51 protein-coding genes (2 of these 51 running past the window's edge) are annotated in these 56,374 nt (G+C 71.6%); 29 read left to right on the forward strand and 22 right to left on the reverse strand.

Translation table 11 applies throughout. The features are described 5' to 3' along the window. On the forward strand, positions 1-214 hold the 3' portion of the coding sequence (locus ACZ46W_RS16675) for a potassium channel family protein (RefSeq protein WP_468338775.1). Its footprint begins 845 nt before the window's first position; the window shows 214 of its 1,059 coding nt (coding positions 846-1,059); the start codon falls outside the window, past its left edge; it ends in the stop codon at positions 212-214. A gap of 10 nt (positions 215-224) precedes the next feature. After that, positions 225-1,202 carry an NAD(P)H-quinone oxidoreductase gene (locus ACZ46W_RS16680; protein WP_468337723.1) on the forward strand — a complete coding sequence of 326 codons (978 nt, stop codon included), beginning with the start codon at positions 225-227 and terminating at the stop codon, positions 1,200-1,202. A 220-nt stretch (positions 1,203-1,422) separates the two neighbouring features. Here ACZ46W_RS16680 and ACZ46W_RS16685 read toward each other — a convergent pair whose 3' ends face one another. The 7 genes from ACZ46W_RS16685 to ACZ46W_RS16715 form a co-directional block, all read right to left on the reverse strand. Continuing rightward, the gene (locus tag ACZ46W_RS16685) at positions 1,423-1,971 is read right to left on the reverse strand and encodes a bacterial proteasome activator family protein (protein WP_366128058.1); all 549 of its coding nucleotides are present in this window, start codon (positions 1,969-1,971) and stop codon (positions 1,423-1,425) included. Positions 1,972-2,107: 136 nt separating this feature from the next. After that, positions 2,108-4,972, reverse strand: coding sequence for an FtsX-like permease family protein (locus ACZ46W_RS16690; protein WP_468337727.1), 2,865 nt, complete (start codon positions 4,970-4,972; stop codon positions 2,108-2,110). Next, positions 4,969-5,724 (reverse strand): ABC transporter ATP-binding protein, encoded by a 756-nt coding sequence (locus tag ACZ46W_RS16695; RefSeq protein WP_468337730.1) that lies wholly within the window; start codon positions 5,722-5,724, stop codon positions 4,969-4,971. Before ACZ46W_RS16695 ends, ACZ46W_RS16690 begins: the two co-directional genes overlap by 4 nt. Positions 5,725-5,846: 122 nt before the next feature. Next, complete coding sequence (locus ACZ46W_RS16700; protein ID WP_468337733.1) at positions 5,847-6,497, reverse strand: PadR family transcriptional regulator; 651 nt, start codon at positions 6,495-6,497, stop codon at positions 5,847-5,849. Between the two features lie 85 nt (positions 6,498-6,582). Continuing rightward, complete coding sequence (locus ACZ46W_RS16705; protein WP_468337736.1) at positions 6,583-7,155, reverse strand: hypothetical protein; 573 nt, start codon at positions 7,153-7,155, stop codon at positions 6,583-6,585. Between the two features lie 221 nt (positions 7,156-7,376). Further along, on the reverse strand, positions 7,377-7,811 hold the full coding sequence (locus ACZ46W_RS16710; protein WP_468337739.1) for a hypothetical protein: 435 nt from the start codon (positions 7,809-7,811) through the stop codon (positions 7,377-7,379). Between the two features lie 168 nt (positions 7,812-7,979). Then, positions 7,980-9,587, reverse strand: coding sequence for a protein kinase domain-containing protein (locus tag ACZ46W_RS16715; RefSeq protein ID WP_468337742.1), 1,608 nt, complete (start codon positions 9,585-9,587; stop codon positions 7,980-7,982). Positions 9,588-9,948: 361 nt separating this feature from the next. On the opposite strand from ACZ46W_RS16715, the gene ACZ46W_RS16720 reads away from it, so the two are divergent. Then, positions 9,949-11,631, forward strand: coding sequence for a protein kinase domain-containing protein (locus ACZ46W_RS16720; RefSeq protein WP_468337744.1), 1,683 nt, complete (start codon positions 9,949-9,951; stop codon positions 11,629-11,631). Between the two features lie 31 nt (positions 11,632-11,662). Here the strand turns inward: ACZ46W_RS16720 and ACZ46W_RS16725 are convergent, their stop codons facing one another. The 3 genes from ACZ46W_RS16725 to ACZ46W_RS16735 all read right to left on the reverse strand — a co-directional run bounded on the left by ACZ46W_RS16725 (position 11,663) and on the right by ACZ46W_RS16735 (position 13,943). Then, the gene (locus ACZ46W_RS16725) at positions 11,663-12,685 is read right to left on the reverse strand and encodes a phosphotransferase (RefSeq protein ID WP_468337747.1); all 1,023 of its coding nucleotides are present in this window, start codon (positions 12,683-12,685) and stop codon (positions 11,663-11,665) included. Positions 12,686-12,700: 15 nt separating this feature from the next. Further along, the gene (locus ACZ46W_RS16730) at positions 12,701-13,111 is read right to left on the reverse strand and encodes a pyridoxamine 5'-phosphate oxidase family protein (protein ID WP_468337750.1); all 411 of its coding nucleotides are present in this window, start codon (positions 13,109-13,111) and stop codon (positions 12,701-12,703) included. A 172-nt stretch (positions 13,112-13,283) separates the two neighbouring features. Continuing rightward, positions 13,284-13,943, reverse strand: coding sequence for a response regulator (locus ACZ46W_RS16735; protein ID WP_468337753.1), 660 nt, complete (start codon positions 13,941-13,943; stop codon positions 13,284-13,286). A gap of 325 nt (positions 13,944-14,268) precedes the next feature. Here ACZ46W_RS16735 and pdhA point away from each other — a divergent pair, with 325 nt between their 5' ends. From pdhA to ACZ46W_RS16750, 3 genes are read left to right on the forward strand one after another with little or no spacing between them, the layout of a single operon-like run. Then, positions 14,269-15,432 (forward strand): pyruvate dehydrogenase (acetyl-transferring) E1 component subunit alpha, encoded by a 1,164-nt coding sequence (pdhA, locus tag ACZ46W_RS16740; protein ID WP_468337756.1) that lies wholly within the window; start codon positions 14,269-14,271, stop codon positions 15,430-15,432. Positions 15,433-15,434: 2 nt separating this feature from the next. Further along, the gene (locus tag ACZ46W_RS16745; protein WP_366128072.1) at positions 15,435-16,415 is read left to right on the forward strand and encodes an alpha-ketoacid dehydrogenase subunit beta; all 981 of its coding nucleotides are present in this window, start codon (positions 15,435-15,437) and stop codon (positions 16,413-16,415) included. 29 nt (positions 16,416-16,444) lie between these two features. Further along, entirely contained in the window at positions 16,445-17,899 is a 1,455-nt protein-coding gene (locus ACZ46W_RS16750) for a dihydrolipoamide acetyltransferase family protein (RefSeq protein WP_468338777.1), read from the forward strand. A 72-nt stretch (positions 17,900-17,971) separates the two neighbouring features. On the opposite strand, the gene ACZ46W_RS16755 is transcribed toward ACZ46W_RS16750, so the two are convergent. Continuing rightward, a complete protein-coding gene (locus tag ACZ46W_RS16755) occupies positions 17,972-18,901 on the reverse strand; it encodes a D-alanyl-D-alanine carboxypeptidase family protein (protein WP_468337759.1) in 930 nt (309 codons plus the stop codon). A gap of 249 nt (positions 18,902-19,150) precedes the next feature. Here ACZ46W_RS16755 and ACZ46W_RS16760 point away from each other — a divergent pair, with 249 nt between their 5' ends. Next, on the forward strand, positions 19,151-19,792 hold the full coding sequence (locus ACZ46W_RS16760; RefSeq protein WP_468337762.1) for a GntR family transcriptional regulator: 642 nt from the start codon (positions 19,151-19,153) through the stop codon (positions 19,790-19,792). Then, a complete protein-coding gene (locus ACZ46W_RS16765; protein WP_468337765.1) occupies positions 19,789-21,087 on the forward strand; it encodes an MFS transporter in 1,299 nt (432 codons plus the stop codon). The genes ACZ46W_RS16760 and ACZ46W_RS16765 overlap by 4 nt, the downstream gene beginning before the upstream one ends. A 24-nt stretch (positions 21,088-21,111) precedes the next feature. Here ACZ46W_RS16765 and ACZ46W_RS16770 read toward each other — a convergent pair whose 3' ends face one another. Next, positions 21,112-21,936 carry a maleylpyruvate isomerase family mycothiol-dependent enzyme gene (locus tag ACZ46W_RS16770; protein WP_468337768.1) on the reverse strand — a complete coding sequence of 275 codons (825 nt, stop codon included), beginning with the start codon at positions 21,934-21,936 and terminating at the stop codon, positions 21,112-21,114. Between the two features lie 135 nt (positions 21,937-22,071). Here ACZ46W_RS16770 and ACZ46W_RS16775 point away from each other — a divergent pair, with 135 nt between their 5' ends. Continuing rightward, positions 22,072-22,872 (forward strand): carbon-nitrogen family hydrolase, encoded by an 801-nt coding sequence (locus tag ACZ46W_RS16775; RefSeq protein ID WP_468337771.1) that lies wholly within the window; start codon positions 22,072-22,074, stop codon positions 22,870-22,872. A 167-nt stretch (positions 22,873-23,039) separates the two neighbouring features. Here the strand turns inward: ACZ46W_RS16775 and ACZ46W_RS16780 are convergent, their stop codons facing one another. Further along, the gene (locus tag ACZ46W_RS16780) at positions 23,040-23,522 is read right to left on the reverse strand and encodes an LURP-one-related/scramblase family protein (protein ID WP_468337774.1); all 483 of its coding nucleotides are present in this window, start codon (positions 23,520-23,522) and stop codon (positions 23,040-23,042) included. 249 nt (positions 23,523-23,771) lie between these two features. On the opposite strand from ACZ46W_RS16780, the gene ACZ46W_RS16785 reads away from it, so the two are divergent. Further along, on the forward strand, positions 23,772-24,836 hold the full coding sequence (locus ACZ46W_RS16785; protein ID WP_468337777.1) for a cobalamin-independent methionine synthase II family protein: 1,065 nt from the start codon (positions 23,772-23,774) through the stop codon (positions 24,834-24,836). 31 nt (positions 24,837-24,867) lie between these two features. Further along, positions 24,868-26,718: an NHL domain-containing thioredoxin family protein gene (locus ACZ46W_RS16790; RefSeq protein WP_468337780.1), complete on the forward strand. Its 1,851-nt coding sequence runs from the start codon at positions 24,868-24,870 to the stop codon at positions 26,716-26,718. 3 nt (positions 26,719-26,721) lie between these two features. Here the strand turns inward: ACZ46W_RS16790 and ACZ46W_RS16795 are convergent, their stop codons facing one another. From ACZ46W_RS16795 to ACZ46W_RS16805, 3 genes are all read right to left on the reverse strand, one after another. Next, positions 26,722-27,093: a hypothetical protein gene (locus ACZ46W_RS16795; RefSeq protein WP_468337783.1), complete on the reverse strand. Its 372-nt coding sequence runs from the start codon at positions 27,091-27,093 to the stop codon at positions 26,722-26,724. Positions 27,094-27,158: 65 nt separating this feature from the next. Then, positions 27,159-27,383, reverse strand: a complete 225-nt coding sequence (locus ACZ46W_RS16800; RefSeq protein WP_073756639.1) for a DUF6458 family protein — start codon at positions 27,381-27,383, stop codon at positions 27,159-27,161. Positions 27,384-27,452: 69 nt separating this feature from the next. Next, positions 27,453-28,745 carry a M18 family aminopeptidase gene (locus ACZ46W_RS16805; RefSeq protein WP_468337787.1) on the reverse strand — a complete coding sequence of 431 codons (1,293 nt, stop codon included), beginning with the start codon at positions 28,743-28,745 and terminating at the stop codon, positions 27,453-27,455. Positions 28,746-28,879: 134 nt separating this feature from the next. Here ACZ46W_RS16805 and ACZ46W_RS16810 point away from each other — a divergent pair, with 134 nt between their 5' ends. Then, positions 28,880-29,326: a DUF6083 domain-containing protein gene (locus ACZ46W_RS16810; protein WP_468337790.1), complete on the forward strand. Its 447-nt coding sequence runs from the start codon at positions 28,880-28,882 to the stop codon at positions 29,324-29,326. An 83-nt stretch (positions 29,327-29,409) separates the two neighbouring features. On the opposite strand, the gene ACZ46W_RS16815 is transcribed toward ACZ46W_RS16810, so the two are convergent. Further along, complete coding sequence (locus ACZ46W_RS16815) at positions 29,410-31,236, reverse strand: acyl-CoA dehydrogenase (RefSeq protein WP_468337793.1); 1,827 nt, start codon at positions 31,234-31,236, stop codon at positions 29,410-29,412. Between the two features lie 187 nt (positions 31,237-31,423). Between ACZ46W_RS16815 and ACZ46W_RS16820 the strand changes: the two genes are divergently transcribed. The 10 genes from ACZ46W_RS16820 to ACZ46W_RS16865 all read left to right on the forward strand — a co-directional run bounded on the left by ACZ46W_RS16820 (position 31,424) and on the right by ACZ46W_RS16865 (position 42,523). Next, positions 31,424-31,867, forward strand: a complete 444-nt coding sequence (locus ACZ46W_RS16820; RefSeq protein WP_468337796.1) for an SseB family protein — start codon at positions 31,424-31,426, stop codon at positions 31,865-31,867. Between the two features lie 76 nt (positions 31,868-31,943). Then, positions 31,944-32,531 carry an LURP-one-related family protein gene (locus ACZ46W_RS16825; RefSeq protein WP_468337799.1) on the forward strand — a complete coding sequence of 196 codons (588 nt, stop codon included), beginning with the start codon at positions 31,944-31,946 and terminating at the stop codon, positions 32,529-32,531. Positions 32,532-32,714: 183 nt separating this feature from the next. After that, positions 32,715-32,897 carry a hypothetical protein gene (locus ACZ46W_RS16830; protein ID WP_126884103.1) on the forward strand — a complete coding sequence of 61 codons (183 nt, stop codon included), beginning with the start codon at positions 32,715-32,717 and terminating at the stop codon, positions 32,895-32,897. Between the two features lie 96 nt (positions 32,898-32,993). Next, entirely contained in the window at positions 32,994-34,286 is a 1,293-nt protein-coding gene (locus ACZ46W_RS16835; protein WP_468337803.1) for a lanthionine synthetase LanC family protein, read from the forward strand. Between the two features lie 263 nt (positions 34,287-34,549). Beyond that, positions 34,550-37,642, forward strand: coding sequence for a lantibiotic dehydratase (locus ACZ46W_RS16840; protein ID WP_468337806.1), 3,093 nt, complete (start codon positions 34,550-34,552; stop codon positions 37,640-37,642). Continuing rightward, positions 37,635-39,473: an ABC transporter ATP-binding protein gene (locus ACZ46W_RS16845; RefSeq protein WP_468337809.1), complete on the forward strand. Its 1,839-nt coding sequence runs from the start codon at positions 37,635-37,637 to the stop codon at positions 39,471-39,473. The genes ACZ46W_RS16840 and ACZ46W_RS16845 overlap by 8 nt, the downstream gene beginning before the upstream one ends. Positions 39,474-39,505: 32 nt before the next feature. Beyond that, the gene (locus ACZ46W_RS16850) at positions 39,506-40,510 is read left to right on the forward strand and encodes an LLM class flavin-dependent oxidoreductase (protein ID WP_468337813.1); all 1,005 of its coding nucleotides are present in this window, start codon (positions 39,506-39,508) and stop codon (positions 40,508-40,510) included. Positions 40,511-40,521: 11 nt separating this feature from the next. Then, entirely contained in the window at positions 40,522-40,920 is a 399-nt protein-coding gene (locus ACZ46W_RS16855; RefSeq protein ID WP_468337816.1) for a hypothetical protein, read from the forward strand. A gap of 93 nt (positions 40,921-41,013) precedes the next feature. Beyond that, positions 41,014-41,742 carry a response regulator gene (locus ACZ46W_RS16860; protein WP_468337819.1) on the forward strand — a complete coding sequence of 243 codons (729 nt, stop codon included), beginning with the start codon at positions 41,014-41,016 and terminating at the stop codon, positions 41,740-41,742. Positions 41,743-41,782: 40 nt separating this feature from the next. Beyond that, positions 41,783-42,523, forward strand: coding sequence for a class I SAM-dependent methyltransferase (locus ACZ46W_RS16865; RefSeq protein ID WP_468337822.1), 741 nt, complete (start codon positions 41,783-41,785; stop codon positions 42,521-42,523). Here ACZ46W_RS16865 and ACZ46W_RS16870 read toward each other — a convergent pair. Beyond that, positions 42,469-43,677, reverse strand: a complete 1,209-nt coding sequence (locus ACZ46W_RS16870; RefSeq protein WP_468337824.1) for a sensor histidine kinase — start codon at positions 43,675-43,677, stop codon at positions 42,469-42,471. The genes ACZ46W_RS16865 and ACZ46W_RS16870 overlap by 55 nt on opposite strands. Positions 43,678-43,867: 190 nt before the next feature. Here ACZ46W_RS16870 and ACZ46W_RS16875 point away from each other — a divergent pair, with 190 nt between their 5' ends. The 3 genes from ACZ46W_RS16875 (at position 43,868) to ACZ46W_RS16885 (ending at position 46,918) form a co-directional block, all read left to right on the forward strand. Further along, complete coding sequence (locus ACZ46W_RS16875) at positions 43,868-44,860, forward strand: pirin family protein (RefSeq protein ID WP_468337827.1); 993 nt, start codon at positions 43,868-43,870, stop codon at positions 44,858-44,860. A gap of 94 nt (positions 44,861-44,954) precedes the next feature. Further along, a complete protein-coding gene (locus ACZ46W_RS16880; RefSeq protein ID WP_468337831.1) occupies positions 44,955-45,992 on the forward strand; it encodes an AI-2E family transporter in 1,038 nt (345 codons plus the stop codon). A 119-nt stretch (positions 45,993-46,111) separates the two neighbouring features. Next, positions 46,112-46,918 carry a class I SAM-dependent methyltransferase gene (locus ACZ46W_RS16885; RefSeq protein WP_468337834.1) on the forward strand — a complete coding sequence of 269 codons (807 nt, stop codon included), beginning with the start codon at positions 46,112-46,114 and terminating at the stop codon, positions 46,916-46,918. Between the two features lie 33 nt (positions 46,919-46,951). Here the strand turns inward: ACZ46W_RS16885 and ACZ46W_RS16890 are convergent, their stop codons facing one another. Then, positions 46,952-49,045 (reverse strand): SpoIIE family protein phosphatase, encoded by a 2,094-nt coding sequence (locus ACZ46W_RS16890; RefSeq protein ID WP_468337837.1) that lies wholly within the window; start codon positions 49,043-49,045, stop codon positions 46,952-46,954. A 131-nt stretch (positions 49,046-49,176) separates the two neighbouring features. Here ACZ46W_RS16890 and aspS point away from each other — a divergent pair, with 131 nt between their 5' ends. Then, on the forward strand, positions 49,177-50,943 hold the full coding sequence (gene aspS, locus ACZ46W_RS16895; protein ID WP_468337840.1) for an aspartate--tRNA ligase: 1,767 nt from the start codon (positions 49,177-49,179) through the stop codon (positions 50,941-50,943). 252 nt (positions 50,944-51,195) lie between these two features. Here aspS and ACZ46W_RS16900 read toward each other — a convergent pair whose 3' ends face one another. Then, entirely contained in the window at positions 51,196-51,624 is a 429-nt protein-coding gene (locus tag ACZ46W_RS16900; protein ID WP_468337843.1) for a VOC family protein, read from the reverse strand. 97 nt (positions 51,625-51,721) lie between these two features. Further along, a complete protein-coding gene (locus tag ACZ46W_RS16905) occupies positions 51,722-52,840 on the reverse strand; it encodes an alkene reductase (RefSeq protein WP_468337846.1) in 1,119 nt (372 codons plus the stop codon). A 66-nt stretch (positions 52,841-52,906) separates the two neighbouring features. Here ACZ46W_RS16905 and ACZ46W_RS16910 point away from each other — a divergent pair, with 66 nt between their 5' ends. After that, complete coding sequence (locus ACZ46W_RS16910; protein WP_468337849.1) at positions 52,907-53,296, forward strand: MerR family transcriptional regulator; 390 nt, start codon at positions 52,907-52,909, stop codon at positions 53,294-53,296. Positions 53,297-53,808: 512 nt separating this feature from the next. Here ACZ46W_RS16910 and metG read toward each other — a convergent pair. After that, positions 53,809-55,416, reverse strand: a complete 1,608-nt coding sequence (metG, locus tag ACZ46W_RS16915; RefSeq protein ID WP_468337852.1) for a methionine--tRNA ligase — start codon at positions 55,414-55,416, stop codon at positions 53,809-53,811. 135 nt (positions 55,417-55,551) lie between these two features. Here metG and ACZ46W_RS16920 point away from each other — a divergent pair, with 135 nt between their 5' ends. Together ACZ46W_RS16920 and ACZ46W_RS16925 are read left to right on the forward strand one after the other, a co-directional pair. Continuing rightward, positions 55,552-56,208: a response regulator transcription factor gene (locus ACZ46W_RS16920; protein ID WP_468337855.1), complete on the forward strand. Its 657-nt coding sequence runs from the start codon at positions 55,552-55,554 to the stop codon at positions 56,206-56,208. Next, on the forward strand, positions 56,205-56,374 hold the 5' end (the start) of the coding sequence (locus ACZ46W_RS16925; RefSeq protein WP_468337858.1) for a sensor histidine kinase. The gene runs 928 nt beyond the window's last position; 170 of the gene's 1,098 nt are visible here — the first part of the coding sequence; the start codon lies at positions 56,205-56,207; its stop codon lies off the right edge, out of view. The genes ACZ46W_RS16920 and ACZ46W_RS16925 overlap by 4 nt, the downstream gene beginning before the upstream one ends.

The raw sequence follows: 56,374 nt of genomic DNA on the forward strand, positions 1-56,374 counted from the left end.
GGGCAGCGGGCTCGACCTGGTCGAACGGCCGGTCATAAAGGCCGAGGTGGGCAAGAACGTGCGCGAGACGGACGACCTGGTGATCAGCGTGCTGCGCGGCCACCGGCTGCTCGGCTACGACGATCCGGCGGCCAGCCCGCTGCAGTTGACGGACCGTCTGATCACGATCGTACGGGCGACGAACGTGCCGCCGCTGAGCACACCGCCGGAGTAGCCTCGCGGCCATGCATGCGATCACGATTCCCGAACCCGGTGGCCCCGAGGCGCTCGTCTGGGCCGAGGTGCCCGATCCCGTGCCCGGCGAGGGCGAGGTCCTCGTCGAGGTAGCGGCGAGTGCCGTCAACCGTGCCGATCTCCTGCAACGGAAGGGCTTCTACAACCCGCCGCCCGGCGCGTCCCCGTACCCGGGCCTCGAATGCTCCGGCCGTATCGCGGCCCTCGGGCCGGGCGTGGGCGGCTGGGCCGTCGGCGACGAGGTGTGCGCGCTGCTGGCGGGCGGTGGCTACGCCGAGAAGGTCGCCGTACCGGTGGGGCAACTGCTGCCCGTGCCCGACGGCGTGGACCTGGTGACGTCGGCGGCGCTGCCCGAGGTGACCGCCACGGTGTGGTCGAACGTGTTCATGGTGGCGCACCTGCGGCCGGGCGAGACGTTGCTGGTGCACGGCGGCGCCAGCGGCATCGGCACGATGGCCATCCAGCTCGCCAAGGCCGTGGGCGCCCGGGTCGCGGTGACGGCCGGAAGCCCGGAGAAACTGGCGCGCTGCGCCGAACTGGGCGCGGACATCCTGATCGACTACCGCGAGCAGGACTTCGTCGAGGAGCTGCACAAGGCGACGGACGGGGCCGGAGCGGACGTCATCCTCGACATCATGGGCGCCAAGTACCTGGAGCGGAACGTGAAGGCGCTCGCCGTGAACGGGCGCCTCGCGGTGATCGGTCTCCAGGGCGGGCGCAAGGCCGAGCTGGACCTGGGCGCCCTGCTGAACAAGCGCGCGGCGGTGACGGCGACGTCGCTGCGGAAGCGGCCGCTGGACGAGAAGGCGGCGATCATCGCGGCCGTACGCGAGCACGTGTGGCCGCTGATCGGCGCGGGCTCGGTCCGCCCGGTGGTGGACCGCACCTACCCCATGCGGGAGGCTTCGGAGGCCCACCGGACGCTGGAGGCCGGCTCCCACGTCGGCAAGGTCCTGCTGGTCCCGTAGACCGCGTGGACGTGTGACCGCGTGACTGCGTCACCGGGTGGGCGCGTGACCGCGTGACCGCGTGACCGCGTCACCGCGTGATCGGGTGGCCGTGCGGTGGCGGGGCCATGCGGCGCCGGCGCCCGCCCTGGCCTCGCCGTCACCATCGCCCGGGGCCCGGCACACCCACCGTGTGCCGGGCCCCGGGCGCGGTCACCGCGCTGAAGGCTGCCGCTACGGACTACAGGTACGGGCCCGAACGGGTGGCGCCGTGGCCGCGTCCGCGCTCGTCGTCGTCATCGGTCGGCGCACCGGGGGGCAGCGCCCGGCGCATCTGCTCCAACTGGGCGCGGGCGGCCATCTGCTGGGCGAACAGTGCCGTCTGGATACCGTGGAACAGGCCCTCCAGCCAGCCCACCAACTGGGCCTGCGCGATGCGCAGTTCCGCCTCGGAGGGGATGGCCTCGTCGGTGAACGGGAGGGAGAGCCGTTCGAGTTCCTCCACCAGCTCGGGAGCCAGGCCGTCCTCCAGCTCCTTCACCGAGCTGGCGTGGATCTCCTTCAGTCGTACCCGGCTGGCCTCGTCGAGAGGCGCCGCGCGGACTTCTTCCAGAAGCTGCTTGATCATGCTGCCGATGCGCATGACCTTCGCAGGCTGTTCGACCATTTCCGTCACCGGGACCTCGCGCGACTCGTCGTCACCGTCACCGCCGCCGAGCGCCATGCCGTCCTGTCCTACGACCAGGATCTGGGGGTTCTCATGCGACCGTTCATTCCTCGGCATCTCCATGCCAGCCATTCTCTCGCACAGATGCGTCACCACGGGGTCTGCCCCCGTACGTGGGTGATCCACCCTCGTACGGGGGCACAACCGTCCCGGCAGTTCCTCTTACGCCGGTCTCTTACCCCGCCTCTTACGTCGCCTCTTACGTCGCCGCGCGGCGGGCCATGGCCCCGCGCGAGCGCGTCACCAGGGCGGCGAGGAGCGCGGCCCCCAGCGGGACGGCGACCAGCAGGGCGCCCAGCGTCTCCCACGGGATGATGATCGGCACGTGGGGCATGTCCAGCGAGGCGCCCTGGTCCAGTGCCTCCTGGTACCAGTGCATCTCCTGGCGCCGCTCGGTCAGCCGCAGCCCGATCGCCGGCAGGACACCCGCCGCCGAACCGAGCAGTACACCCATCACGGCGACCACCCCGCACTGGAAGCCGCTCAGCGTACGCCGAACGCGCGGCGGCGCGCCCACCGCGGCCAGTGTCTTCAGATCGGCCTCCGCGTCGGCCTGGGCGAGACCGGTGGCGATACCGGCCGCGCCGATGGTGATCAGCCCGGCGAAGACGGTCAGGGCCAGCAGCACGATGCTGTTCTCATTGACGAAGCCCTCCTCCAGGTGGAGTTCGGCGGAGGCGCCCGTCGCCGCGAGGTCGGCGTCGAGCTTCTGGCGCTGCTCCGTGCTCGGCATGCTGTCCGTCGAGAAGAACGCGCCGAGCGGCGCCGTGGTCATGCCGGCGGCCTTGGCGGCGGCCGGCGGCACGATGCCCGACAGGCCGTACGCCTCGGTGCCCCGGGCCGGCTGGTAGGCGTCGAACGCCGTGACCTTGCCCGGCGCCGGCTTGCCCTTGGCCATGGCTTCCTCGGCCTTGACGGAGTCGCTGATCAGCTTGATCCCCACCTTGCCGCCGGCGTCGACCAGGACCCGGGAGAAGACCACGACCTTGCCGTCGGCCAGTGCCTTCTCCGCCGCCGCGTCCTTGATCCCCAGTACCTTCAGCAACGTGCCGTCACCGACGACCAATCCGCTCTCGGTGTAGCGCATGTCCGGCGATTCCTTGCAGCGCCAGTCCTCGGAGAGCTTGCGGCGCTCCTCCTTGGTGAACTTCTCCGCCGGATCGGAACCGTCGGGCGTGGTGGCCCACAGCGGGCACATGTTCGCCTTGGGGATGACGAGCTCGTGGCTGCCGCAGCCCTCGCCCCGCCCGTACATCTCGCAGGTGGCCTTGCCGACCACGATGCGGTCCACATCCGCCCGTACGTCGATGGGCAGGTTCTTCTGCACGGCGTCGCGCACGGCGGGGACGTCCCGGCCGCCGCCTTCCCTCACCAGGACGGAGACCGCCCCGTGCGGGAGCTGCGCCTCGTACGCCGCCCTCCGTTGGGCCTCGCTGCTCACCTCGTAGGTGGCCACGGCGACCGTGCCCGCGACCGCGGCCAGCACGGCGGCGACGGCGGGAGCCGTACGCCCACGGTTGCGCACCGCGTCCCGCAGCGCCAGGCGCGGCGAGAGCGGCAGCCAGCGGCCGGTGCGGCCGAAGAGGCCCACCAGGGCGGGGGTCATCGCGACGACACCCAGCTCGGCGATGGCGCTGCCGCCCGCCACGATGACGAACTGGTCCGAGAACACCGACCCGTACAGCGCGATCGCGGCGCCCAGCAGAACGGCGATCAGGCCCACGATCGGCAGCACCCGGCTGCTGCGGCGCACCCCTCGGCGGCCGGTGAGCGAGGCGAGGACGGTCTGACGGGACGCGGTGACGGCCGGCACGACCGCGGCCAGCAGGCCGGTCAGCACGGCCAGCAGCCCGATACCGAGCAGCTCCAGGGGCCGGATGTCGAAGGCGCCGAAGCGCTGGCCCATGTAGTCCTCCAGCACTGGCTGGAGCACGAGGGTGAGAACCAGTCCGAGCACCGTGCCGACCACGGCCGCGGCCACGCCGATCACCAGGCCACCGGCCAGGACGATTGCCCGGATGTGCCGGCGGTCACCACCGTTGGCACCGACCAGCCCCAACTGGCGCCGCGAGCGGCGGGCACCGACGGCGAAGGCGGGACCCGCGAGCAGACAGATCTCCAGCATGGCCAGCCCGACGACGGTTCCGGCGGCGGCGAGTGCGGCGGCCTTGGCGGCCGCGCTGTCGCCGTAGTTGCCCCAGCCGTCCTGCTGGAACAGCGGTACGTCGGAATCGGCCGGCGGGTCGAGCGCGACCGCACGCGACTTCACCGCGACGCCCTTGGCGTTGGCCTCCTTGACCATGTTCCACGTGAAACCGTCCGCACCCGCCGAACGAGGCAGGGTCAGCAGATGGGTCGTGCTCGTGTTCGTGCCGGGCATCCCGGCCGCTTCCATCGCCTTGTCCAGCGGCGGCAGGAAGGCGCCGGGCAGCGCGTTGACCTGGTCGGTCTTGAGGTGGTCGGGCAGCTCGTAGGAGCCGACGATCCGGTACTCGCGGTCAAGGCCGCGCGCGGTCAGGGTGGAGCCGATCCCGAGCCCGCTGGACTCCAGGAAGTGCGTGGTCGCGGCGACCTCGTCGGCCTTCTGGGGGAACCGGCCGTCCCGGAGGGTCATGATGCCCTTGGCCATCGGGTCGGTCGCCTTGAGCTCCCGGATCTCCGTCTGGAGCAGACCGTGGGCGGTGCGCAGCTTCCCGGCCCCGACCGAGTCCGTGAGAACCGTCGAGCCCGCCGGGAAGACCTTTGTGACGTCCGTCTTGCCCTCGGGCCACGGCTTGTCGCTGAAGTCGCCCACCGGAGTGGTGGCGTCGTCCACCGGGTGCTGGTAGATCGGCACACCGCCGTAACCGGAGTCGACGATCCGCGCGTCGGCGGCACCGATCGAGCGGGCCAGCCGCTCCTCGGTGGACAACTCCGAGCTGCGCAGCGTCAGATCGGCCGCGCTCACGCCCAGGATCGGCAGGGCGATCATCGCGAGGACGAGGAAACTGCGGCCCTTGTAGCGCCAGGCGTCGCGGCGGGCGATGCGCACCGCGGCACGCCATGAGTGGAACCAGTTGATCACCGCTCGGCCGCCTGGCCCGTGAGCAGGGAGTCCGCGTCGCTGCGCATGGTCTGGTCGACCACGGCGCCGTCACGGAGGAACACCACACGGTCGGCCCACGCGGCGAACCGGGGCTCGTGGGTGACCAGGACGCCCGCCGCGCCCTTGTCGCAGCGGGCGCGCAGCAGCGCGAGCACGGACTCGCCGGTCTCGGAGTCGAGGGCGCCGGTGGGCTCGTCGGCGAGGACCAGCCGCCGGTCGCCGACCAGGGCCCGGGCTATCGCCACGCGCTGCTGCTGACCGCCGGACATCTCGTCGGGGAACCGGTCGGCGAGGTGCCGGAGGTCCATCTCCTCCAGCGCGGCGACGGCCTCGGCACGCGCCTTGCGGGCGGACACGCCGTCGAGTTCACGGGGCAGGGCGATGTTCTCGGCGGCGGTGAGCGCCGGGATGAGGTTGTAGTCCTGGAAGACGTACCCGATGCTGCGGCGGCGCAGGGCGGCGAGGGTCTTGCGGTCGGCGGCGGTGATGTCGGTGTTCTCCACGATCACCCGGCCCGAGCTGGGGGTGTCGAGGCCGCCCGCGATCGTGAGCAGCGTGGACTTGCCGGAGCCGGACGGGCCCATGACGGCGACCAGTTCACCGGGGAAGACGTCGAGGTCGATGCCGCGCAGCGCGTGCACCTCGGTGGCTCCGGAGCCATGGACACGGGTCAGGTTCTGGAGTTGCAGGACGGGCTGCTGGGGCTGGCGTGATGGCGGTGACGATGACATGGGTGGGGTCCCCCTTGACGTACGCGTGCGGCGACAGGCGTACGGAGCGGATGTGTACGGGATGGTGGGTGTCGATGTGGCTCAGCGCTGCGGAGCGCGGTGATGGACGCCGCTCGGGCCGGTCACGTTCCCTGCCGGGGCGTCGCCCGGCTCGGCAGAGGCACGCGCGGGGGTACGGCCTGGGCGGTGGTGGCCGCCTGGGTGGTGGTGGCCGCCCGGGTGGTCGCGGCGGCCGAGAGCCGGATCAGGCGGGCCTCGCAGTGGTCAAGCCACCGCGCCTCGGCCTCCGTCTGGAAGATGAGCTGTTCCAGGACGAGCAGCCAGGCCACGTCGTCCCGTTCCTGCGATGCCCCGCTCTCCAGGGCGGTGATGGCCTGTGCCTTGAGCCGGGTGTAGTCCTGCATCGCCTTGACGGTGTGGCGGCGCTGCGACTGGATCACGTTCCGGATGTCGACACCGGGTGCGCCGACCGCCATGGCGAGCTTGATGGCCAGCTCGTCGCGGGCGGGGCTGGTGCGGTCGACCGGCTTTTCGAACCAGGCCCTGAGTTCCTCACGGCCCGCGTCGGTGATCGCGTAGAGAGCGTGCCCCGCCTCGTCCTCACCGCCCTGCTCGATCAGGCCGTCACGCTCCAGCCGACTGAGCGTCGTATAGACCTGGCCGACGTTGAGCGGCCAGGTCGAGCCGGTGCGCGACTCGAACTCCGAGCGGAGCTGGGAGCCGTAGCGAGGGCCGGGTTCGAGAAGGGCGAGGAGCCCGTGGCGGATGGACATACTCAGTATGTATACCGGGTATGTCGACGCCGACAAGCGTCCTGAGAGGGACCCGGAAGGTCCGTCTCAAGGAGGACGGGAGTGGTCAGCGGCGCCTCATGCGCAGCCCGAGGAAGCCCAGGCCGAGGCCCATCATGGCCAGCCCGACGCCCAGGGTGAGCACGGGAATCTGCCGGTCAGCGAGGGTGTCGGCGGCCTGCGCGGCGGGCTCGTAGGCGGCGGCGGGCGGCGAGTGCGGGGGGTCGGCGGCCGCGGGGGACTCCGTCTCGGGTACCGCCTCCGACTCCGGGTCCTCCCCCTCCGGCAGGCCAGGCGCTGTTGCCGTTTTGGTACGTGAGAGGTCGGCCGAGCCGGACGGCGAGCCCGGCGACACGGCACCGGACGGGCTCGGCGACGGCGACGTGGGCCGCCCGGGCCGCTGCCGCCCCTCCCCGGCCGGCCGCCCGGCCAGCGACGGCGAGGCGGCGGCGTTCCGCGTCGGCCCGAGGACAGAACCGGTCCCGGTGCCCGCGCCGGCACTGGACGCGGCACCGGCCCCGGAGGCCGACGGGGAGGAGGAGGGCGGCGAGGCGGACGGCGGGCCCGGGGAGACGTCACTCGGCCGGACGACGCCCACGTCCGCCTCGGCGGCCGGGCCGGTCTCCTCCGCGTACGACATGGGTGAGACAACGATGGCTGAGCCCATGACCACTAGAGCGGCGAGTGCGATCCCGCCCAGGGAACCGCGTCGTGGAGGCACCGGTTGACCCCTCTCATGCGAACCGCTGCGTCATCGAGACTCAGCGTCACATGAGGGGGGAATTTCAGCACTTCGGATGGCGCAGAGAGGGGATGGGAAGATCTGTCCTACTGATCACGAGGCCGTCGATGCGAGATGCTCTACCAGTAGGTGTTGGGCTTCCATTCGCTGTTTGCGCAGTTGAGGAGGGTGTCCCCTTCCGCACGGCACACCTGAATCAGGACAGCGGTGATTCCCTGCGGATCAGAGAGACTCGTGTGCCACTCCTTCTCTGTCATGTTGCCGTCATAGTTGGCCCTCCAGGACCAGTACGCCAGTGAGCCGTTGCTGCGCTTGGTCACGAGCCGGATGCGTGCGTGATTGCCGTCAGCGGCGGTGTCAACAACCCTGAGGTAGATGCTGTCGGCGTAGGTCCTGCCGGCGAACGAGATGCTCGAGTTGCCGTATGCCCCGGTTGTGCTGGCGGCCAGGGTCGCGCCGGGCCCGCCCCCAGCGGCAGTGGCGGCAGATGCCGCGCCTGCCAGCAGAGCGGCTGCTGTCGCGGCCACGACCATCGACTTGTTACGGGTGCGCATGGAATTCCCCCCTGTTTTCGAACACAAGATCGATGTTGAGGGTAGAGAAGGGCGCTGATCCGGTCAACAAGCCGCTGTGAAACCGGATTTCTCACCGACACCTTCTTGTAGCGGGACCCCGTGCCTCAAGACTTCATGCCAACCCAGACCGCCGGTCCCTTGCCACAGTTACTGCCCCGGGTCGCCCGTCGCGATCGTCAGCTCGAACGTCTGGTTGCCGGGCACCACGGCCGTCCCCTCGGTGGGGAACTGGGAGATCACCTGGTCCTCGGCGTACTGAGGGTTGTCCTCTTCCTTGATGGTGTACTTCCAGCCCGCCGCCTGGATGCAGCTCTTCACCGAGATGACGTCCTTGTAGGTGAAGCTCGGCGCCCGCACCTTCGCCGGGTCGTCGCTGTCCTCGTCCGCGTCCGTGCACTCGGTGGTCTCTATCGTGCGGTTGCGCTCCGGCGGCTTGTGGCCGGCCTCGGCCTCGGCGGAGGCGCTGGCACCGCCGCCGCCCGCCTGGGTGCCAGGGTCCTCGTCGTCGCCGCTCACGGCGATGGCCGTGATCACGCCGCCGATGGCGAGCAGGGCGACCGCGATGGCGCCCACGATGACCGGCATGTTGCTCTTGCCGCCCGAGGACGGCGCCGGGGCGGAGGGCTGCGGGGAGATCGTGTACGCCGGGGCGGGCGTCTGGTACGCGGGGGCCTGCGGCTGCTGGGGCTGCTGCGGGTACCCGTAGGAGGGCGTGGGCGCCGGCGTGCCGTAGGGCTGGTAAGGCGTCTGGACGCTGTGCGGGCCGGGCGCCGGGGTCGTGTGGTCGACCGGCGGGAACACGGCCGAGCCCACGCCCGCGCCACTGTTCGCGTGCGGCGCGCCCTGCACGATCACCGGCGCGCCGGTCTGGCCCTGGCCCGCCGAGAGCAGCCGCAGGCACTCGTCCCGCATGGCGGCCGCGCTCGGGAAGCGCTCGTTCGGGTTCTTCTTCAGTGCGCGCGCCACCAGCGCGTCCATCGCCGGGGTGATCGACCGGTTGATGGAGGACGGCGCGACCGGCTCCTCCTGCACATGGGCGTACGCGATGGCCAGCGGCGAGTCCGCGTCGAACGGGATCCGGCCCGTCAAGAGCTGGAACAGCATGATGCCGACCGAGTAAAGGTCCGAACGCGCGTCCACGCCCCGGCCCAGCGCCTGCTCCGGCGACAGGTACTGCGGGGTACCGACGACCATGCCGGTCTGCGTCATGGACGTGACACCCGACTGCATGGCGCGCGCGATGCCGAAGTCCATGACCTTGACGACCCCGCGCTTGGTCATCATCACGTTGCCCGGCTTGATGTCCCGGTGGACCAGGCCCATCTCGTGGCTGGTCTCCAGGGCGGCCAGCACGTCGGCCGTCACCTTGAGCGCCTTGTCGGCCGGCATGGCGCCGTACTGCTGGATGTCCGCCTGGAGCACCGAGCCGAGGGGCTGGCCCTCGACGTACTCCATGACGATGTACGGCATCAGCGAGCCGTCCAGCTCGTCCTCGCCCGTGTCGAAGACCGACACGATGTTGGTGTGCTGGAGCTTGGCGACGGCCTGCGCCTCGCGCCGGAACCGCTCGCGGAACGACTGTTCGCGCCCCAGCTCGGTGTGGAGCGTCTTGATGGCGACCTGCCGGTCCAGCGCACTGTCGTACGCCAGGTATACGGACGCCATGCCGCCTTCGCCGAGCAGGTCGCGCAGTTGGTACCGGCCGCCCGCCACCGAGCCGCCCGCGTAGCGGCCCTGCGTGCCGTCCTGGCTCATGTCCTTGCTCCCCCGTGCGCGCGCGTCCGTGTGGCCGCGGTGAATTCGCGGTGACCCGGTCTCCGCGGTGATCCGGTTTTACGGGCCAAGTCTGCCCGAGGGCACTGACACGTCAAGCCGGGTGCCCGTTCCGTGACCGTACGCACAAGAAGCGTCGCGCAAGTGTTACCGGACTCGTACGGGACCACCATGGAACCGGCAGGGAATTTGCACAGGTGTACGGGGAACCGGTTGGATGGCCGGTCCATCTCGAACCGGCGCGGCGCGCGAAGGCTGTAGCGTGACGTGACGTAGTACCCCTTAAGACACGGCGGCACACCGCACGCGCAGAGCAAGCGGACAGAAACGACGGCGAGGACTGATGGCATCCGAATCCGAGGCAGGCGGCGGCGGAGGGCCGGAAGCCGCCGAGTGGGGCGTCGGCGGACTCGTCGGAGACGGCCGCTACCGGCTGACCCACCGTCTCGGCCGCGGCGGCATGGCCGAGGTGTTCGCGGCCGAGGACGTACGGCTGGGCCGCACCGTGGCCGTGAAGCTGCTGCGCGCGGACCTCGCCGAGGACCCGGTCTCCAAGGCCCGCTTCACCCGCGAGGCACAGTCCGTCGCCGGGCTCAACCACCACGCCATCGTGGCCGTCTACGACTCCGGCGAGGACGTCGTCAACGGCCAGTCCGTGCCGTACATCGTGATGGAGCTGGTCGAGGGCCGCACCATCCGTGACCTGCTGATCAACGCCGAGGCGCCGCCGCCCGAGCAGGCGCTGATCATCGTCTCCGGTGTGCTGGAGGCCCTCGCCTACTCCCACCAGCACGGCATCGTGCACCGCGACATCAAGCCCGCGAACGTGATCATCACGCACAGCGGCGCCGTCAAGGTCATGGACTTCGGCATCGCGCGCGCCCTGCACGGCGCGCAGTCGACGATGACCCAGACCGGCATGGTCATGGGCACCCCGCAGTACCTCTCCCCCGAGCAGGCGCTCGGCAAGGCCGTCGACCACCGCTCGGACCTGTACGCCACGGGCTGCCTGCTGTACGAACTGCTCGCGCTGCGGCCGCCCTTCACCGGCGAGACACCGTTGTCGGTGGTCTATCAGCACGTCCAGGACATCCCGGTGCCGCCGTCCGAGGTCTCCGACGTCGCGCCGCCCGAGCTGGACGGCCTGGCCATGCGCGCCCTCGCCAAGGACCCGGACGACCGGTTCCAGAGCGCCGAGGAGATGCGCGGCCTGGTCCAGTACGGGCTCCAGATGCTCCAGCAGCAGGGCAGCCACACCGGCACCTGGAACACCGGCCCGGTCGAGACCCACGAGGGCGTCCGCACCCCGGCCGGCGGCGTCGCGGCGACCACCGCGATGGGTCACCCGGTGCACGGCGACACCTCGCAGGGCCCGCTGCTGCCGCCGCCGAACCCGGAGGACGGCGCCTACGCGTACGACGGCGGCCAGGGCCGCCGGGGCGGCCGCGGCAAGACGTGGCTGTTCGTGGCGCTGGCGCTGATCGCGATCGTCGCGGGTGTGGCGTACGCGCTCGACCAGACCAAGAAGACGCGGGACGACAACAACCCGAAGCCCCCCGCCAGCACCGCGCCCTCCAAGCCCGGTGACACCACCAGCCCCTCGCCGTCCGACGAGAAGACCGACGAGCAGACGGAGGACCCGGGCGGCTCCACGGGCGGGGGCAGCGGCAACGGCGGCAACGGCGGCAACTGGAACCCGCCCCCGACGGATCCCCAGACCAACAACCCGCCCCCGGCGACCGGCGGCACCCCGTCGACCCCCGGCACCACCGAGGGCACCGACCAGGGCGGCACCACCGACGGCGGCACGGACCAGGGCGGGACCACCGACGGGGGCACCGACCAGGGCGGGACCACCGACGGCGGTACCGACCAGGGCGGCACCACCGATGGCGGTACCGACCAGGGCGGGACCACCGACGGCGGCACGGACCAGGGCGGGACCACGACCGGGAGCACCGACCAGGGCGGCACCACGACGGGCAGCACCGACCAGGGCGGCACGACCCAGGGCAGCGGGGCCTGAGCCGTACGCCCCGTACGCCGGCCGGGACCGCTCACCCCGCGAAGGCGTCGCACACCGCCTCGTACTCCCGCGTCCACCACACCGCCAGGGCCGACGCCGCAGGAAACTGCGGGTCGGCCCTGCCGTCGTGGAGCTGGTAGCGCCAGCGCAGTATCCAGAAGTCGTTCAGCCGCTCCCACCACACGCGGTGCACCGCCGCCGCCAGCTCCTCCGCGTCCGCCCCCGCCGCCCGCCGGTACGCGCGCGCGTACGCGCGTACCTTGTCCAGCTCCAGGCCCCCGGCCGGCTGTACGAAGAAGATCGCGGCCGCTCGTACCGCCTCCTCCGCCCGTGGCTGCACGCCCAGCCGGTCCCAGTCGATGATCGCGGCGGGTTCCGCGCCTCTGTAGAGCAGGTTCAGCGGGTGGAAGTCCCCGTGCACCCAGCCGCCGGCCGACGCCGGGGGCGGGCGGCGGTGGGAGTGCTCCGCCAGCAGTCGCCGCCGCTCCAGCAGCCGGTGCTCGGCGAGCTCGTCGAAGGCGTCCCGGGGCCGGCGGGCCCGGGCGAGGGCGAGCAGCCGGTCGATCACCCGGAACGTCTCGTCCGGGTCGGCGCTGGAGTGCTCCTGGTCGCCGCGCGGGTCCTGGGGGCCCATGACCTGCTCCAGGCACGTGTGGACCAGCCCCAGTAGCGCGCCCAGGCGCCGGGACCCGGCCGTGCTGAGCTGCGCCCCGCCCCGGTGGCGCCCCTCGACCCAGGGGTGCAGGGCGTAGCAGTGGCCGCCGATCACCGCGACCGTACGGCCCTCGGCGTCCGCGAGGGGCGGGGCGACGGGTACGCCGAGGTCGTGCAGCCGCTGGGTGGCGCGGTGCTGGCGGACGATGGTGTCGCGGTCGGCGGTGGGGGCGTCCAGGTGCTGTTTGAGGAAGTAGGCGCCGTGGGTGGTGGCGAGCCGGTAACCGCGGTTGAGCAGGCCCTGGGTGACGGGCTCGCAGGAGAGGGGCTCGCCCGGGTCGTCGTAGCGGCGCAGGAGCGCACTCACGGGTGGGGCGGCGGTTGCAGATGAGCGCGGCACTCACCAAATGTTAGATCACGGAGCGTGGTGAGAATGTCGCTCGCCGGAACAGTCCAGGGAGTGGACGGTCGCGAACTGCGGTTCGACGCGGATGTACGCCGTATCGAACCGCTCGCCGTCCATTCGTCGCGGCACCGGACCGAGCAGGGCCAGCTCCCGTTCGCTCGGCTCGACGACGCGGGCGGTGCCGGTGAGCTGCACGGACCACAGCAGGTCCGCCCCGGAGCCGAAGTTGTCCGCGCCGTACGTCACGACGCCGCCGTCACAGGCCCGGTGACAGCCCGGGTCGCCGTGCAGCCGCAGGACGACCCGGTCGTCGACCAGGATGTGCCGGGCGGGTGCCATGAAGGGCATCGCCCGCAGGGTCGTGGCGACCCGGCCGTAGGAGACCCGGCCGAGCAGCTCGATGGCGTCGGTGGAGGGCATGCCTCCACTCTCGGCGACACCGGCCGCCGCCTGAAAGAGGTCCCTCGGCCCGCCGCCCCGGGACGTAAGTCCCGTGTACGCGCGCGTGCGGCGCCTCAATACCGACGCAACACCGCCTCAGCACCGCCTCAGCACCGCCTCAGGGCCGCCTCACTACGGCCTGCCGGCGGCCTCAGTGCCGCTCGGCCTGCATCCGGGCCACGTACGCCGCCGCCTGCGAGCGCCGCTCCATGCCCAGCTTCGACAGCAGACTGGAGACGTAGTTCTTGATCGTCTTCTCGGCCAGGTGCAGCCGCTCGCCGATCGCGCGGTTCGTCAGCCCCTCCCCGATCAGGTCGAGGATCTTGCGCTCCTGCTCGGTCAGGGCCGCCAGCCGGTCGTCGCCCTTCGGGCTGTTGCCGTCCCGCAGCCGCTCCAGCACCCGGGCGGTCGCCACCGGGTCCAGCAGCGACTTGCCGGCCGCCACGTCCCGTACCGCCGTCAGCAGCTCGTTGCCCCGGATCGCCTTCAGGACGTACCCGGAGGCACCGGCCATGATCGCGTCGAAGAGCGCCTCGTCGTCCGCGAAGGACGTGAGCATCAGGCATTTGATGGATTCGTCCTGTGCCCGGATCTCCCGGCACACCTCGACACCGCTGCCGTCCGGGAGCCGGACGTCGAGAACGGCGACATCCGGCCGGGTCGCCGGGATCCTGACCAGGGCGTCTGCCGCCGTACCGGCCTCTCCGACCACCTCGATGTCGCCCTCGACGGAGAGCAATTCGTGGACGCCACGCCGGACAACTTCGTGGTCATCGAGCAGAAATACGGTGATTTTTCCCTCTTCGCGCACGGAATCAGTCTCACATACTCACTCTTCCCGTGCCCGGGGTGCGCGGGATACCGTGCCCCTGTTCCGGCGGCTCACAAGGCTGTGACCAGTCATTTGTCCCCCCTTTCTCGATTTACTTGGAAATCCAAGCAAAATCGCTGGTCAAAGGGGGTTTCGCAGTAATGCGGTGCACTGGGTAACGTGCCTATGACAGGGGGCTCGCCGGGGCACCTGTCACGCCTGTTCCCGGCCGAGAGGCACCCACCCCGTGCACACGTACGGAGACAGGCGAGCCGCACTGGCACCCGGCAGACCCCGGGGGCCGGACAGACGGAGGAGCACGCACGTGACCGTGGAAGGCACTGCCGCGCGCAAGCCGCGACGCAGCAGTAAGCGCACCAGCGCGAGCGGAACCAAGGCAACCGGCGCCCAGGGCGCCGAGCCCCAGCTCGTACAGTTGCTGAGGCCCGAGGGTGAGCGCGTCCAGCACCCGGAGTACGACATCGACCTCAGCGCCGAGGAGCTGCGCGGTCTGTACCGCGACATGGTGCTGACCCGTCGGTTCGATGCCGAGGCCACCTCCCTCCAGCGCCAGGGCGAGCTGGGCCTGTGGGCCTCGCTGCTCGGCCAGGAGGCCGCCCAGATCGGCTCCGGCCGTGCCCTTCGGGACGACGACTACGTCTTCCCGACCTACCGCGAGCACGGAGTGGCCTGGTGCCGGGGCGTGGACCCGACCAATCTGCTCGGAATGTTCCGTGGCGTGAACCACGGTGGCTGGGACCCGACCAGCAACAATTTCCACCTGTACACGATCGTCATCGGCTCGCAGACCCTGCACGCCACCGGCTACGCCATGGGCGTCGCCAAGGACGGGTCCGACAGCGCGGTCATCGCGTACTTCGGGGACGGCGCCTCCAGCCAGGGCGACGTCGCCGAATCGTTCACCTTCTCCGCGGTCTACAACGCCCCGGTCGTCTTCTTCTGCCAGAACAACCAGTGGGCGATCAGCGAGCCCACCGAGAAGCAGACCCGCGTCCCGCTCTACCAGCGCGCCCAGGGCTTCGGCTTCCCCGGCGTACGCGTCGACGGCAACGACGTGCTGGCCTGCCTCGCCGTCACCAAGTGGGCCCTGGAGCGGGCGCGCCGGGGCGAGGGCCCGACCCTCGTCGAGGCGTTCACCTACCGCATGGGCGCCCACACCACCTCCGACGACCCCACCCGCTACCGGCTCGACGACGAGCGGGCGGCCTGGGAGGCCAAGGACCCGATCCTGCGGCTGCGCACGTACCTGGAGAAGCAGGGCCTCGCGGACGCCGCGTTCTTCGAGGAGCTGGAGACGGAGTCGGAGACGCTCGGCAAGCGCGTCCGCGAGGCCGTCCGTGCCATGCCCGACCCCGACCACATGGCGATGTTCGACCACACGTACGCCGACGGGCACGCGCTCGTCGACGAGGAGCGCGCGCAGTTCGCCGCCTACCAGGCGTCCTTCGCGGACGGGGAGGTCAAGTAACCATGGCTGTACAGAAGCTCCCCCTCGCCAAGGCGCTCAACGAGTCGCTGCGCAAGGCCCTGGAGACCGACCCCAAGGTCCTGATCATGGGCGAGGACGTCGGCAAGCTCGGCGGTGTGTTCCGGGTGACCGACGGGCTCCAGAAGGACTTCGGCGAGGAGCGGGTCATCGACACCCCGCTCGCCGAGTCGGGCATCGTCGGCACGGCGATCGGCCTCGCGCTGCGCGGCTACCGGCCCGTCGTGGAGATCCAGTTCGACGGCTTCGTCTTCCCCGCGTACGACCAGATCGTCACGCAGCTCGCCAAGATGCACGCCCGCGCCCTCGGCAAGATCAAGCTGCCGGTCGTCATCCGCATCCCGTACGGCGGCGGCATCGGCGCCGTCGAGCACCACAGCGAGTCGCCCGAGGCGCTGTTCGCGCACGTCGCCGGGCTCAAGGTGGTCTCGCCGTCGAACTCGTCGGACGCGTACTGGATGCTCCAGCAGGCCATCCAGAGCGACGACCCGGTGATCTTCTTCGAGCCGAAGCGGCGCTACTGGGACAAGGGCGAGGTCGACACCGAGGCCATCCCCGGCGAGCTGCACAAGGCCCGTACGGTCCGCGAGGGCTCCGACCTGACGCTCGCGGCGTACGGCCCGATGGTGAAGGTCTGCCTGGAGGCCGCCGCGGCCGCCGCCGAGGAGGGCAAGTCGATCGAGGTCCTCGACCTGCGCTCGATGTCCCCGATCGACTTCGACTCCGTCCAGGCGTCGGTCGAGAAGACGGGACGGCTGGTCGTCGTCCACGAGGCGCCGGTGTTCTACGGCTCGGGCGCGGAGATCGCCGCGCGCATCACGGAGCGGTGCTTCTACCACCTGGAGGCGCCCGTCCTCCGGGTGGGCGGCTACCACGCGCCGTATCCGCCGGCACGGCTGGAAGAGGAATACCTGCCGGGCCTGGACCGGGTGCTCGACGCCGTCGACCGCTCGCTCGCGTACTGAGGAGACCCGCTGTGATCCGCGATTTCAAGATGCCGGACGTGGGCGAGGGGCTCACCGAGGCCGAGATCCTCAAGTGGTACGTCCAGCCCGGTGACACCGTCACCGACGGCCAGGTCGTCTGCGAGGTCGAGACCGCGAAGGCGGCCGTCGAGCTGCCGATCCCGTACGACGGGGTCGTGCACGAGCTGCGCTTCCCCGAGGGCACGACGGTCGACGTCGGCGAGGTGATCATCTCGGTGAACGTGGCCCCCGGTGCCGGTGCCGCCGAGCAGCCGCAGACGGCGCAGCCCGCCGCCGAGGAGCCCGCGGCCAAGGACGCCGGTGCGGGTGCCGGTGCGGCCGCCGAGGTCACCGAGGCCGCCGAGGAGCCGACGGGCCGCCAGCCCGTGCTGGTCGGCTACGGCGTCGCCGCCTCGTCCACCAAGCGCCGCCCGCGCAAGGGCGCCACGGCTGCCCCGGCCGCCACGGCTCCCGCCGGGCAGCCGCCCGCCCGGGCCGCCGTCCAGGGCGAACTGAACGGCCACGGGCACCACGCCGGGGCCGCGCCCGCCGCCCCCCGGCCGCTGGCCAAGCCGCCCGTGCGGAAGCTGGCCAAGGACCTCGGCGTCGACCTGGCCACGGTGACCCCGACCGGGCCGGACGGGATCATCACCCGCGAGGACGTGCACGCGGCGGTCTCGCTGGCCGCCGCCTCGGTCGCCGCGCCCGCCGCCGTCCCCGTACAGCCGCCCGCCGAGGCCCCGCGGCCGCAGGCCCCGGCACCGGAGCCCGTGGCGGCCGGCGCACGCGAGACCCGCATCCCGATCAAGGGCGTCCGCAAGGCCACCGCCCAGGCGATGATCGGCTCCGCCTTCACCGCGCCGCACGTCACCGAGTTCGTCACGGTCGACGTCACCCGCACGATGAAGCTCGTGGAGGAGCTCAAGTCCGACAAGGACATGGCCGGGCTCCGGGTGAACCCGCTCCTGATCATCGCGAAGGCCCTGCTCGTCGCGATCAGGCGCAACCCGGAGATCAACGCCTCCTGGGACGAGGCCGCCCAGGAGATCGTGCTCAAGCACTACGTCAACCTGGGCATCGCGGCCGCCACGCCGCGCGGTCTGATCGTGCCGAACATCAAGGACGCGCACGACAAGACCCTTCCGCAGCTCGCGGAGGCGCTCGGCGAGCTGGTCTCCACCGCCCGCGAGGGCAAGACCACGCCCGCGGCCATGCAGGGCGGCACGGTGACCATCACCAACGTCGGCGTCTTCGGCGTCGACACGGGTACGCCGATCCTCAACCCGGGTGAGTCCGCGATCCTGGCGGTCGGAGCCATCAAGCTCCAGCCGTGGGTCCACAAGGGCAAGGTGAAGCCCCGTCAGGTGACCACCCTGGCCCTGTCGTTCGACCACCGGCTGGTCGACGGGGAGCTGGGCTCCAAGGTCCTGGCGGACGTCGCCGCGATCCTGGAGCAGCCCAAGCGGCTGATCACCTGGGCCTGAGCCCGGCCGGCGATGACGAGCAAGGGCCCGAACGCGACGGCGCGTTCGGGCCCTTCCTCATGTGCGGGGCGGTCAGTCGCGCTGGGCGCCCGACGGGAGGGAGCGCAGCTCCATGGTGCTGGCGGTCGTCGAGCCGAAGCCGAAGTCCAGGAGCTTGGCCGCGTCGTTGAAGCGGTCGGGGGCGTTCAGGACGACGCCGACGTAGGTCTTGGTGCCGCGGGTGGCCGCGAAGACCAGGCACGGGCCGGCGGCCGTACCGGTGCCGGTCTTGATGCCGTTGGCGCCGCTGTAGGAGCCGAGCAGCTTGTTGGTGTTGTACCAGGTGTACGTGCGCGTGGCGCCGGTGCTGGTGGTCGCCACGGCCTTGTACGAGGTCGCCTTGACGATCTCGCGGAAAGTGGCGCTGCTGAAGGCGTGGCGGGCCATCTTCGCCAGCTCGGGCGGGGTCGTGTAGTTGTAGCCGGCCGCCGAGATGCCGTCGAACGAGTCGTACATCGTGTTCGTCAGGCCGAGCTGCTTCGCCTTGGCGTTCATCTTGCTGATGAACGACTTCGTGCGGGCGGCGGTGGTGGTGCCGGTGCCGAAGGTGTCGGCGAGGGCGTAGGCGGCGTCGCTGCCGGACGGCAGCATCATCGCGGACAGGAGCTGCCGGACGGTCAGCTTGTCGCCGGTGCGCAGGTCGGCGGTGCTCGCGCCGTTGCGGACCACGTAGTCGCGGTACGCCTGCTTGATGGTCACCTTGCGGTTGAGGTCCACGCCCGGCGTGGTGAGGACCACGATCGCGGTCGTGATCTTCGTGGTGCTGGCCATCTGGCGGCGGGTGGTGTTCGCCTTGCCGTAGATGGCCTTGCCGTCCGCCTGGTCCAGCAGGAAGCCGCCCTTGGCGCTGATGGACGGGATCGGGGTCGCCGCGTGGGCGGCGGGTGCGGCGAGCGGGGAGGCGGTCAGCATCAGACCACCCGCAAGGGCGACCGTGGCGGTGCGGCGCACGGCCGTGTTCATCGATATCAAAGGAAAACGCTCCGAGTTCGAGTCTCAAGTGCGTCGAAAACGCCTCAACCTGGCGGGCTGGAAAACCAGTGCCCATGAGGAGACCTCCGAACCCGGCCAAGGGATGTACGGGAGCGTGACGCGGACCACGTGATGCGCGTCATAGGGCGTGGGTCACATGGGGCGCCGCTGTCTGTGAGATCGGTCCTACAACGCGCCGAACAGCCCCTGATGCACCCCTCTTGTATCTATGCTGTGTGCATGCCTTCCGCCCCGCCCGCGGCCGACCGCGTCTACACCCATGTCAAGCAAGCCGTCCTCGACCGCCGTTACCAGGGCGGAACGCTCCTCACCGAGGGCGAGCTCGCCGAGGCCGTGGGGGTGTCCCGTACGCCCGTGCGCGAGGCGCTGCTCAAGCTGGAGATGGAAGGGCTGCTGAAGCTCTACCCGAAGAAGGGCGCCCTGGTCCTCGCCGTCTCCGCGCAGGAGATCGCCGACGTCGTCGAAACCCGGCTGCTGGTCGAGGAGTTCGCCGTACGCAAGGCCGTCCCGGCCCCCGGCCGGCTCGTCGAGCGGCTGGAGGAGCTGCTGGACGAGCAGCGGCAGCGCGCCGGTGAGGGCGACCTGGCGGCCGTCGCCGTCACCGACCGCGCCTTCCACGCCGAGATCGTCCGCCACGCCGGCAACGAGATCCTCTCGCGCCTCTACGACCAGATGCGCGATCGCCAACTGCGCATGGGCGTCGCCGTGATGGAGGCCCACCCCGACCGGGTCGCCAAGAACATCACCGAGCACGCCGAGATCCTCGACGCCATCCGCGCCGGGGACGCCGAGGGCGCCGCCCGGTGCGTGCACCGCCACGTCAGCCGCGTGAAGGACCTGGTCCGGGGTGAGGACCGGTGAGCCACGTCACCCTCCCGTCCGATCCCCCGGGCGGCCGTCGCGCCGCCCTGATCTGGGGCGTCGGCGTCTGCGTCTACCTCGTCGCCGTCATCTTCCGTACGTCCCTGGGCGTCGCCGGCCTCGACGCCGCCGACCGGTTCGGCGTCAACGCCTCCGCTCTGTCCACCTTCTCCATACTCCAACTGCTGGTCTACGCCGGCATGCAGATACCCGTCGGCCTGATGGTCGACCGGCTCGGCACCAAGAAGGTGCTCACGCTGGGCGTGGTGCTGTTCACCCTCGGCCAGCTCGGCTTCGCGCTCTCGCCCTCGTACGGCATGGCGCTGGCCTCCCGCGCGCTGCTCGGCTGTGGCGACGCGATGACCTTCATCTCCGTGCTGCGGCTCGGCACCCGCTGGTTCCCGGCCCGGCGCGGGCCGCTGATCGCGCAGGTCGCGGGGCTCTTCGGGGTCGTCGGCAACCTGGTCTCGACGATCGTGATCGCCCGGACGCTGGACGGGCTGGGCTGGACGGCGACGTTCGCCGGCAGCTCGCTCGCCGGTCTGGTCGTCCTGGTGCTGGTCGTGCTGTTCCTGAAGGACCACCCCGAGGGGTACGAGCCGGAGCCCGCGCAGCACGCGGGCGTGGCGTACGTCCGCCGCCAGATCGCCGAGTCCTGGCGGGAGCCGGGCACCCGGCTCGGGATGTGGGTGCACTTCACCACCCAGTTCCCGGCGATGGTGTTCCTGCTGCTGTGGGGCCTGCCGTTCCTCGTCGAGGAACAGGGCCTGTCACGGGGCACGGCCGGTGACATGCTGACGCTGACGGTGCTGTCCAACATGGTCTTCGGCATGACCTACGGCCAGATCATCGCCCGGCACCACGGGGCGCGGGTGCCGCTCGCGCTCGGCACGGTCGCGGCGACCGGCGTCGTCTGGGCGGCCACCCTCGCCTACCCGGGTGATCACGCCCCGATGTGGGTGCTGGCCGCGCTGTGCGTCGTCCTCGGCGCGTGCGGGCCCGCCTCGATGATCGGCTTCGACTTCGCCCGGCCGGCGAACCCCCCGGAGCGGCAGGGCACCGCGTCCGGGATCGTGAACATGGGCGGCTTCACGGCCTCCATCACCACCCTGTTCGCCGTCGGTGTGCTGCTCGACGCGACGGGTGACGACTACCGGGTCGCCTTCTCCTCGGTCTTCGTGCTCCAGGCGCTGGGCGTCGCGCAGATCCTGCGGCTGCGGGCGCGCACCGCGCGACTGGAGCGGGAGCGGCTGGTGGCGAGCCGGGTGGAGGCCGTGCACGTCCCGGCGGCGTGACACGGCCCCGGAGCCCCCGGGCCGCTACGGCGTGACCGGGAACGAGGCGAGGATCGCCCCCGCCAGCTCGGTGTCGCCCTCCACCTTGACCCGGTCCGCCACGGCCGCCGGGCGCACCCGCCCGCAGGCGAGGCGTACGTAGGTCTCCCAGTCCATCGCGATCGTCGCGGCCGGGCCCAGCGAGGGCGCGCCGTCGATCGTGCCGCGCCCGTCGGCGTCGACCCGTACCGTACGGAGGAACTCCACCGGGCCGTGCACGTCGAAGACGACCGCGGTGTTGGGCGGGGCGTCCGCGTCCTTGGCGACGACCTTCGGCAGGACGGTCAGGAAGTTGTCGCGGGCGACGTACGCGCCGGGGGAGTCGAGGTTGCCCGGCTTGCCCAGCGCGGTGCGCAGGTCCTGCTCGTGGCACCAGACGTCGAAGGCCCGCATGCGGTAGGCCAGTTCGAGGGACTGCTCGGCGCCGAGCGGGGCGCGGATCAGGGTGTCGGGGGAGCGGTTCTCGTTGCGGAGCTGGCGGGCACGGCGGATGAGCGTGTACTCCAGCTCGGCGGTCATCTCCGGCCCGGTGTGGTGCCGGCGCACATCGACCTGCATCTCCATGTAGCGCGCGAAGTCACTGCGTACGTGGTAGAGGTCGCGCGGCAGCGTGTGGATCGGGCGCGGGTCGCCGAGCATCTCGCACTCCATGCCGATGATGTGCGACACGATGTCGCGCACCGACCAGCCCGGGCAGGGCGTGGCTCGATTCCACTCTCCCTCGACGAGCGGCTGCACCAGCTCGGATATCGCTTCGATGGAGTGGGTCCAGGCGTCGGCGTAGGGCTGGAGGCTGGGATGGACGGTCACGGGACCCCTCGGGCGGTTCGTACGCGGGCTGGGTGCTGTGCAGCTAAGTTACGCTGCACGCGGGCACCCCGGCAGTGCTTTCGTGTGACGATCGTAGGCCCGTGTTGACGACTCGAATGCCAGGACGGTGGTAGTGTGCGCGCCTCGCTGATCCAGATCGCCGTAGATCCGGACGAATCGCCGAATTCCCGCCGGGTACGCGTGAGTTCCCTGGTGGCCGAACAGCGTGGGGTCGCCGACCTGGTGGTCCTCCCCGAGCTGTGGCCCGTCGGAGCCTTCGCGTACGAGTCGTTCGAGACCGAGGCCGAGCCGCTGCACGGCCCGACGCACGAGGCGATGGCGAAGGCGGCCGCCGACGCGGGCGTGTGGCTGCACGCGGGCTCCATCGTGGAGCGCGCGCCCGACGGCGCCCTGTACAACACCGCGCTGGTCTTCTCCCCCTCGGGCGACCTCGTCCGCACGTACCGCAAGATCCACCGCTTCGGCTTCGACCAGGGCGAGGCCGTGATGATGTCGGCGGGCGACGAGCTGGTCACCGTGCCGCTGCCCGGGCTCCCGCTGGGCGTCGCCACCTGCTACGACCTCCGCTTCCCGGAGCTCTTCCGTGGCCTGGTCGACGCCGGGGCCCTCGCCTTCGCCGTGCCGGCCGGCTGGCCCGCGCGCCGCCGCGAGCACTGGACGCTGCTGGCCCGCGCCCGCGCGGTCGAGAACCAGGCGTACGTCCTCGCGTGCAGCACCGCCGGCACCCACGCGGGCGTGCCCCAGGCGGGCCACAGCCTCGTCGTCGACCCCTGGGGCGAGGTCCTCGCGGAGGCGGGCGAGGCGGAGGAGGTCCTCACGGTCGACCTCGACCCGGCCCACGTGGCCGCCACCCGCGAGCGCTTCCCCGCCCTCAAGGACCGCGTCCTGGGCGTGCCACCGCCGCCACCCCGCTGACCCGGGCGCCGCCCGCCCCGCTCGTGCGCCCGGCTCCCCACCGGGCCACGCGCCGGGCCACGCGCCGGGCCACGCGCCGGGCCGGTGCCGGCCCGAAGCCGGTGGTGGACCGGGGCCGGTGGTGGACCGGGGCCGGTGGCCGGTCGCCCCCCGCCCGTCACTCCTTCTCACTCCTTCTCCGCCATGCGGATCACGCACACCGCCACCGCGATCAGCAGTGCCGGGTCAGCGTCGTCGCGTGCGACGTCGACGGCGTAGGTGTCGCGTACGGTCAGCCACTTGCGCGAGATGTGCGCGACCGGGCGGCCGTTCTGTTCGACGGTGAACTCGCGGTCGAGGACGCGGCCGGTGACTTCGAGGGCCGGGCCTGCCTCCATGGTCACGTGGTAGTGGTTGCGCAGCAGCGACAGCCGCTTGCGGCGGACGGTGGCGAGCGGGCGCCCGTCCCGTTCGAGGGTCATCGCGCCGCGCAGGCTCAGCACCTTCGCGCGCAGCGTCACCAGCACCCGCCCCGCCGGGTCCTTCAGCTCCAGGGTGTCGCGCAGCCGCAGCGCCTTGCCGTCGACGAGGAAGGCGTGCCGGCCGTTCTCGTCCTCGATCCAGTAGTCGTCGCCGATGGCGAAGATCTTGTCGCGTACCAGGTATCTCATGCGGGACGCGTACCCGCCCCGGCCCGGGTCGCGCGGCGTCAGCCCGGCGCCCCACCGCACGCGATCGGGTGAACTTTCCCCGGCCCTCCTCGGGGCCCGACATGTCACACCTGTCGCACCTGTACCCCTTCGGGTGCTCACCGCCTCCGTGACCTGCGACGATCGCGATCACCACGGGCCGGGCGCGGCGTCAGCCGGCGCTTTCCCGCCCCGGCCGGCAGGGCCGCCCCCCGCCCTATGGTCTCGATCATGAGCATCCCCACCGAGCCGATCGGCAGCATCCCCCGGCCCCGCGCCTTGCAGGAGGCCCTCGCCGAGCACGCCGTAGGGCGACTGGAGACGGCCGAACTGGCCAAGCTCCAGGAACAGGCCACCGCCGAGACCCTGACCACGCTGGAACAGCTCGGCTGTCCCATCCTGGTGGACGGCGAGCAGTCCAAGCCCAGCTTCGTCACCTACCCCGTCGCGGGGCTCACCGCCCTCCACCCCGACGGCGCCGTCATCCCCTTCGCCGACGGCCACACCCGGCAGTTGCCCCGCCTGACCTCGGGGCCCTTCCGCTACCAGGTCCGCGCGGAGACGTACGTACGCGGCGCCCTGCGCCACACCGACCGACCACTCAAGCAGGCGGTCATCGCACCGTCCGCCCTCAGCCTGCTCTACCCGGGCGAGCCCATCGACGGGTACCCGCGCGACGCCTTCCTCCGCGACCTCGCCGACGAGGCCGAGGCCGACATCCGAAGCTGTCTGGAGGCGGGCGCCCACCGCGTGCAGCTCGACTTCACCGAGGGGCGGCTGTCCCTCAAACTGGACCCGTCCGGAGGCGTGCTCGACGACTTCATCGCCCTGAACAACGAGGTCCTCGGACGGTTCGGCGAGGACGACAGGAGCCGCCTCGGGGTCCATACCTGCCCGGGCGGCGACCACGACTCCACCCACAGCGCGGACGTCGACTACGCCGGCCTGCTGCCCAAGCTCTTCCAGATGAAGGCCGGCAACTTCTACGTCCAGCTCGCCAGCGAACCCGACCCCGAGCGCGTGCTCCGCATCATCGCCGAGCACCTCCGCCCCGGCGTCCGGGTCTTCGTCGGGGTGACCGATCCGATCAGCACCACCGTCGAGACCCCGGAAGAGGTACGCGACCGCGTGCTGCTCGCGGCCCGCCACATCCCGGTCGACCAGCTCGGCACCTGCGACGATTGCGGCTTCTCGCCGTTCGCCGACGACACCTCCACCTCCCGCGACCTGGCCTTCGCCAAGATCGAGGCACGGGTGCGGGGGACGGAGCTGGCCTGCGAGGCCCTCGGCCTGTGAGCCGTCCCGGGGCGAATGGCAAGCTTGAACCATGAACGACGCTGTCCCGGCGCCCACCCCCGCGCCCGCCGCCCGCCGTGCCCGTGTCCGTGCCCCCGAGCTGACCGGCAAGGGGGGATGGCTCAACACGGGCGGTGACCAGCTCACCCTCGCCGACCTGCGAGGACGCATCGTCATCCTCGACTTCTGGACGTTCTGCTGCATCAACTGCCTGCACGTCCTCGACGAGCTTCGGGAGCTGGAGGAGAGGCACCGGGACACCGTCGTGATCGTCGGCGTCCACTCGCCGAAGTTCGTCCACGAGGCCGAGCACCAGGCCGTGGTCGACGCCGTCGAGCGGTACGAGGTGCACCACCCCGTGCTCGACGACCCCGAGCTCGCCACCTGGAAGCAGTACGCCGTGCGGGCGTGGCCCACCCTCGTGGTCATCGACCCCGAGGGGTACGTCGTCGCGCAGCACGCCGGCGAGGGCCACGCCACGGCCATCGAGCGGCTCGTCGAGGAGCTGGAGGCGGAGCACGAGGCGAAGGGCACCCTGCGGCGCGGGGACGGGCCCTACGTGGCGCCCGAGCCCGAGGCCACGCACCTCCGCTTCCCCGGCAAGGCGCTCCTGCTGGAGAGCGGCAACCTGCTGGTGACGGACACCACCCGGCACCAGGTGGTGGAGCTGGCGGCGGACGGCGAGACCGTCGTACGCCGGTACGGCACCGGTGAGCGCGGCCTCGCCGACGGCAAGGCGGACGAGGCGCGGTTCAACGAGCCGCAGGGGCTGTGCGTCCTCCCCGACGGGAGGGTGGTGGTCGCCGACACGGTGAACCACGCGCTGCGGGTGCTGGACCCCGGCTCCGGTGAGGTGTCCACGGTCGCCGGGACCGGAGCGCAGTGGATGCAGGGCTCCCCCACCGCCGGGCCCGCCCGCGAGGTGGCCCTGTCGTCGCCGTGGGACGTCGCCTGGTGGCGGGACGAGGTGTGGATCGCCATGGCGGGCGTCCACCAGCTCTGGGCGTACGACCCGGACAAGGGCACCGTGCGGGTCGCGGCCGGCACGACGAACGAGGGGCTCGTCGACGGGCCGGCGGACGAGGCGTGGTTCGCCCAGCCGTCGGGGCTCGCGGCGGCCGGTGACCGGCTCTGGGTCGCCGACTCCGAGACCAGCGCCCTCAGGTGGGTCGACGCCGAGGGCGCCGTCCACACCGCCGTGGGCACCGGCCTGTTCGACTTCGGCCACCGGGACGGCGCGGCCACGCAGGCGCTGCTCCAGCACCCGCTGGGCGTCACCGCGCTGCCCGACGGGTCGGTCGCCGTGTCGGACACGTACAACCACTCCCTGCGCCGCTACGACCCGGTCGCGAGCGAGGTCACCACCCTCGCGACCGATCTGCGCGAGCCGAGCGACGCCGTGCTCGCCGGCGACGAGATCGTGGTCGTCGAGTCGGCCCGCCACCGGCTGACCCGGCTGCGGCTGCCCGAGGAAGCCGTGCGGGTGGACGCCGTGGCGCACCGTACGCGGCGCGAGGCGACCGAGATCGCGCCCGGCACGCTGAGGCTGGACGTCATCTTCCGGGCGCCGGCCGGCCAGAAGCTCGACGAGCGGTACGGGCCTTCCACCCGCCTCCTGGTGTCGTCCACGCCGCCCGAGCTGCTCGCCTCCGGCGAGGGCACCGGCACGGACCTGTCCCGGGAGCTGACGCTGAACCCGGCCGTCACCGAGGGCGTGCTGCACGTGTCGGCGATGGCCGCGTCCTGCGACGACGACCCTGCCAACGAGTACCCCGCCTGCCACGTCCACCAGCAGGACTGGGGCGTCCCGGTGAAGGTCACCGAGTCGGGTGCCGACCGGCTGCCGCTGATCCTCGCGGGAATGGACGAGCCCGCCCAGTAAGGATCAGTACGCCAGGCCCTGGCGGCGGGACGGCTTCCCCGCCGCCCCGTCCAGGCAACCGGCCACCCACTCCAACGGGTTGTGGGTGGCCTTCCGGCCGCCGAGCCCTTCGGCCTCCATGCGGGCGCAGCCGCCCTCCAGCAGGTCCCGCACCCGCTCGCCGGTCATGTCGTAGTGGCGGATGCGGTTGCCCTGGAGGAAACCCGCCTCATAGGCGATGTCCGAGCCCCATGGGGGCCGTTCGTCGTAGGTGTGGATGGTGTAGCCGCCCACGGCCAGCACCAGTGTCACGGCGGTGGCGACGGCGCTCCAGAACGCCCGCCGCTTCGGCCCCCGATGGCGTACGAGGGCGCTCTGTTGTCCCAGCAGAACCATGCCGACACGGTGTCAGGCACGGCCTTTCGCGGATGTTTCGCTCGGAAGCCCGGAGCGGAAACGGCTCAGTAGCGCCGCTCGTCCGTCGGGTCGACCACCGTCGGGGCCACCGGCGGCACAACCGCCCTGCGGCGCCTGGCGATGCTGGTGAACGTGGCGACGCCGATGATGCCGACCGCCATGAGGATCAGCCCCACCAGGTCCAGATTGACGCCCTGTGCTTCCCAGTCGGTCGCGAAGGTGAGGATCGCCCCGACCGCTATGAGAATGATGCAGCCACCCAGGCCCATGATTCCCGCCTCCTCGTCGATGCGTAGGTGTTGCGGGTACCCCGCCCCGCAACACCTACGCGAGGCGGGCTACTTCAGGAACGCCACCAGGGCGTTGGCGAGCAGGAACGGGTCGTCGGCGCCGCACAGTTCACGGGCGCTGTGCATGGACAGGATCGCCACGCCGATGTCCACGGTCCTGATGCCGTGGCGGGCGGCGGTGATCGGGCCGATCGTCGTGCCGCAGGGCATGTCGTTGTTGGACACGAACGTCTGCCACGGCACGCCCGCCTTCTCGCACGCCGCCGCGAAGACGGCACGGCCGCTGCCGTCGGTCGCGTACCGCTGGTTGACGTTCACCTTGAGGATGGGGCCGCCGCCCGCGCGCGGGTGGTGCGTGGGGTCGTGGCGCTCGGCGTAGTTGGGGTGCACGGCGTGGCCGGTGTCGGACGACAGGCACACCGTCCCGGCGAAGGCGCGCGCCCGGTCCTCGTAGCCGCCGCCGCGCGCGAAGACGGACCGCTCCAGGACGCCGCCGAGGAGCGGGCCCTGGGCGCCGGTGTCGGACTCCGAGCCGTTCTCCTCGTGGTCGAAGGCGGCGAGCACGGGGATGAACTCCGGGTCCCCGGCGGCCGATACGGCGGCGAGGGCGGCCACGCCCGCGTGCACCGACAGCAGGTTGTCCATGCGGGGCCCGGCGAGCAGCTCACGGTCCCGGCCCAGGTAGGCGGGCGCTTCGAGGGCGTGGACCATGAGGTCCCAGCCGGCCACGTCCCCGGGGGCCACGTCCGACTCCTCGGCCACGAACCGGATCAGGTCGCCCTCGCGGACGTCGTCACCCAGGCCCCAGATCGGCTGCATGTGCCGCTGACGGTCCAGCTTGAGACCCTCGTTGACCTGCCGGTCCAGGTGGATCGCGAGCTGCGGCACGCGCAGCAGCGGCCGGTCGACGCTGACCAGCCGGTGGCTGCCGTCGCGCAGCGTCAGCCGGCCCGACAGGCCCAGGTCACGGTCCAGCCAGGTGTTGAGCAGGGTTCCGCCGTACGTCTCGACGGCGACCTGCCGCCAGCCGTGCGCGCCCATGTCGGGCTGCGGCTTGACCCGGAGGTTGGGCGAGTCGGTGTGGGCGCCGATGATCCGGAACGGGGTGTGGGGGGAGGCCCCTTCCGGTACGTACCAGGCGATGATCGCGCCGCCACGGACGACGTACTTGCCGCCGCTCGTACCGTCCCAGGAGGCGGTCTCGTCGAGCTGCTGGAAGCCGGCCTTCTCCAGCCGTTCACCGGCGTTGGCCACGGCGTGGTACGGCGTCGGGGACTCCGCCAGGAAGGTCATGAGGTCGTCGGTGTGGCCGCGGTCGAAGCGGGGGGGTGAGCTGCTCATGCCCCTCACTTTACGGTCGGGTCAGTTGAGAGGGACCTGCGTGAACGGCCCATTGTCAGTGGTGGCTGCGACTATCGGAGAACGTAGCGGGACAGCAGTCCGCTGACTCGCCGGTCGCGACCGGAGGTGCACTGGTGACCACGACGACTTCGCCCGTCTCGCCCGTCTGTGCCGCATGCGAGACGCCTGGGGCCCGGTGGAGCGCCCCGCTGGGGATGCCGCTGTGCGCGGCGTGCACGACCGCCGCGACGGGCACCCCGGACCGGGACCCGGTGCGCCTCGGGGACATCCTGCCGGTGACCGCCGCGACGCTGCGCGCGTCCATACCCGCGCCGCGTCCGCCGCGCACCGGTTCGCTCATGACCTGCCGGTTCTGCGGGGCGCAGGCCCGGTGGCACCGTACGGTGCACGGCCGGTGGGTGGCGCTGGAGCCGGGCGAGCGTCCCGTCGCGGGCGTCCCGCGCGGTGAGCGGTGGTACGTGGCGGGTGACGGCACGGCGGTCCATCTGCGCGGGGCGGTGCCGTCGGGCGGGTGCCGGGTGAGCCACTTCTCCGTCTGCGCGGGCCGGCCGGCTCGGTGACGCGCGTCGGGGTCCGTGAATGACGGAGGCCCGCTCCCCGGGGACTCGGGGAGCGGGCCGCCATGGACGGTCGCGGACTGGGACTAGAACGCGGCCTCGTCCAGCTCCATGAGGGAGTTGTCGACGCCCTCGGCGATGGCGCGCTCGGTGGAGACGCCCGGCAGGATGTTGGCGGCGAAGAACTTCGCGGCCTCGATCTTGCCCCGGTAGAAGGCCTTGTCCTTGGCGGAGGCGGTCTCCAGTTGCTCGGCCGCGACGGCGGCGCCGCGCAGCAGGAGGTAGCCGACGACCACGTCACCGGAGGCCATCAGGAGACGGGTGGTGTTGAGCCCGACCTTGTAGATGTTCTTGACGTCCTCGCCGGTGGCGGTGAGGTGCGTCAGCATCGTGCCGACGATCGCCTCCAGGTCGACGGCCGCCTTGGCGAGCGCGTCGCGGGCCGGGGCGAGCTCGTCGCCGCCGGTGCCGACCGCCAGGAACTTCTTGATCTCCTCGGCGAGGGCGTTCAGCGAGGCGCCCTGGTCGCGGACGATCTTCCGGAAGAAGTAGTCCTGGCCCTGGATCGCCGTGGTGCCCTCGTACAGGGTGTCGATCTTGGCGTCACGGATGTACTGCTCGATCGGGTACTCCTGGAGGTACCCCGAGCCGCCGAAGGTCTGGAGCGACTGGGCGAGCTGCTCGTAGGACTTCTCGGAGCCGTAGCCCTTGACGATCGGCAGGAGCAGGTCGTTCAGGCCGATGAGCGACTTGGCGTCCTCGCCGGCCGCCTCCTTGATCTGGATCTCGTCCTGGATCGCGGCGGTGTACATGACGAGGGCGCGCATGCCCTCGGCGTACGCCTTCTGCGTCATCAGCGAGCGGCGCACATCGGGGTGGTGCGTGATGGTGACCTTGGGCGCGGTCTTGTCCATGAAGTTCGCCAGGTCGGTGCCCTGCACGCGCTCCTTGGCGTACTCCAGCGCGTTCAGGTAGCCGGTGGAGAGGGTGGCGATCGCCTTCGTGCCGACCATCATGCGGGCGAACTCGATGATGCGGAACATCTGGCGGATGCCGTCGTGCTTGTCGCCGATCAGCCAGCCCTTGGCGGGGTGCTTGTCGCCGAAGGTCATCTCGCACGTGTTGGACGCCTTCAGGCCCATCTTGTGCTCGACGTTCGTCGCGTACACGCCGTTGCGCTCGCCCAGCTCGCCGGTCTCCCAGTCGAAGTGGAACTTCGGCACGAGGAACAGCGACAGGCCCTTGGTGCCGGGGCCGTGGCCCTCCGGGCGGGCCAGCACGTAGTGGAGGATGTTCTCCGACATGTCGTGCTCACCGGACGTGATGAACCGCTTCACGCCCTCGATGTGCCAGGAGCCGTCCTCCTGCTGCACGGCCTTGGTGCGCCCGGCGCCCACGTCCGAGCCGGCGTCCGGCTCGGTGAGCACCATGGTGGAGCCCCACTGCTTCTCGACGGCGATCTCGGCGATCTTCTTCTGCGCCTCGTTGCCCTCCTCGAAGAGGATGCCCGCGAAGGCCGGGCCGGAGGAGTACATCCAGATCGCCGGGTTCGAGCCGAGGATCAGCTCCGCGTACGCCCAGATCAGCGAGCGCGGCGAAGTGGTGCCACCGATCTCCTCGGGCAGGCCGAGGCGCCAGTACTCGGAGTCCATGAAGGCCTTGTAGGACTTCTTGAACGTCTCCGGGATCGGCGCGGTGTTCGTCTCGGGGTCGAAGACCGGCGGGTTGCGGTCGGCGTCCGCGAAGGACTCGGCGAAGTCGTTCTCGGCGAGACGGCGCATCTCGTCGAGGACGCTCTTCGCGGTCTCGACGTCCATCTCCTCGAACGGACCGGTGCCGTAGACCTTGTCGCGCCCGAGGACCTCGAAGAGGTTGAACTCGATGTCGCGGAGATTCGACTTGTAGTGCCCCATGGCGACGGCTCCGTAAGGCTCGGGGAGGCGGAATCCTCTTAGACGTACCAGCAAGTAGCTACGATGATGCTACCCGCCGGTAATAAGAGCAACCCCTATCGGGCGATCTGTGACGCGTTACGCGCGGGCATGCGCGATGGGGATGAGGACGCCCGGGGGGCCGGGGTGGATCGGTACGCTTACGGGCATGTACGGGTACGAGCAGAATCAGGGCGCGTACGCCCAGCCACAGCAGGGGTACGCGCAGCAGCCGCCGCTGTACCCCGAGCCGTCGCCGCCCTCGCTCGCGGACGCCGTGCGGGCGTTCACCACCGGGTCGCTGTCGGCCGAGGACTTCCAGCAGATCTTCGCGACCTCGAAGGTCTACTGCCCGCGCGGTGACAACCCCGGCTTCCTCGCCCTGCACAACACCCAGCAGCCGGTCATCCCGATGTTCACGTCACTCAAGGAGCTGCGCCGGTACGCGGGCAAGGAGTCCAAGTACTTCGTGATCACCGGCGCCGAGGTGATCGATCTGCTGCCGACCGGGTACGGCTTCGTCCTCGACATGGAGGGCGACCACCGGATGGTCTTCGACGCCAAGGCCGTGGAGCAGATGGTCGACTTCGCCATGCGGCGGATGTACGGCTGATCCCCGCCACTTGTCGGGGGGACGATCCGACTTCAGGCGTACGAACGGCCCGGTCGGCGCTGCTTACGGTCCTCGTATGCAGCAGTCGAGCGAGTTCCTGATGACGCAGAAGATCACCGCTCTGGTGAACCGGTATGTGATCACCGATCCCGGCGGCGGTGATGTCGTCGCCTTCGCCGAGCAGAAGCGGTTCATGGTCAAGGAGGAGGTCACCCTCTGGACCGGCGAGGACCGCTCCGAGGTGCTCGGCGGCTTCAAGGCCCGGCAGGTCATCGACCTGGGCGCCACGTATGACGTGACGGGGCCGGACGGCGCCCCCATAGGGACCTTCCGGAAGGACGCCAAGGCGTCTCTGCTCCGGTCCACCTGGCACCTGACCCAGGGAACCGGCGACGAGGAGCCGGCCGCCAAGGGCACCGAGCGCAGTCTGGGCATCGCGCTGGCGCGCCGGGGCTGGGAGGTGGTCGACGCGGTGCTGCCGTTCCCGCTGCCGGTGCCGTTCGTCTACCACTTCGACTTCGTACGGGACGGGGAGCCCGTCATGTCGGTGGAGCGGAAGATCGGATTCCGCGACCAGTACGCGATAAAGATCCAGGACCCGGGCCTCGATCGCACGCTCGCCTTCTGCATGGCCGTCGCCCTGGACGCCCTCCAGGCTCGGTGACGGACGCCCTCCAGGCCCGGTGACGGCCGGTGAAGGCCCGCCGACCGGCCGGTCGGACCCCCCGGACGGGGGGAGGGAAAACGGAAACTCGGCCGGTGCCGCGGGGCCGGACGGCGTAGGTAATTTTCTGCACCGGGGGCATATCAGCCTTCCCGTTTTTCGCAGAAAAGGTGCTGTTTTTTCATGGACGAGTTTCACCTCGACGCCCGCGTGACCGTCTCCGCCGACCCGGCCGAGACGTCGCTTTCCCCGGTGGCCAGCGTCGCTTCCCGCGTCGCCAGCAAGTGGGTCGTCAAGCAGACCATCAAGCAGACGATCAAGATGACGGCTGCCTGCGCGGCGGTCCGCACCAACGGCAAGTGCTGACGGTCTGACGGCCTGACGGTCCGAAGGTCCGAAGGGTAACGGCGGTTCCTCCGGCGGACACCGGGGGAACCGCCGCCACCGACAGACATGGCGCACATGAATTCCGTATCCCTCCTCCCCGCCGGCCTCGCCGAACGGGCGGACACCCTGGCGGCCCTGGTCAGGGAACGGCTGGACACACCGCAGCGCGCGGAGGCGCACGCGGCGCGGGCGGGCGAGCAGACCGATCTGCCCATGTGGTCCGGCAGTTCACTGAGCGAGGGGCACGCGGGCCTCGCGCTGCTGCACCTGCACGCGGAGCGGCCCGAGGCGGCGTTCCGGTTCCTGCGCGCGGCCTTCGACGCCACGGCCCGCGACCCGCTGACGCACCCCGGGCTCTTCGACGGCACGGCCGGACTCGCACTCGTGCTGGCCGACTGCTGTGAGGCCGAGCCGCGCTTCCTCCCCAGCCTCCACGCCCTCCACGAGCGGCTCTGCCGGCAGGTGCTCCAGACGGCGTGGCCCCGCCGGGAAGGCATGGTCTCGGACCACGACTACGACCTCGTCTACGGCAGCGCCGGAATTCTCGCCTACCTGAGCACGACGCCCCACAGAACCCCGCTCGTGGCACAGGCGGTCGACCACTGCCTGGATCACCTCGTGTGGCTGGCAACGAAATCGGGTGAGGACGTTCCGGCGCGCTGGATGATTTCCCCGGAACGCTATTCGGCTTACGGCGACCTCGCGGTCACGTATCCGCACGGATATCTCGACACCGGAATGTCCCACGGCGCGGCCGGAATGGCCGCCGCGCTCGCCGTGGCCTGGCGCGAGGGGCACCGGAGGCCCGGCCACCGGGAGGCGCTCGCCCGCCTCACCGACTGGCTCCTGGGCGTCGGCACGGCCGGCGGCCGCGACCGGCAGTGGCCCCGCGCCGTGCCGGTCACCGCACAGGGGCGGGAGGGGACGGCGGAGGGCGTCGAGGCGGTGCCCGCCTGGTGCCACGGCACCGCCGGAGTGGCGGCCGCCCTGCTGACGGTGGCCGAGGCGACCGGGGACCGCGCCCTGGTGGCGGAGGCGTTCGCCGCCCTCGACGGCGTACTGGCCCGGGGCGGCGGCCACGCCACGCCGACCGTGTGCCACGGCGTGGCCGGCCTCGCGGCCCTGGCGCACGAGTTCGCCGCGCGGGGCAGTGCCGGAGCCGCCCGCGCCCTGCCCGGCCTGTTGGAGCGGCTCGTGGCGGCGGCGGACCCGGTGCGCCACCCGCTGGTCTTCCGCGACCGGGAGACCACCGGCCACCTGGTCGACAACCCGGGCCTGCTGACCGGCGCGGCGGGCATCGCCATGACGCTCCGGGCGATCGTCACCGGCCACCGGCCCACCTGGTGGAAAGCGCTGCTCCCCCCATGACCACCCCAGCGACGCACCCGTCCCAGGCACCGCCCCGGCGCCGACTCCGGTGACCCCCGCCACCCGCCCCCGGCGCCGCCCCGGCACCCGACCCCCGCGACCGCCCCTGGTGCCCCTCGGCCCCAGCGACCGCCCCAGCGACGCCCCCGGCCCAGGCACCGCCCCCGGCGCCGCCCCCGGTGACCCGCGCCACCCGCCCCCCGCGACCGCCCCCGGCGCCACCGCCGCCGATACGTGACAGCGAAGGACTTCCCATCAACGCCATGCCCCGGTACGACGCCCTCGACTTCTGCCTGCTGCGGGCACCGGCACTCCCGGTGGACGCCTGGCACACCGCCCTCGCCACGCCGGACGGGCCGCTCCGGGCGCCGGCCGACGACGAGCGGGTGCGTCACGGGCTGGTGGCGGCCGGCAGTGGGCTCCTCGACGGGCTCGCCAAGCAGGCCGGCGACGACAAGAGCCGGCGGCGGGTCTTCTCCCGCGCCCTTCGCTACCTCACCCGCATGAGCACCCGGCCCACCCCCTTCGGGGCCTTCTCCGGGGTGGCCGTGGGCGAGTTCGGCGACCGCACGGACGCGTCGCTGGAGAGCACGGCCGTCGCCGCCGCCCGCGTACGGGCCGACATGGGCTGGCTCCTCGCCCTGATCAAGCGGGTCGAGTCCGACCCGGGGAACCTGGCCCTGCTGAACGTCACCATGAACGCCATGGCCCACCAGGTCGGCGACCGGCTCGTCCTGCCGTCGTCGGACGTCCACGGCAAGGCGGACCGCCGCTCGGTCCGGGTGCGCGCCACGGCGGCGCTGGACCACGTCCGGCACGTGGCCAAGGCGCCCGTGCCGTTCGCCCGTGTGGTGGCGGAGCTGAACGAACGGTTCCCCAAGGCGGGCCCCGAGCGGACCACCGCGTTCGTCACCGAACTCGTCGAGCTCGGCCTCCTCGTCACCGACCTGCGCCCGGCCGTGACCGACCCGCGCCCCGAGGAGCACGTCCTCGGGCGTCTCGTCGCCGCCGGCCTCCCCGAGGCCACCACCGCTCCGCTGCGCGAGGTCGTGGAGCTGACCCGCCGGGCCACCGCCGGGGACACCGGCACCCTGGAGCGGCTTCGCGCCACCCAGCGCGCGCTGGTCCCCGACTACAAGGCCCAGCCGTTCCAGGTCGACTCGCGCCTCGGCCTGACCGGGACGCGGCTGGGCGCACAGGTCGCCGACGAGGTCGCGGAGGCGGTCGGCTGCCTGGCCCGGCTGAGCGTGGCCGACCCCGGTGGGTACGAGCACCTCGTCCCGTACCACCAGGCGTTCCTGGAGCGGTACGGCTCCGACGCCCTCGTACCGGTACTCGAACTCCTCAGCCCCGAGCGGGGTCTGGACGCCCCCAACGGCTATATGAACCCGCCCCGCGCCATGGTCATGGCCCAGCCGGGCGGCAGCGGCTCCGAGCACACCGCGCGGGCGCTCGTGGCGCTCGCCGCCGATGCCTGGCGCCGGGGCGCGGAGGAGGTCGAGCTGACCGACGCCGTGCTGGACGGGCTCCTGCCGCCCGGCCCGGAGGACACCGGCTCCCGCACGACGTGTCCCGCCGTCGACGCGTACGTACAGATCCAGGCGGCCGGCCCCGGGGCGATCGAGGAGGGCCGCTGGCGCGCGGTCCTGAACAGCGACGGGCTCGGCGAGGGCGGGCGCACCTTCGGCCGGTTCTTCCACCTCTTCGACGCGTCGGTCACCGACCGCCTCCGCGCCTACGCCCGCGCCCGGGAGGCCCTGGAGCCGGACGTCGTGTTCGCCGAGCTGTCGTACGTGCCCGCCCACGGGCGCGGCGCGAACGTGGCGATCCGGCCGGCCGTGCACGACCACGAGATACCGGTCAACGTCACCGCCTCGGTGGCCCCCGAGTACGTCATCGACCTGGCGGACATCCATGTCGGCGCCACCGACGACGGGCTGCGGCTGTACTCGGCCCGCCTGGGCCGTGAACTGGTCGTCGTCCAGAACCACATGCTCAGCCCGCTCGGCGCGCCCAACGTGTGCCGCTTCCTGCTGGAGGTGTCGCGGTCCCGCTACCGCGTCCCCGCCGGGTTCACCTGGGGCCCCGTGGAGGGCGCCCCGTACCTGCCCCGTGTCGTGCGCGGCCGGGTGGTGGTGCGGGCGGCCGAGTGGACGCTGCACCCCAAGGACGGTGACGTGCCGCGCACGGCCGGCGACGTGGACCGGTGGCGGCGCCGGTGGAACGTGCCGCGCCACGTCTACCTGGCCGACGACGACAACCGGCTGCTGCTGGACCTGGACCACCCGGCGTGCGTCGCCGAGTTGCTCACCGACCTCCGCGCGGCCACCGGTGCGGTGACCGTCCAGGAGGCGCTGCCCGGGCCGGCGGACGACGAGCTGTGGCTGCGGGACGCGGAAGGGCGCGGCTACCTGTCGGAGGTGGTGATCCCGCTCATCTCCGTACCGGAGGAGCCCGAGGCGGCCCGGACGGAGGCCGTGGACATCGCCCGCAAGGCCGACCCCGCCGCGCACGTCAGCCACCTGCCCGGCTCCGCCTGGTCGTACCTCAAGCTGTACGCGGCCCGGGACCTGCACGACGAGATCGCCGCCAACGAACTGCCCGTGCTGGTCCGGGACCTGCGCGGGGCGGTCGACCTCGACCGGTGGTTCTACATCCGGTACGCCGACCCCGACCCGCACGTGCGGATCAGGGTGCGGACCTGGTCCGCCTGCCAGTCGGGAACGGCGGCGCACACGCTCCTCGTCTGGGGCGAGTCCCTGGTCCGGCGCGGCCTGGCGTCCCGGCTCGAACTGGCCACGTACCACCCCGAGATCAGCCGGTACGGCGGCCCGGCGGCGTACGACGCCGTCGAGCGGTTCTTCGAGGCCAACAGCGAGGTGAGCACCGAGCTGCTGCGGCTGGTGTGGGACGGGGAACTGGAGCCCGAGGCGGTCACCATCGCCGCCGTGGACGCCCTGTACGCCCAGTGGGGCCTCGACGTCCGGGAGCGGCTGGCCGCCATGCCCCGGCCGGCCGAGGACAGTCAGGCGCGCGAGCGGTACAAGAAGGACCGGGACTACCTGTGCGAGCTGCTCGCCCCGTGGGACCGCCGCCCGCACCCGCTCGGCCGCGCCCACCACGAGCGGCTGGCCGCCGTCCTGGACCGGCAGGCCGACGCCGTACGCCGGGCCGCGCACGCGGTCGCCGACGCGGAGGCGGCGGGCACGCTGTGGGGGACGCGTGACGCGATCCTGGCGAGCCTGGCGCACATGCAGGTCAACCGGCTGCTGCCGATGGACCGGCCCGCCGAGAACCGCTGCTACCTGGTGTGGGGCCATGTGCTGAGCTGCCTGCGGGGGAGGCCCCGTGACTGACCAGGACACCCCCGAGTCCCTGGCGGAGAACCGGCGGCTCTCGCGCGACCTGCGCTACTGGTGGCTGGCGCTGCGCACCTTCTGGGGCCTGAGCCCGGCGCGGGTCGGCGCCTTCGCGGTGCTGACCCTGCTCACCGCCGCCGTGCCGGCCGCGGGCATCTGGCTGACCGCCGGGGCCGTCCAGGCGGTCGCCGACGCCTTCACCGGCGTACCGGGAGCCATGGACCGGCTGACCCGTGCCGGGACCGGGCTGGTCCTGCTCGCGGTGGCGGAGCACGTGGTGTCGTCCGGCGCGCAGTACCTGAACACGCTGCTCCAGTTGGAGTTCTCGGCCAAGATCGGCGAACGCGTCATGGTCAAGGGCACCAGGATGGACCTGAGCGCCTACGAGGACCCCGAGTCCTACGACCGGTTGCAGCGCGCGCTGCGCGAGAGCGGCAGCGGGACGGCGTTCGAGGTCTTCGACGAGATGATGCGGACGCTGACCTCGCTGGCGTCCCTGGTCATGGTCAGCTCGGTGCTGTTCGCCTGGAACCCCTGGCTCGCCCTGGCCATCCTGCTCGCGCCGCTGCCCGCGCTCGCCGCGCACATCGTCTTCAGCAAGCGCGGTTACGCGATCGAGTACCACCGCGCCCAGGACCGGCGGCGCGCCTTCTACTACCAGGACCTGACGACGACGGACTCCTCGTACAAGGAGGTGAAGCTGTACCAGCTCGGCCCGTACTTCGTGGACCGGTACCGCTCGCTGGTGCGGGGCTTCTTCCGGGTGGACCGCTCGCTGGCCCGGCGCCGGCACGCCTGGTCGGCGGCGCTCGGACTGGTCTCGGTCCTCGCCTCGTCCGGGGCGCTGGTCTTCGCGCTGCGCTCCACCACGTCCACCGGCCGGGTCGGTGAGCTGGCCGGGTACATCCAGGCGCTGGGCGCCGTGCACGCGGCGGCGTCCGGGCTGCTGCTCGGGGTGGCGACGCTGTACCAGAACACGCTGTTCACGGGGAACCTCTTCGACTACCTCTCGCTGCCGGAGGGGCGGATCACCGGCGGGACGCGGCCGTTCCCCCGGCGGCTCGTCCACGGCATCGAGTTCCGGAACGTCACCTTCCGCTACCCCGGGACGGAGCGGGTCGCCCTCGACGGCTTCAGTTGCTTCATCCCGGCCAACACCTGCTGCGCCATCGTCGGCCAGAACGGCGCGGGCAAGAGCACCGTCGTCAAGCTGCTCTCCCGCCTGTACGAACCGACCAGCGGGCAGATCCTCGTCGACGGCGTGCCCATCGAGGAGTACGACACGACCGACCTGCAACGGAACATCGGCGTCGTCTTCCAGGACTTCATCCGCTACGAGCTGCCCGTACGGCACAACATCGGCTTCGGGCGCGTCGAGCACCTCGACGACACCGCCCGCATCCGGGCCGCCGCCGAGTCCAGTGGCGCGGCCGGGTTCGTCGAGCGCTTCGACGAGGCGTACGACACCACGCTGGGGCGGCACTTCGAGGGCGGGCAGCAGTTGTCCGGAGGGCAGTGGCAGAAGATCGCCCTCGCCCGCGCCTTCCTGCGCGACGCGCCCATCGCGGTCCTCGACGAGCCGACCGCAGCCATCGACCCGGAGGCGGAGGCGGACATCTTCGGCCGGCTGCGCACCATCTGCGGGCAGGCGACCTCGCTGGTCGTCTCGCACCGGTTCTCCACGGTACGCATCGCGGACAAGATCCTCGTGATGGAGGGCGGCTCGCTCATCGAGGAGGGCACCCACGAGGAGCTGCTGGCCCGCGACGGCACGTACGCCCGCCTCTTCCGCCTCCAGGCCGACGCCTACCTCCCCACTCCCTCATGACGACCACGGAAGACCCAGTGAAGCTCTCCTTGATGTATCCCCTGATGGCGTACGAGCCCGACCACGTCGCCGCCTTCGCCGCCACCGTGCGCGACCTGGGGATGCGGCGCCTGTTCATGGGCCAGTCGGTGCTCGTCGACACCCACCAGGCGTTCGCGTACCTCGCGGGGCGCGGCCTCACCGTGCCGGTGGGGACGAGCGTCTCCCTGACCGCGCTGCGCCACCCCCTGGACGCCGCCGTCCAGGCGCGCTCCCTGGCGCTGCTCACCGGCACCGAGGTGGTCGCCGGATTCAGCACGGGCGACCCGGAGTTCGTCACCGCGCTGCGCGGCGAGCCCTACGAGAGCCCGCGCACGGCGATCGCCGAGTACCTCACGGTCGTACGGCAGTTGCTGGACGGCGAGCCGGTGGACTTCCGCGGCCGGTACGTCGGCCTCGACGAGGCGCTGCTCCAGGTGCCGCACCCGCCCGTGTCGCTCGGCGTGGGCGTGCTGCGACCGCGCATGGCGTACACGGCCGGGCAGGTCGCCGACGTGGCCATCACGCTGCTGACGCCCGCCGGTTACCTCCGCGAGCAGCTCCTGCCCGCGCTGGAGCGGGGCGCCCGGTCACGGGAGCGGGCGGTGCCCCGGGTGACGTCGATCGTGCCGTGCGCGGTGCGGAGGCCCGGCCGGGACGCCAGGCGACTGGCGTTCGCCGCGCACGAGCTCCACCTCGGCGGTGAGCACTACGCGGCCATGCTGCGCACGGCCGGTCTCGACGTGGACGCCTCCGACCCGTGGGCGGGGGCGGGCGCGCTCGTCGACGGCGGCGTGTTCTGCTACGGCACACCCGAGGAAGTGGCCGAACGGCTCACCGGTTACGGTGAGGCGGGGGCGACGGATATCGCACTGAGCTGTGCGGGGGTCCTGCTCACCGAGGGCGTGGAGGCGGCGCTCACCGACGTGCGGGACATCGTGGACGCGGTGCGGGCACGCCCGGCCCGCGTGGGGCCGACGCCCGACCAGCGTCGGACGACACCCATTCGTTCTAGCTGAGGAGCGGTCGCATGCTGTTGTTGCTCGAATTCGCCCTGCACTGCCTGATGGACCTGGCCCTGTGGCTGTTCGGCAGGACCTTCGACAAGTCGGTCTCCGCCCGGCGCATCGCGTCCTTCCGGCGCGGTGAGGGTGCGGTGCTGCGCTGCCGTTACCGCGTGCGCGCCGAGGGCCCGGGCGCCATGCGGCGCGGGAAGCTGACGCTGACGCGGGCGGGTGCCGTGCTGAACCGCACCGGTGCGCAGAACCTGCGCCTGACCTCACCCGGTGACGTCGCCACGGGCGGCGGCCGGGGCGGCACGACCGTCGTCTGCGAGGCGGCGGGCGCGGGGACGGTGGAGCTGCTGGTGCCGACCTGGGACCCGGCGCTGGTCAAGCTCATCACCGACACCATGGCGGCACGCGTCTGACCGGACGTCTCGGCTGAATCAAGCCCTCCGGCACGATTGGTATGTTGATCGCGCCAAGCGGCCGAACGGGGAGGCCGCTCGCAAGGGGGCGTGATGATCCGCGTATTGATTGTCGACGACGAAATCCTGCTGCGGTCGTGCATGCAGCGCATCCTGGAGAGCGAACCGGACATCGAGGTGCCCGCCGCCTGTGACGGCCGGGGCGCCGTCGAAGCGGTGGAGACCCACCGGCCGGACGTGGTCCTGCTGGACCTGCGCATGCCGGACGTCGACGGCCTGTCCGTACTGGCCGCCCTCCGGTCCCGCTCGCCGAGGCCGCCGGTGGCCGTCCTGACGACCTTCTCGGCCGACGAGGACATCGCGGCGGCCCTGGGCGCGGGTGCGTCGGGCTTCCTCCTCAAGGACGCCACCCCGCACGAACTGGCCGACGCGGTACGGGTGCTGGCCTCGGGCGGCACGGTGCTGTCGTCGGCGGCGGCCCGGGTCGTGGTCGACGGGTACCTGGAGCGCGGTCCGCAGCCGGCGGCGCCGAGGGACCCGCGCCTGGACACCCTCACCGAGCGGGAGCACCAGGTGCTGGAGCTGCTCGCCGAGGGGCTCACCAACGCGGACATCGGGCGCAGGCTGCTGATGAGCCCGTCCACGACCAAGGAACACGTCAGCGCGATCCTGGCCAAGCTCGGCCTGGCCAACCGGGTCCAGGCGGCGGTGCTGGCGCACAGCCTCTCGGCCGCCGCCTCTTCCGCCTCTTCCTCCTCTTCCCCCTCTGCACTCTCTTCGTCCTCTTCATCCCACCCGCCGGCCATGGCGGCGTCTCACTGAGGCGGCCGGGCCGGCCGGCCCGACCCCTGTGGAGACACCCATGACCTTCGGCAACGCGCTGTACGACCAGAAGCTGGCGAGCGTGTACGACCGGATGTACCCCATCGACCACGACACCGCCCTGGCCGTGGACTTCATCGCCGACCTGGCACCGGCGGGCGGCCGCGTCCTCGAAGTCGGCGTCGGCACCGGCCGGATCGCGGTGCCGCTCGCCGAGCGCGGGTTGCGGGTGCACGGCATCGACGGCTCGGAGGCGATGCTCGCCCGACTGCGCGAGCGCGACCCGGACGGCGCGGTGACCACGGTCCTGGGCGACTTCACCGAGGAGGGCACGGGCCTGACCTTCGACGTGGTGACCCTGGTGCTCAACACGTTCTTCGTCGCGATCACCAAGGAGGAGCAGCTCGGCTGCCTGCGGCTGGTGCGCGAACAGCTCGCGCCGGGCGGCCGGTTCGTCCTGGAGGCGTTCGACCCGGCCCCGTACCACACCATGGACAAGCCGGACTTCTCCATGCGCCACCTCGACGAGGGCGCCATCATGCTGGACACCCTCACGGTGGACCGCTCGCAGCAACTGATGCTGGGGACGCACACCATCATCGACGGCGGGCCGCCCGAGACCCGGGAGCACGTCCTGCGCTACGCCTTCCCGTTCGAGATCGACCTGCTGGCCGAGCTGTCGGGGCTGCGGCTGGTGGACCGCTTCGAGGACTGGACGGGCGCGCCCTACACGGCCTCCAGCCTGCGGCACGTGTCGGTGTACGAGCGGGACGCCGCCTGACGCGTCCTGGTGCCGGCAGCGAGCGGCAGTACGGCGCGGACGAGGAAGCCGCCGTCCCCGGTGGGCCCGGCCTCCAGCCGGCCGCCGGCCAGGGCGGTGCGCTCCTTCAGCCCCCGCAGCCCGAACCCGCTGGAGGGAACGGCGGCCGGCGGGGCGGCGGCCGCGCCGTTGCGGACCTCGACGACGAGGGTGTCGTGCCGTTCGGAGGGGCCCACCGAGATGGTGACCGGGGCGCCGGGGGCGTGCTTGCGTACGTTGGTGAGGGCTTCCTGCACGGTCCGGTAGGCGGCCCGCTCGACGGCGGGCGCGCACTGCGCGCCGTCGTCCGGCAGGGTCAGCTCCAGGGTGGCGCCGAGCCGGCTGTCGTCGACCAGGCCGGGGAGGTTGTCCAGGCGGGCGTGGCCCGCGTCGTCCTCCGGGCCGGTGGCCCCGCCTCCTCGCAGCACCCCCACGGCGTCGCGCAGTTCCCGCATGGCGTCGGCGCCGTGGCGGCGTATCGTCTCGGCGTCCTCCCGGACGGTGTCGTCGGGGGCGGTGGCCCACAGGGCTCCGGCCTGGGCCGCGATGATGCCCAGGTGGTAGGAGACGGTGTCGTGCATCTCCCGTGCCAGGCGGGCGCGTTCGCGCGCCACGGCCTGTTCGGCCTCCAGCCGCCGCCCGCGCGCCTGGCTCTCGGTGAGTTCGGCGAGCCGGGAGCGCAGTTCGGAGCGGGTGCGGGCGAGCAGGCCGAGGCCGGTCGGCCCGATGCTGAACATCAGGGCGATCTGGACGGTGATGAGGTGGTCGGACCAGGTCATGCCGGGCTCCGCGGCCAGCCCGCACCACATGGCCGACGCGAACACCGCCGCCGCGCAGCCGATGACGGCCGGGCGGCGGGAGAGCTCCGACGCCACGGTGAACATGGCGATCATGGGGGCCAGCCAGAGGTGGCCGGTGGCCATGGACGGCAGGGTCGCCAGCAGGACCAGGACGGGGAACCGGCGGCGCAGGACGAGCCCGAGCAGGGCGGGCGGGCACACGGCGGCGGACTCGGCGTCGAGGGCGCCGACGAGGGTGAGCAGCTCCAGGGACGCGGCCGCCGCGACGGCCCAGTCGGCGGGCGACACCCGGGCTGTGGGGCTCGTGGGCAGGGAGGGGCGCGCGGGGTCGGACACGGTCTTCCTCACTGATCGCTACTGATCGCTGCGACGTCGCACCAGTATCACCGAGCGCCTCAGGGGTACTGCGTGAGGGTGCCGCGCGGGAATGCGTGGTCGGCGGGGAGCGTTCCAGTGGCAGGAAGTTCAGTGTTCAACTAATCTGGGGGTATGCCGCCCGCAGGGGCGGCCCGGAGGAGGACCCGCCATGCCTGCCGTAACCGTCGAGAACCCGCTCACCCTGCCCCGCGTCGACGCGCCGGCGGGGGCCGTGCCGCGCCCGGTGCTGGCCGTGACCACCGCACCCAGCGGCTTCGAGGGGGAGGGCTTCCCGGTGCGCCGTGCGTTCGCCGGGATCAACTACCGCTACCTCGACCCGTTCATCATGATGGACCAGATGGGCGAGGTGGAGTACGGAGCCGGTGAGGCGAAGGGGACCCCCTGGCACCCGCACCGAGGCTTCGAGACCGTCACGTACCTGATCGACGGAACCTTCGTCCACCAGGACAGCAACGGGGGCGGCGGCACCATCCGCAACGGCGACACCCAGTGGATGACCGCCGGGTCCGGGCTGCTGCACATCGAGGCCCCGCCGGAGAACCTGGTCATGTCCGGCGGCCTGTTCCACGGGCTCCAGCTCTGGGTGAACCTGCCCGCCAAGGACAAGATGATGGACCCCCGCTACCAGGACATCCGCGGCGGCCAGGTCCAGCTCCTCACCTCCCCCGACGGCGGCGCGCTGCTGCGCGTGATCGCCGGCGAGCTCGACGGGCACCAGGGCCCCGGCATCACCCACACCCCGATCACCATGATCCACGCCACCCTGCGCCCCGGCGCCCAGGTCACGCTCCCGTGGCGGCAGGACTTCAACGGCCTCGCGTACGTCCTCGCCGGACGCGGCTCCGTCGGCGGCGAGCGACGACCGGTCCACATGGGCCAGACGGCCGTCTTCGGCGACGGGGGTTCGCTGACCGTCCGCGCCGACGACAAGCAGGACGGCCACACCCCGGACCTGGAGGTCGTCCTCCTGGGCGGGCAGCCGATCCGGGAGCCGATGGCGCACTACGGGCCGTTCGTGATGAACACCCGCGAGGAGCTCCAGCAGGCCTTCGACGACTTCCAGGCCGGCCGCCTCGGCCGCATCCCCGCGGTCCACGGCATGCAGGACGGCACGGGCCGGGAGATCACGCCGGGGGCGTGACGGCCCCGAGGGGTCACGCGTCGGCCTGACGGGGCGTCACCCGGCCGGGGCCCGTCCAGGGGCGGGCCCCGGCCGTGCGTGATGCCGTGGAGGGGTGCACACGCTCCCCGAGCCCGTCCGCCGTTTCGCCGCCTGGTGCGTGGTCATCCTGCTCGTCACCGGCGTGGCGGCCGTCGGCGTCTGGCTGTGCGTGACGTTCCAGACGGCCGTCACGCCCGTCCTGCTCGCCCTGCTCGGGACCGCGCTGCTCGGGCCGCTGTACCGGCGGCTCGTCGCCATGAAGGTCCAGCGGTCCCTGGCCGCCGGGCTGACCTGCGCGGCCGTGGTCGCCGTCGTCGGCGGCGCCACCTACATCGTGGTCGCCGCGCTCATCGACACCGGCGACCAGATCATCACCTCGCTGCGCCGCGCCGCCACCGACCTCGCCGAACACTTCGGCGCCGCCGGCACCTCGCTGGACGACCTCGCCGCCAACGCCAAGAACCTCCTCGGCAGGTTCGGCGGCACGGCGGCGTCCGGCGTCATCAGCGGACTCAGCGTCGTCGGCGAGGTGATCGCCATGGCGGTCCTCGCCCTGCTCCTTGTCTTCTTCTTCCTCCGCGACTCCGGCCGCGCCATGCGTGCCCTGCGCGACCTGGTGCCGCGCGGCAGCGCCGACCACGTCGAGGCCATGGCCCGCCGCGCCTTCGGGGCGGTGGAGGGCTTCATGCGCGGTACGACGTTCATCGCCCTGATCGACGCCCTCCTCATCACGGCCGGGCTGCTCATCCTGCGCGTCCCCGGCGCGGTGGGGCTCGGCGCGCTGGTCTTCGTCGGCGCGTACATCCCGTACCTCGGCGCGTTCATCTCCGGCGCCGTGGCGATCCTCGTCGCGCTCGCCGACCGGGGCGTCGCCATCGCGCTGTGGGCGGTCGGCGTCGTCCTCGCCGTACAGCTCATCGAAGGGCACGTCCTCCAGCCGGTGATCCAGAGCCGTACGGTCCAGATGCACCCGGCCGTCGTCATGCTCGCCATCACCGCCGGAGCGTCCGTCGCCGGAATCCTCGGCATGCTGCTCGCCGTGCCGCTCACGGCCGCCGCGTTCGGGGTGATCGGCGAGCTGCGGCGGCTGTACGCGGCCGGGACCGGATAGGGCCGGGTCCCTGGTCCGGCCGTCCGGGGGAGCCCCGGGCCCGGTCGCCCGCCCGCGCCGCCCCCGGCTGGCTAGCATCCGCGACAGGGGGCAGCCACGGGGGACGCACGGAGGCCGTCATGCAGCACCAGACACCACCCGACCCACGCCTGCTGAAGAACCGGTCCCGGCTCGGCCACAAGGTGCGGTACGCGCTGACGCACCCCCAGCGCGTGGTGCCCCACCTCCGCCGGGCCGCCCGCAACGGCCGGCTCCGGCTGAAGCACGGCAACGACCACGTCGCCTACTACCGGGCCGTGATGGCCTCCGACACCGCCCGCAGCCCGGAGGCGGCGGTGGGCGGCGGGCCGTCGCACGCGCGCTGGCTGGCCATCGGGCAGATGCAGTACGACTACCTCGTCGAGCACGGGCTGCGGCCCGAGGACCGGATGCTGGAGATCGGCTGCGGCAACCTGCGCGCCGGGTGGCGGTTCATCGAACACCTGGAGCCGGGCCACTACTACGGGATCGACATCTCGCCCGACATCCTCATCGAGGCCAAGAAGACCCTCGTGCGGTACGGGCTCCAGCGGAAGGTGCCGTACCTGACGCCCGTCGACAACCTGAAGCTCGACTTCCTGCCCGACGACTGGTTCACCGTGGTCCACGCGCACAGCGTGTTCTCCCACTCGCCCCTGGAGATCATCGACGAGTGCCTCGCGCACGTGGGGCGGGTGCTGGCGCCCGGCGGCTTCTTCGACTTCACCTTCGACCGCACCGAGGGCCATGAGCACCAGGTGCTGGGCGAGGACTTCTACTACCGCACGGAGACACTGGTGCGGCTGGCGGAGAAGCACGGTCTGGCCGCCCACTTCATGGACGACTGGGAGCGCCTGCCGCACGGCCAGTCCAAGCTCCGCATCAGGCACGCGACGACGCCCGCCTGAGTCCCGATCCGCCGGGGGCACCCCAAGAGCCGTCTAGAGCGGGAAGTCCCCGTCCCCGTCCCGCTCCTCGTGCAGCTCGAACCAGATGGACTTGCCCTCGCCGCGCGGGTCCACGCCCCACTCGTGGGCCAGCATCTCCATCAGGACCAGCCCGCGCCCCGACGAGGCCATCTCGCCGGGCCGCCGCCGGTGCGGCAGCTCGTCGCTGGCGTCCGCGACCTCCACGCGCAGCCGCCGCTTGCCGTGGTCCCCTCTCGCCTCCGCCACCAGCAGCGCGTCGCCGTCGGTGTGGACGAGCACGTTGGTGACCATCTCGGAGACCATCAGGACCGCCGAGTCGACCTGCTCGGGGTCCGCCCAGTCGTGGAGCAGCTCCCGCAGGTGCTGCCGGGCCGCCGCGATCCGCTCCGGCTCGGCCTGGGCGACCGTCATCGCCGTACGCCTGGCCGCCGCACTCCGCAGCGGCGCGCCGGTCCGCGACAGCAGCAGCACCGCGATGTCGTCCTCGCGGCGGTCGGCGAGCGGGCCGGTGGTGTGGTGGGAACCGGGCCCGTGGACCGCCTGGACCAGGCTGTCGGCCAGCACCTCCAGCGACTCGCCCTCGGCGTCGTGCAGCTCCAGCAGCGTGCGGATGCGGGTCCAGCCGGTCTCCAGGTCGTGCCCGCCGGTCTCCAGGAGCCCATCCGTGCAGATCATCAGCGTCTCGCCCGGCTCCAGGGTGAGCCGGGTCGTCGGATAGTCGGTGTCCGGGACGATGCCCAGCGGCAGGCCGCCCGCCGTCGGCCGCAGCATCACCGTTCCGTCGGCCATCCGGATCGCCGGGTCGGGGTGGCCCGCCCGCGCGATGTCCAGCGTCCCGGTCGCCGGGTCGACCTCCAGGTACAGGCAGGTGGCGAACCGCCCCCCGTGGTCCCCCTCGGCCCCGTCCGTGATCCCGTACAGGAACCGGGAGGCCCGGGACAGCACCGCGTCGGGGCGGTGGCCCTCGGAGGCGTAGGCGCGCAGCGCGATCCGGAGCTGGCCCATCAGCCCGGCCGCCCGCACGTCATGCCCCTGGACGTCGCCGATCACGAAGGCGATGCGCCCGGCGGGGAGCTGGATCATGTCGTACCAGTCGCCGCCGACCTGGAGCCCGCCGCCGGTCGGGACGTACCGCGCGGCCACCTCCATACCGGGGATGGCCGGGCCCAGGACCGGCATCATCGTGCGCTGGAGGCCCAGCGACAGCTCCCGCTCGGACTCGGCGACCCCGGCGCGGGCCAGCGCCTGCGCCAGCATCCGGGCCACCGTCGTCAGGACGGACCGCTCGTCGGGCGTGAACGTCACCGGGTAGGTGAACGCCGCCATCCAGGCGCCCATCGTGCGCCCCGCGACGATCAGCGGCAGGAACGCCCACGACTCCCTGCCGAAGCGCTGTGCCAGCGGCCAGGTCGCCGGAAACCGCTTCCGGTAGTCCTCCGGCGAGGGCAGGTAGATCGCCCGCCCGGTCCGGACGACCTCGGCCGCCGGGTAGTCGGTGTCGAGCGGCATGTCGGAGAAAGGTCCGTCGTCGCCCGCGTTGTGCCCGTGGTGGCCGATGATCGTCAGCCGGTCGCCCGAGACACCGAAGACCGCGAGCCCGTCCGGTGAGAACCCGGGCATAGACAGGGAGGCGGCCACCCGCAGCACCTCGGCCGTCGACCGCGCCTCCGCCAGCGCCCGCCCCGCGTCCAGCAGGAACGCCTCGCGCGAGCGGCGCCAGTCGCCCGTGACGGGCGTCCGGGAGGCGGTGCCGGGCTGCGGCTCGGCGACCTCCTGGAGGGTGCCGACGAGCTGGTAGTCGTTGCCCTCGACGAACGGCTTCGACCTGCTGCGTACGGTACGGATCACCCGGCCGTTCTCGTCCATGATCCGCAGCCGGGCCTCGGCGAGGGTGCCCTCCGCCACGGCGAGGTTCACGATCCCGTCGATCTCGTTCCAGTCGACGGGGTGGAAACGGGAGCGCACGGCGGCCTCGGTCAGCTCGGCCGGCTCGGCGGGCAGCCCGAGCAGCCGGGCGGCCTCCGCGTCGAGGGTGACGATCCCGGATGCGTTGTCCCAGCGCCACAGGCCCGTCGCGATGGCGGCCAGGACGTCCTCGGTGCGCATTGCCCCACTCTAAGAAGATGAACGGATCAACCGCCACCGAGCTGCGCCCGGCGATCATGGGACGACCGGTACCCTGGGTGAAGTTTCACGTGAAACACAGACCCCGATCCGCGAAGACTGGATGAACGACGATGCATCGGTACAGGTCCCACACCTGCGGCGAGCTCCGCGCCTCTGACGTCGGCAGCGACGTCCGGCTGAGCGGCTGGCTGCACAATCGGCGCGACCTGGGCGGCATCCTCTTCATCGATCTGCGCGATCACTACGGCATCACGCAGCTCGTCGCCCGTCCCGGCACCGCCGCGTACGAGGCGCTCGACAAGCAGACCAAGGAGTCGGTCGTCCGCGTCGACGGCAAGGTCGTCTCGCGCGGTGCCGAGAACATCAACACCGACCTCCCCACCGGTGAGATCGAGGTCGAGGTCTCCGAGGTCGAGGTCCTGGGCGCGTCCGCCCCGCTGCCGTTCACGATCAACACGGACGACGGCGTCAACGAGGAGCGGCGCCTGGAGTACCGCTTCCTCGACCTGCGCCGCGAGCGCATGCACCGCAACATCATGCTGCGTACGGCGGTCATCTCCGCCATCCGCCACAAGATGACGGCCCTCGGCTTCAACGAGATGGCGACCCCGATCCTCACCGCGACCTCCCCCGAGGGCGCCCGTGACTTCGTCGTCCCGTCCCGCCTGAACCCGGGCAAGTTCTACGCGCTGCCGCAGGCCCCGCAGCAGTTCAAGCAGTTGCTGATGATCTCCGGCTTCGACCGGTACTTCCAGATCGCGCCCTGCTTCCGCGACGAGGACGCCCGCGCCGACCGTTCGCCGGGCGAGTTCTACCAGCTCGACGTCGAGATGAGCTTCGTCGAGCAGGAGGACGTCTTCCAGCCGATCGAGAAGCTGATGACCGAGCTCTTCGAGGAGTTCGGCGGCGGCCGCCACGTCACCTCGCCGTTCCCGCGCATCCCCTTCCGTGAGTCGATGCTCAAGTACGGCAACGACAAGCCGGACCTGCGCACCGCCCTGGAGCTCGTCGACATCACCGACGTCTTCGAGAACTCCGAGTTCAAGGCGTTCGCCGGCAAGCACGTCCGCGCCCTGGCCGTGCCGAACACCGGTGACCAGCCGCGCAAGTTCTTCGACGGCCTCGGCGACTACGCCGTCTCCCTCGGCGCCAAGGGCCTGGCCTGGGTCCGCGTCGGCGAGAACAGCGCGCTGACCGGCCCGATCGCCAAGTTCCTCACCGAGGAGAACGTCAAGGTCCTCACCGAGCGCCTCGGCCTGGAGCCGGGCCACGCCGTGTTCTTCGGCGCGGGCGAGTTCGACGAGGTCTCCAAGATCATGGGCCCGGTCCGGGTCGAGGCCGCCAAGCGCGCCGGCCAGTTCGAGGAGAACGTCTTCCGGTTCGCCTGGATCGTCGACTTCCCGATGTACGAGAAGGACGAGGAGACCGGCAAGATCGACTTCTCGCACAACCCCTTCTCGATGCCGCAGGGCGGCCTGGAGGCCCTGGAGACCCAGGACCCTCTGGACATCCTCGGCTGGCAGTACGACATCGTCTGCAACGGCGTCGAACTGTCCTCGGGCGCCATCCGGAACCACGAGCCGGAGATCATGTTCAAGGCGTTCGAGATCGCGGGCTACGACCGTGAGACCGTCGAGCGCGAGTTCTCCGGCATGCTCAAGGCCTTCCAGTACGGCGCCCCGCCGCACGGTGGCATCGCCCCGGGCGTGGACCGCATCGTCATGCTCCTCGCCGACGAGCCCAACATCCGCGAGACCATCGCCTTCCCGCTCAACGGCAACGCCCAGGACCTGATGATGGGCGCCCCGACGGAGCTGGACGAGGCCCGCCTGAAGGAGCTCAACATCGCGCTCCGCAAGCCGGTCGCGGACAAGTAGGCCGCCGCTGTTCGATGAAGGGCCCGGGATCTTCGGATTCCGGGCCCTTTCAGCTCTCCACCGGCCGACGGCACGTCCCGCAGGTTCCCGGCTCGGGGCCGCGGAAGGCGCGGTGGCGTCCGGGTCCCCGGACGCCGGTCAGGAGAGCGAGAGGTCGACTTCCGCTCACACGATCTTCTGCGGGAAGGCCCGAGGCGGACGCCCCAGCGATCGGCGAGCGCCTCGACGAGGAGGGCGGCCCGGAAGCTCCGCTCAGTCGATACAGAACTCGTTGCCCTCGATGTCCAGCATCGGGATGCACGAGTCATTGCCGTCATACAGCGTTCGCACGTGTACCGCGCCGAGCGGGACCAGGCGTGCGCATTCGGCCTCAAGCGCCGCGAGGCGCTCTTCTCCCACCAGCCCGGTGCCGACCCGCACATCAAGATGTACGCGGTTCTTGGCGGCCTTCCCCTCGGGGACGCGCTGGAAGTACAGCCGCGGGCCCACACCGGAGGGATCAACGCAGGCGAACCAGGAATCCCGTTGCTCGGGCGGCTGGGAGTGCCGGTAATCATCCCAAGTGGCGAACCCCTCCGGTGGCGGCGGTACGACGTACCCCAACACCTCGCACCAGAAACGAGCGAGGCGCTCAGGTTCTGCGCAGTCAAAGGTGACCTGGAACTTCTTGATCGCTGACATCGGTGCACCGTACCAAGGGGACTTGGGGTTGTGCCGTTCACTTCCTCCGAGGGGTCCGCCCGCGACTCTGCCCAACTGCCCACACAGCCAAGGCCAGTTACGGGGCGACCACGGCCAGCGTGGGGTAGTCGGTGTACCCCGTCTCGCCGCCCGCGTACATCCAGCCCTCCTCCCGCAGCGGGTTGAGCGGGGCGCCGGTCCGGAGCCGTTCGACCAGGTCGGGGTTGGCCATGAAGGCCCGGCCGAGGGCTATCAGGTCGGCGCCGGCGGCCAGCAGCCGTTCGCCCGCTTCCTTGCCGCCGTCGGCGGGCAGCGGGCCGCCCCACCCGAGCGCCGGGTTGGCGATCAACGTGCCGGACCACCGCTTGCGGAGGTCCTGCCACAGGGCGTCGTCCGGGTCGGCGAAGACGGTGTGCAGGTAGGCCAGGTTGTCGCCGGCGAGGGCGTCGAGGAGCGCGGGGTAGAGGTCCTCGGTGTCGCCCTCCTCGATGCCGTTGACGGTGACCCGGGGGGAGATCCGCAACCCCACCCGATCGGGGCCGATGGCCTCGGCGACCGCCCGCACCACCTCCACCACGAACCGGATGCGTCCGGCGACCGAGCCGCCGTAGTCGTCGGTGCGGTGGTTGGTGTTCCGGGCCATGAACTGGTGCAGCAGGTGGCCGTTGGCGGCGTGCACCTCCACCCCGGCGAACCCGGCGTCGACGGCGTTGCGGGCGGCGGTGGCGAAGTCGGCCACGGTGGACCGGATGTCGTCGAGGGACATCTCCCGGGGCACCACGGCCTCCTTGCGCCCGCTCGGCGTGTGGATCGTCTCCGGCAGCGGAACCGGCGACGGCGCGACCGGCACCAGCCCGCTGTTGTCCGGGTGGCCGACCCGGCCGCCGTGCTGGAGCTGAAGGAACATCCGCCCGCCCGCCGCGCGCACCGCGTCGGTGACCCGCCGCCAGCCGGTGACGTGGGCGTGGTCGTGGATCCCGGGGATGTTGGGGTACGTCTGCCCCACGGCATTGGGCGTCGTCGCCTCGGCGATGATCAGCCCGGCGGAGGCGCGCTGTGCGTAGTACGTCGCCATGAGCGGCGACGGCACCCCGTCGGCCCCCGCCCGGTTGCGGGTCAACGGTGCCATGACCAGGCGGTTGGGAAGCTCCAGGGAGCCGAGGCGGGCGGTCTGGAAGAGGCGGGACTTCTGCGGTGAGTTCGCTGCGTTCGTCATGCCGGTACGGTAGAAGTTGACATCAGTGTCAGGTTCAAGTCCCTTTACCAGCAAGCGAGGTGGGCAATGCGTATCGGTGAACTGGCCCGTCGCGCGGGCGTGAGCGAACGGTCGCTCCGCTACTACGAGACCCAGGGCCTCCTGACCGCCGACCGCACCCCGGGCGGCCAGCGTACCTACGGCGAATGGGCCGTCGACCGCGTCATCCGCATCCAGGCCCTCTACGCGGCCGGCCTCCACAGCAAGAAGATCGCCCAGCTCCTCCCCTGCATGCGCGACACGGACGGCGGCCCCTCCGCCATCGCCACCACCCGCCTGGTCGCCGACCTCACCACCGAACGCGCCCGCATCGACCGCCTGATCACCGACCTGCTCCGCTCGCGGGACGTCCTGGACGAGGCGATCGCGACGGCGTCGGAGACGTCCGCCCCTACATCGCCTCTTCCAGCGCGCTAACGCGCCACGGGGCACCCGTGGCAGCAAGGCGGATGCCGGTCGGCCCGCCGGGTCCCTCACGTCCGGTCCTGCGCGGCAATGCTTGGTTACCCGTGCGATACCGAGCTCAAGACGTCCCGCCTGGACAGCTTTCCCACGCCAACCCCGGTCAGCGTTACCTTGCCGGAGTGAACGGTATCCAACTGGTCGACCTGCCTGCCGCACCACTCGATGGAAGACAGCCGGAAACTGGCGGTAGTCCCAGGGCGTTGGAACACCATGCCCCGCCGGGCTGTGCCCTCGATACACCGAACCACGCACACGGCAATGTCGTCCTCCCCGTCGGCATGACGCGGTGTTAGGGACTCGATGAGTTCGATGCTGAGAGTCGCCTTCTCGTCCGGGTTATCCAGCACGTCGGTGCGCCTCCTCGACGAAGCGGGAGATCTGCTCCGCAGTACGTTCGGGTACGTCGACAAAACCGCCGCCCTCCGGGGGAGGGCGGCGGTACGGGTGGTGCGGGGAGAAGGAGGTCAGTCCTTCTTCGGGTCCTCCAGGCGGGGGAAGAGGACCGCGCCCTTGGTGACCGTGGCGCCGGTGGGGAGCTGGCCCCAGGTGGCGGTGGACTGGATGCGCTGGTCGGCGAGGGGGCCGAGGACGGGCTCGGCGCCCAGGGAGTCCCAGAGCTTCTGGGAGGTCTCCGGCATGATCGGGTTCAGCAGGACCGCCACGGCGCGCAGGGACTCCGCCGCGGTGTAGAGGATCGTCGCCAGGCGGGCGCGGCCCTCCTCGCTGGTGTCCTTGGCGACCTTCCAGGGCTCCTGCTCCGTGATGTAGCCGTTGACCTGCTTCACGAAGTCGAAGATCGCCAGGATGCCGCCCTGGAAGTCCAGCTCCTCGCCGATCTTCCGGTCGGCCTCGGCGACCGCCTTGGCGAGGCCGTCCTGGATGGCCTTCTCGGCTTCGCCGGACGCGGTGGCCTCCGGGAGCGCGCCTTCGAAGTACTTGCCGACCATCGCCGCCACGCGCGAGGCGAGGTTGCCGTAGTCGTTGGCCAGCTCGGAGGTGTAGCGGGCGGTGAAGTCCTCCCACGAGAACGAGCCGTCGCTGCCGAAGGCGATCGCCCGCAGGAAGTACCAGCGGTAGGCGTCGACGCCGAAGTGCGAGGTGAGGTCCTGTGGCTTGATGCCGGTCAGGTTCGACTTCGACATCTTCTCGCCGCCGACCATCAGCCAGCCGTTCGCCGCGACCTTGCCGGGCACCGGCAGGCCCTGCGCCATCAGCATCGCCGGCCAGATGACCGCGTGGAAGCGCAGGATGTCCTTGCCGACCAGGTGGACGTTGGCCGGGAAGGTCTCGTCGAACTTCGCCTGGTTCGAGCCGTAGCCGACGGCCGTCGCGTAGTTCAGCAGCGCGTCGACCCACACGTAGATGACGTGCTTGTCGTCCCAGGGGATCGGGATGCCCCAGTCGAAGGTCGACCGGGAGATGGAGAGGTCCTGAAGGCCCTGCTTGACGAAGTTCAGGACCTCGTTGCGGGCCGACTCGGGCTGGACGAAGTCCGGGTTCGCCTCGTAGAACTCCAGCAGCTTCGGGCCGTACTCGCTGAGCTTGAAGAAGTAGTTCTCCTCCTTGAGGATCTCCACCGGCTTCTTGTGGACCGGGCAGAGCTTCACGCCCTGCTCGTCCTCGATCAGGTCGCCGGGGAGCTTGTACTCCTCGCAGCCCACGCAGTACGGGCCTTCGTACCCGCCCTTGTAGATCTCACCCTTGTCGTACAGGTCCTGCACGAACTCCTGCACACGGTCCGTGTGCCGCTTCTCCGTCGTACGGATGAAGTCGTCGTTCGCGATGTTCAGGTGCTCCCAGAGGGGCTTCCACGCCTCCTCGACGAGCTTGTCGCACCACTCCTGGGGAGTGACACCGTTCGCGTCGGCCGTGCGCATGATCTTCTGACCGTGCTCGTCCGTGCCGGTGAGGTACCACACCTTCTCGCCGCGCTGGCGGTGCCAGCGGGTGAGCACGTCGCCTGCGACGGTCGTGTAGGCGTGGCCCAGGTGAGGAGCGTCGTTGACGTAGTAAATGGGGGTCGAGACGTAGTACGCCTTCGCCCCCTGCTTCTCGGATCCAGTGGCCGCCATGGTCGAAATCCTATCCGGCCGCGGCAACTGCCCTCACCTTCGTTCCAAGGGGGGAGACGGCGGGGGGGGGAGGGGGGAGGGGGGACGGCGGGGGGAGAGACATTTGCGAAATGCCGGGGAATGGAGAGTGGGGGCATGCGTGTACTGGTTGCCGAGGACGAGACCGTCCTCGCCGAGCTCGTCGCCGCCGGGCTGCGGCGCGCCGGATTCGCCGTCGACACCGTCTACAGCGGGGACGCCGCCCTCGCCTACCTGGGGCTGTACGACTACGACGTCGTCGTCCTCGACCGCGACTGGCCCCGGGTGCACGGCGACGAGGTGGCGCGGCGGCTCGTGGCCGGCGGGGCGCGGACCCGGATCCTGATGCTGACCGCCGCGGCGGGGCTGGAGGACCGGGTGCGGGGGCTGGATCTGGGCGCTGATGATTACCTGGGGAAGCCGTTCGAGTTTCCCGAGCTGGTGTCACGGGTGCGCGCGCTGCGGCGGCGCAATGCCCGGCCGCCCGTGCCGCCGCTGCTGGAGCGGCACGGGGTGCGGCTGGACACGGTCCGGAGGACGGCCGAGCGGGACGGGCGGGACCTGGAGCTGTCCCCGAAGGAGTTCGCGGTGCTCCAGATCCTGATGGAGGCGGAGGGCGGCGTCGTGTCGGCGGAGGAGCTGTTGGAGCGGGCCTGGGACGCGCACGCCGACCCGTTCACCGGAGCGGTGCGGGTGTGCATGAGCAAGCTGCGCGGGAAGCTGGGGGAGCCGGCGGTCATCCGCACCGTGCAGGGTGTGGGGTACGCGCTGTGATCGGGCCGGGCATCGGCTCCGGGTCGACGATACGGACCCGGATCGCCCTCGTGTACGGCGCCGTCTTCCTGGTGCTCGGCGGCTGTCTGCTCGCCGTGGTGAACCTGCTCTCCGGGGCCGGGACGCGTGGTGAGGCGGAGGCGATCGCGGCGCGGGTGGTGGGCCC

This window comes from Streptomyces sp. NPDC031064, from assembly GCF_055570965.1.

What these genes read in the sequence shown, in the direction of transcription:
- ACZ46W_RS16680 (WP_468337723.1), top strand. Translation starts at nt 225, where the DNA reads ATGCATGCGATCACGATTCCCGAACCCGGTGGCCCCGAGGCGCTCGTC.
- ACZ46W_RS16685 (WP_366128058.1), bottom strand. Translation starts at nt 1,971, where the DNA reads ATGGAGATGCCGAGGAATGAACGGTCGCATGAGAACCCCCAGATCCTG.
- ACZ46W_RS16695 (WP_468337730.1), bottom strand. Translation starts at nt 5,724, where the DNA reads ATGTCATCGTCACCGCCATCACGCCAGCCCCAGCAGCCCGTCCTGCAA.
- ACZ46W_RS16700 (WP_468337733.1), bottom strand. Translation starts at nt 6,497, where the DNA reads ATGTCCATCCGCCACGGGCTCCTCGCCCTTCTCGAACCCGGCCCTCGC.
- ACZ46W_RS16705 (WP_468337736.1), bottom strand. Translation starts at nt 7,155, where the DNA reads ATGTCGTACGCGGAGGAGACCGGCCCGGCCGCCGAGGCGGACGTGGGC.
- ACZ46W_RS16710 (WP_468337739.1), bottom strand. Translation starts at nt 7,811, where the DNA reads ATGCGCACCCGTAACAAGTCGATGGTCGTGGCCGCGACAGCAGCCGCT.
- ACZ46W_RS16715 (WP_468337742.1), bottom strand. Translation starts at nt 9,587, where the DNA reads ATGAGCCAGGACGGCACGCAGGGCCGCTACGCGGGCGGCTCGGTGGCG.
- ACZ46W_RS16720 (WP_468337744.1), top strand. Translation starts at nt 9,949, where the DNA reads ATGGCATCCGAATCCGAGGCAGGCGGCGGCGGAGGGCCGGAAGCCGCC.
- ACZ46W_RS16730 (WP_468337750.1), bottom strand. Translation starts at nt 13,111, where the DNA reads ATGCCCTCCACCGACGCCATCGAGCTGCTCGGCCGGGTCTCCTACGGC.
- ACZ46W_RS16745 (WP_366128072.1), top strand. Translation starts at nt 15,435, where the DNA reads ATGGCTGTACAGAAGCTCCCCCTCGCCAAGGCGCTCAACGAGTCGCTG.
- ACZ46W_RS16750 (WP_468338777.1), top strand. Translation starts at nt 16,445, where the DNA reads ATGCCGGACGTGGGCGAGGGGCTCACCGAGGCCGAGATCCTCAAGTGG.
- ACZ46W_RS16755 (WP_468337759.1), bottom strand. Translation starts at nt 18,901, where the DNA reads ATGAACACGGCCGTGCGCCGCACCGCCACGGTCGCCCTTGCGGGTGGT.
- ACZ46W_RS16760 (WP_468337762.1), top strand. Translation starts at nt 19,151, where the DNA reads ATGCCTTCCGCCCCGCCCGCGGCCGACCGCGTCTACACCCATGTCAAG.
- ACZ46W_RS16780 (WP_468337774.1), bottom strand. Translation starts at nt 23,522, where the DNA reads ATGAGATACCTGGTACGCGACAAGATCTTCGCCATCGGCGACGACTAC.
- ACZ46W_RS16785 (WP_468337777.1), top strand. Translation starts at nt 23,772, where the DNA reads ATGAGCATCCCCACCGAGCCGATCGGCAGCATCCCCCGGCCCCGCGCC.
- ACZ46W_RS16790 (WP_468337780.1), top strand. Translation starts at nt 24,868, where the DNA reads ATGAACGACGCTGTCCCGGCGCCCACCCCCGCGCCCGCCGCCCGCCGT.
- ACZ46W_RS16795 (WP_468337783.1), bottom strand. Translation starts at nt 27,093, where the DNA reads ATGGTTCTGCTGGGACAACAGAGCGCCCTCGTACGCCATCGGGGGCCG.
- ACZ46W_RS16800 (WP_073756639.1), bottom strand. Translation starts at nt 27,383, where the DNA reads ATGGGCCTGGGTGGCTGCATCATTCTCATAGCGGTCGGGGCGATCCTC.
- ACZ46W_RS16805 (WP_468337787.1), bottom strand. Translation starts at nt 28,745, where the DNA reads ATGAGCAGCTCACCCCCCCGCTTCGACCGCGGCCACACCGACGACCTC.
- ACZ46W_RS16815 (WP_468337793.1), bottom strand. Translation starts at nt 31,236, where the DNA reads ATGGGGCACTACAAGTCGAATCTCCGCGACATCGAGTTCAACCTCTTC.
- ACZ46W_RS16820 (WP_468337796.1), top strand. Translation starts at nt 31,424, where the DNA reads ATGTACGGGTACGAGCAGAATCAGGGCGCGTACGCCCAGCCACAGCAG.
- ACZ46W_RS16825 (WP_468337799.1), top strand. Translation starts at nt 31,944, where the DNA reads ATGCAGCAGTCGAGCGAGTTCCTGATGACGCAGAAGATCACCGCTCTG.
- ACZ46W_RS16830 (WP_126884103.1), top strand. Translation starts at nt 32,715, where the DNA reads ATGGACGAGTTTCACCTCGACGCCCGCGTGACCGTCTCCGCCGACCCG.
- ACZ46W_RS16835 (WP_468337803.1), top strand. Translation starts at nt 32,994, where the DNA reads ATGAATTCCGTATCCCTCCTCCCCGCCGGCCTCGCCGAACGGGCGGAC.
- ACZ46W_RS16840 (WP_468337806.1), top strand. Translation starts at nt 34,550, where the DNA reads ATGCCCCGGTACGACGCCCTCGACTTCTGCCTGCTGCGGGCACCGGCA.
- ACZ46W_RS16850 (WP_468337813.1), top strand. Translation starts at nt 39,506, where the DNA reads ATGTATCCCCTGATGGCGTACGAGCCCGACCACGTCGCCGCCTTCGCC.
- ACZ46W_RS16855 (WP_468337816.1), top strand. Translation starts at nt 40,522, where the DNA reads ATGCTGTTGTTGCTCGAATTCGCCCTGCACTGCCTGATGGACCTGGCC.
- ACZ46W_RS16860 (WP_468337819.1), top strand. Translation starts at nt 41,014, where the DNA reads ATGATCCGCGTATTGATTGTCGACGACGAAATCCTGCTGCGGTCGTGC.
- ACZ46W_RS16865 (WP_468337822.1), top strand. Translation starts at nt 41,783, where the DNA reads ATGACCTTCGGCAACGCGCTGTACGACCAGAAGCTGGCGAGCGTGTAC.
- ACZ46W_RS16875 (WP_468337827.1), top strand. Translation starts at nt 43,868, where the DNA reads ATGCCTGCCGTAACCGTCGAGAACCCGCTCACCCTGCCCCGCGTCGAC.
- ACZ46W_RS16885 (WP_468337834.1), top strand. Translation starts at nt 46,112, where the DNA reads ATGCAGCACCAGACACCACCCGACCCACGCCTGCTGAAGAACCGGTCC.
- ACZ46W_RS16890 (WP_468337837.1), bottom strand. Translation starts at nt 49,045, where the DNA reads ATGCGCACCGAGGACGTCCTGGCCGCCATCGCGACGGGCCTGTGGCGC.
- aspS (WP_468337840.1), top strand. Translation starts at nt 49,177, where the DNA reads ATGCATCGGTACAGGTCCCACACCTGCGGCGAGCTCCGCGCCTCTGAC.
- ACZ46W_RS16900 (WP_468337843.1), bottom strand. Translation starts at nt 51,624, where the DNA reads ATGTCAGCGATCAAGAAGTTCCAGGTCACCTTTGACTGCGCAGAACCT.
- ACZ46W_RS16905 (WP_468337846.1), bottom strand. Translation starts at nt 52,840, where the DNA reads ATGACGAACGCAGCGAACTCACCGCAGAAGTCCCGCCTCTTCCAGACC.
- ACZ46W_RS16910 (WP_468337849.1), top strand. Translation starts at nt 52,907, where the DNA reads ATGCGTATCGGTGAACTGGCCCGTCGCGCGGGCGTGAGCGAACGGTCG.
- metG (WP_468337852.1), bottom strand. Translation starts at nt 55,416, where the DNA reads ATGGCGGCCACTGGATCCGAGAAGCAGGGGGCGAAGGCGTACTACGTC.
- ACZ46W_RS16920 (WP_468337855.1), top strand. Translation starts at nt 55,552, where the DNA reads ATGCGTGTACTGGTTGCCGAGGACGAGACCGTCCTCGCCGAGCTCGTC.